At 34.6% G+C, this 57,671-nt stretch carries 57 protein-coding genes, 2 pseudogenes and 1 riboswitch (1 of these 60 only partly in view); of the genes and pseudogenes, 23 read left to right on the top strand and 36 right to left on the bottom strand.

The genetic code is table 11. From position 1 onward, the window contains the following. From HMPREF2715_RS07205 to HMPREF2715_RS07190, 4 genes are all read right to left on the bottom strand, one after another. Positions 1–320, bottom strand: the 5' portion of a protein-coding gene (locus HMPREF2715_RS07205; RefSeq protein WP_070632202.1) for an NDxxF motif lipoprotein. Its footprint begins 289 nt before the window's first position; only the first 320 of its 609 coding nucleotides appear in the window; its start codon is at positions 318–320; the stop codon falls past the left edge of the window. A gap of 164 nt (positions 321–484) precedes the next feature. Beyond that, on the bottom strand, positions 485–1,303 hold the full coding sequence (locus HMPREF2715_RS07200; protein WP_070678396.1) for a CPBP family intramembrane glutamic endopeptidase: 819 nt from the start codon (positions 1,301–1,303) through the stop codon (positions 485–487). A 103-nt stretch (positions 1,304–1,406) separates the two neighbouring features. Then, on the bottom strand, positions 1,407–2,939 hold the full coding sequence (locus HMPREF2715_RS07195; protein ID WP_037550751.1) for a sodium:solute symporter family protein: 1,533 nt from the start codon (positions 2,937–2,939) through the stop codon (positions 1,407–1,409). 51 nt (positions 2,940–2,990) lie between these two features. After that, positions 2,991–3,872 (bottom strand): N-acetylneuraminate lyase, encoded by an 882-nt coding sequence (locus HMPREF2715_RS07190; protein ID WP_037550753.1) that lies wholly within the window; start codon positions 3,870–3,872, stop codon positions 2,991–2,993. Positions 3,873–4,114: 242 nt separating this feature from the next. Here HMPREF2715_RS07190 and HMPREF2715_RS07185 point away from each other — a divergent pair, with 242 nt between their 5' ends. Further along, entirely contained in the window at positions 4,115–4,978 is an 864-nt protein-coding gene (locus tag HMPREF2715_RS07185) for an ROK family protein (protein ID WP_070632205.1), read from the top strand. 61 nt (positions 4,979–5,039) lie between these two features. Here the strand turns inward: HMPREF2715_RS07185 and HMPREF2715_RS07180 are convergent, their stop codons facing one another. Continuing rightward, a complete protein-coding gene (locus HMPREF2715_RS07180; RefSeq protein ID WP_070632208.1) occupies positions 5,040–5,846 on the bottom strand; it encodes a MurR/RpiR family transcriptional regulator in 807 nt (268 codons plus the stop codon). A 173-nt stretch (positions 5,847–6,019) separates the two neighbouring features. On the opposite strand from HMPREF2715_RS07180, the gene HMPREF2715_RS07175 reads away from it, so the two are divergent. Continuing rightward, positions 6,020–6,691 carry an N-acetylmannosamine-6-phosphate 2-epimerase gene (locus HMPREF2715_RS07175; RefSeq protein WP_070632211.1) on the top strand — a complete coding sequence of 224 codons (672 nt, stop codon included), beginning with the start codon at positions 6,020–6,022 and terminating at the stop codon, positions 6,689–6,691. Positions 6,692–6,715: 24 nt separating this feature from the next. After that, positions 6,716–7,444 (top strand): glucosamine-6-phosphate deaminase, encoded by a 729-nt coding sequence (gene nagB / locus HMPREF2715_RS07170; RefSeq protein ID WP_011274607.1) that lies wholly within the window; start codon positions 6,716–6,718, stop codon positions 7,442–7,444. 68 nt (positions 7,445–7,512) lie between these two features. Here the strand turns inward: nagB and HMPREF2715_RS07165 are convergent, their stop codons facing one another. After that, positions 7,513–7,761, bottom strand: a complete 249-nt coding sequence (locus HMPREF2715_RS07165) for a hypothetical protein (RefSeq protein WP_011274606.1) — start codon at positions 7,759–7,761, stop codon at positions 7,513–7,515. Between the two features lie 129 nt (positions 7,762–7,890). Beyond that, a complete protein-coding gene (gene nagA, locus HMPREF2715_RS07160; RefSeq protein WP_070440477.1) occupies positions 7,891–9,048 on the bottom strand; it encodes an N-acetylglucosamine-6-phosphate deacetylase in 1,158 nt (385 codons plus the stop codon). A gap of 218 nt (positions 9,049–9,266) precedes the next feature. Between nagA and HMPREF2715_RS07155 the strand changes: the two genes are divergently transcribed. Both HMPREF2715_RS07155 and HMPREF2715_RS07150 read left to right on the top strand, forming a co-directional pair. Then, a complete protein-coding gene (locus HMPREF2715_RS07155) occupies positions 9,267–10,889 on the top strand; it encodes a BCCT family transporter (RefSeq protein WP_011274604.1) in 1,623 nt (540 codons plus the stop codon). 274 nt (positions 10,890–11,163) lie between these two features. Next, positions 11,164–11,949, top strand: coding sequence for a putative hydro-lyase (locus tag HMPREF2715_RS07150; RefSeq protein ID WP_011274603.1), 786 nt, complete (start codon positions 11,164–11,166; stop codon positions 11,947–11,949). A 66-nt stretch (positions 11,950–12,015) separates the two neighbouring features. Here the strand turns inward: HMPREF2715_RS07150 and HMPREF2715_RS07145 are convergent, their stop codons facing one another. Then, positions 12,016–13,215, bottom strand: coding sequence for a DUF819 family protein (locus HMPREF2715_RS07145; RefSeq protein ID WP_011274602.1), 1,200 nt, complete (start codon positions 13,213–13,215; stop codon positions 12,016–12,018). Positions 13,216–13,406: 191 nt separating this feature from the next. Between HMPREF2715_RS07145 and HMPREF2715_RS07140 the strand changes: the two genes are divergently transcribed. The 3 genes from HMPREF2715_RS07140 to HMPREF2715_RS12265 all read left to right on the top strand — a co-directional run bounded on the left by HMPREF2715_RS07140 (position 13,407) and on the right by HMPREF2715_RS12265 (position 15,735). After that, positions 13,407–14,825 (top strand): anion permease, encoded by a 1,419-nt coding sequence (locus tag HMPREF2715_RS07140; RefSeq protein ID WP_070839727.1) that lies wholly within the window; start codon positions 13,407–13,409, stop codon positions 14,823–14,825. A gap of 195 nt (positions 14,826–15,020) precedes the next feature. Continuing rightward, positions 15,021–15,188 carry a hypothetical protein gene (locus HMPREF2715_RS12045; RefSeq protein WP_011274600.1) on the top strand — a complete coding sequence of 56 codons (168 nt, stop codon included), beginning with the start codon at positions 15,021–15,023 and terminating at the stop codon, positions 15,186–15,188. Then, positions 15,160–15,735, top strand: a complete 576-nt coding sequence (locus HMPREF2715_RS12265) for a hypothetical protein (RefSeq protein WP_059747037.1) — start codon at positions 15,160–15,162, stop codon at positions 15,733–15,735. Before HMPREF2715_RS12045 ends, HMPREF2715_RS12265 begins: the two co-directional genes overlap by 29 nt. Positions 15,736–15,838: 103 nt before the next feature. Here HMPREF2715_RS12265 and bioB read toward each other — a convergent pair whose 3' ends face one another. Both bioB and HMPREF2715_RS07125 read right to left on the bottom strand, forming a co-directional pair. Continuing rightward, a complete protein-coding gene (bioB, locus tag HMPREF2715_RS07130; protein ID WP_070632216.1) occupies positions 15,839–16,804 on the bottom strand; it encodes a biotin synthase BioB in 966 nt (321 codons plus the stop codon). Positions 16,805–17,041: 237 nt separating this feature from the next. Then, positions 17,042–18,235, bottom strand: a complete 1,194-nt coding sequence (locus tag HMPREF2715_RS07125) for an NADH-dependent flavin oxidoreductase (RefSeq protein WP_070440467.1) — start codon at positions 18,233–18,235, stop codon at positions 17,042–17,044. Between the two features lie 240 nt (positions 18,236–18,475). On the opposite strand from HMPREF2715_RS07125, the gene HMPREF2715_RS07120 reads away from it, so the two are divergent. The 8 genes from HMPREF2715_RS07120 (at position 18,476) to HMPREF2715_RS07085 (ending at position 23,541) form a co-directional block, all read left to right on the top strand. Further along, positions 18,476–19,477, top strand: coding sequence for an LLM class flavin-dependent oxidoreductase (locus HMPREF2715_RS07120; protein ID WP_011274596.1), 1,002 nt, complete (start codon positions 18,476–18,478; stop codon positions 19,475–19,477). 21 nt (positions 19,478–19,498) lie between these two features. After that, positions 19,499–19,840, top strand: coding sequence for a glycine cleavage system H family protein (locus HMPREF2715_RS07115; RefSeq protein WP_011274595.1), 342 nt, complete (start codon positions 19,499–19,501; stop codon positions 19,838–19,840). After that, the gene (locus HMPREF2715_RS07110) at positions 19,841–20,638 is read left to right on the top strand and encodes a protein-ADP-ribose hydrolase (protein ID WP_011274594.1); all 798 of its coding nucleotides are present in this window, start codon (positions 19,841–19,843) and stop codon (positions 20,636–20,638) included. Beyond that, on the top strand, positions 20,622–21,536 hold the full coding sequence (locus HMPREF2715_RS07105) for an SIR2 family NAD-dependent protein deacylase (RefSeq protein WP_070440465.1): 915 nt from the start codon (positions 20,622–20,624) through the stop codon (positions 21,534–21,536). The genes HMPREF2715_RS07110 and HMPREF2715_RS07105 overlap by 17 nt, the downstream gene beginning before the upstream one ends. Positions 21,537–21,547: 11 nt before the next feature. After that, complete coding sequence (locus tag HMPREF2715_RS07100) at positions 21,548–22,570, top strand: lipoate--protein ligase (RefSeq protein WP_046308894.1); 1,023 nt, start codon at positions 21,548–21,550, stop codon at positions 22,568–22,570. A gap of 191 nt (positions 22,571–22,761) precedes the next feature. Beyond that, on the top strand, positions 22,762–23,103 hold the full coding sequence (locus HMPREF2715_RS07095) for a hypothetical protein (RefSeq protein WP_011274591.1): 342 nt from the start codon (positions 22,762–22,764) through the stop codon (positions 23,101–23,103). Positions 23,104–23,114: 11 nt separating this feature from the next. Beyond that, positions 23,115–23,303, top strand: coding sequence for a helix-turn-helix transcriptional regulator (locus tag HMPREF2715_RS07090; RefSeq protein ID WP_016930575.1), 189 nt, complete (start codon positions 23,115–23,117; stop codon positions 23,301–23,303). Positions 23,304–23,325: 22 nt separating this feature from the next. Further along, the gene (locus tag HMPREF2715_RS07085) at positions 23,326–23,541 is read left to right on the top strand and encodes a hypothetical protein (protein ID WP_011274589.1); all 216 of its coding nucleotides are present in this window, start codon (positions 23,326–23,328) and stop codon (positions 23,539–23,541) included. Positions 23,542–23,811: 270 nt separating this feature from the next. On the opposite strand, the gene arcC is transcribed toward HMPREF2715_RS07085, so the two are convergent. The 3 genes from arcC to HMPREF2715_RS07070 form a co-directional block, all read right to left on the bottom strand. Then, the gene (gene arcC / locus HMPREF2715_RS07080; protein WP_016930574.1) at positions 23,812–24,741 is read right to left on the bottom strand and encodes a carbamate kinase; all 930 of its coding nucleotides are present in this window, start codon (positions 24,739–24,741) and stop codon (positions 23,812–23,814) included. Between the two features lie 18 nt (positions 24,742–24,759). Beyond that, on the bottom strand, positions 24,760–25,758 hold the full coding sequence (gene argF / locus HMPREF2715_RS07075; protein ID WP_011274587.1) for an ornithine carbamoyltransferase: 999 nt from the start codon (positions 25,756–25,758) through the stop codon (positions 24,760–24,762). 305 nt (positions 25,759–26,063) lie between these two features. Continuing rightward, positions 26,064–27,050, bottom strand: a complete 987-nt coding sequence (locus HMPREF2715_RS07070; RefSeq protein WP_226955423.1) for a PTS sugar transporter subunit IIC — start codon at positions 27,048–27,050, stop codon at positions 26,064–26,066. On the opposite strand from HMPREF2715_RS07070, the gene HMPREF2715_RS12435 reads away from it, so the two are divergent. Continuing rightward, on the top strand, positions 27,004–27,141 hold the full coding sequence (locus tag HMPREF2715_RS12435; RefSeq protein WP_370591667.1) for a hypothetical protein: 138 nt from the start codon (positions 27,004–27,006) through the stop codon (positions 27,139–27,141). The two genes, HMPREF2715_RS07070 and HMPREF2715_RS12435, sit on opposite strands and share 47 nt — an antisense overlap. A 643-nt stretch (positions 27,142–27,784) precedes the next feature. Here the strand turns inward: HMPREF2715_RS12435 and HMPREF2715_RS11660 are convergent. The 5 genes from HMPREF2715_RS11660 to HMPREF2715_RS07040 form a co-directional block, all read right to left on the bottom strand. Further along, the gene (locus HMPREF2715_RS11660) at positions 27,785–28,189 is read right to left on the bottom strand and encodes an NINE protein (protein WP_083307976.1); all 405 of its coding nucleotides are present in this window, start codon (positions 28,187–28,189) and stop codon (positions 27,785–27,787) included. Positions 28,190–28,341: 152 nt separating this feature from the next. Next, a complete protein-coding gene (locus HMPREF2715_RS07060) occupies positions 28,342–29,199 on the bottom strand; it encodes a CPBP family intramembrane glutamic endopeptidase (protein ID WP_070632224.1) in 858 nt (285 codons plus the stop codon). 398 nt (positions 29,200–29,597) lie between these two features. Continuing rightward, positions 29,598–30,053, bottom strand: coding sequence for a hypothetical protein (locus HMPREF2715_RS07050; RefSeq protein WP_070839724.1), 456 nt, complete (start codon positions 30,051–30,053; stop codon positions 29,598–29,600). Between the two features lie 87 nt (positions 30,054–30,140). Further along, on the bottom strand, positions 30,141–30,974 hold the full coding sequence (locus tag HMPREF2715_RS07045) for a CPBP family intramembrane glutamic endopeptidase (RefSeq protein ID WP_070632240.1): 834 nt from the start codon (positions 30,972–30,974) through the stop codon (positions 30,141–30,143). A 36-nt stretch (positions 30,975–31,010) separates the two neighbouring features. Next, complete coding sequence (locus tag HMPREF2715_RS07040; protein ID WP_070632244.1) at positions 31,011–31,349, bottom strand: helix-turn-helix domain-containing protein; 339 nt, start codon at positions 31,347–31,349, stop codon at positions 31,011–31,013. Positions 31,350–31,528: 179 nt separating this feature from the next. Next, positions 31,529–31,631, top strand: a riboswitch (TPP riboswitch). Positions 31,632–31,688: 57 nt separating this feature from the next. Between HMPREF2715_RS07040 and HMPREF2715_RS07035 the strand changes: the two genes are divergently transcribed. Then, complete coding sequence (locus tag HMPREF2715_RS07035) at positions 31,689–32,600, top strand: ABC transporter substrate-binding protein (RefSeq protein WP_070632246.1); 912 nt, start codon at positions 31,689–31,691, stop codon at positions 32,598–32,600. 51 nt (positions 32,601–32,651) lie between these two features. Here the strand turns inward: HMPREF2715_RS07035 and HMPREF2715_RS07030 are convergent, their stop codons facing one another. From HMPREF2715_RS07030 to HMPREF2715_RS12255, 9 genes and pseudogenes are all read right to left on the bottom strand, one after another. Continuing rightward, the gene (locus tag HMPREF2715_RS07030; protein ID WP_070632249.1) at positions 32,652–35,834 is read right to left on the bottom strand and encodes a choice-of-anchor I family protein; all 3,183 of its coding nucleotides are present in this window, start codon (positions 35,832–35,834) and stop codon (positions 32,652–32,654) included. Positions 35,835–35,961: 127 nt separating this feature from the next. Beyond that, a pseudogene (locus HMPREF2715_RS07025) lies at positions 35,962–36,393 on the bottom strand (class I mannose-6-phosphate isomerase); the annotation flags it as partial. A 45-nt stretch (positions 36,394–36,438) separates the two neighbouring features. Then, a pseudogene (locus HMPREF2715_RS12430) lies at positions 36,439–36,540 on the bottom strand (hypothetical protein); the annotation flags it as partial. Continuing rightward, on the bottom strand, positions 36,518–36,829 hold the full coding sequence (locus HMPREF2715_RS07020) for a helix-turn-helix domain-containing protein (RefSeq protein WP_053024397.1): 312 nt from the start codon (positions 36,827–36,829) through the stop codon (positions 36,518–36,520). The gene HMPREF2715_RS07020 and the pseudogene HMPREF2715_RS12430, both read right to left, overlap by 23 nt. A gap of 224 nt (positions 36,830–37,053) precedes the next feature. Continuing rightward, the gene (locus HMPREF2715_RS07015) at positions 37,054–37,392 is read right to left on the bottom strand and encodes a nucleotide pyrophosphohydrolase (protein WP_037550799.1); all 339 of its coding nucleotides are present in this window, start codon (positions 37,390–37,392) and stop codon (positions 37,054–37,056) included. Further along, complete coding sequence (locus HMPREF2715_RS07010; RefSeq protein WP_070678411.1) at positions 37,385–39,115, bottom strand: DUF2075 domain-containing protein; 1,731 nt, start codon at positions 39,113–39,115, stop codon at positions 37,385–37,387. Before HMPREF2715_RS07010 ends, HMPREF2715_RS07015 begins: the two co-directional genes overlap by 8 nt. A 228-nt stretch (positions 39,116–39,343) precedes the next feature. Continuing rightward, positions 39,344–39,949, bottom strand: a complete 606-nt coding sequence (locus HMPREF2715_RS07005) for a stage II sporulation protein M (RefSeq protein ID WP_070678413.1) — start codon at positions 39,947–39,949, stop codon at positions 39,344–39,346. A gap of 239 nt (positions 39,950–40,188) precedes the next feature. Further along, positions 40,189–41,301, bottom strand: a complete 1,113-nt coding sequence (locus HMPREF2715_RS07000) for a CDP-glycerol glycerophosphotransferase family protein (protein WP_371106741.1) — start codon at positions 41,299–41,301, stop codon at positions 40,189–40,191. Further along, positions 41,283–41,483, bottom strand: coding sequence for a hypothetical protein (locus tag HMPREF2715_RS12255; protein WP_053024394.1), 201 nt, complete (start codon positions 41,481–41,483; stop codon positions 41,283–41,285). The genes HMPREF2715_RS07000 and HMPREF2715_RS12255 overlap by 19 nt, the downstream gene beginning before the upstream one ends. Before the next feature lie 247 nt (positions 41,484–41,730). On the opposite strand from HMPREF2715_RS12255, the gene HMPREF2715_RS06990 reads away from it, so the two are divergent. Then, the gene (locus HMPREF2715_RS06990) at positions 41,731–41,919 is read left to right on the top strand and encodes a hypothetical protein (protein WP_053024393.1); all 189 of its coding nucleotides are present in this window, start codon (positions 41,731–41,733) and stop codon (positions 41,917–41,919) included. Positions 41,920–42,151: 232 nt separating this feature from the next. On the opposite strand, the gene rarD is transcribed toward HMPREF2715_RS06990, so the two are convergent. Further along, a complete protein-coding gene (gene rarD, locus HMPREF2715_RS06985) occupies positions 42,152–43,057 on the bottom strand; it encodes an EamA family transporter RarD (protein WP_070632258.1) in 906 nt (301 codons plus the stop codon). Between the two features lie 248 nt (positions 43,058–43,305). Further along, the gene (locus HMPREF2715_RS06980) at positions 43,306–43,521 is read right to left on the bottom strand and encodes a zinc ribbon domain-containing protein (RefSeq protein ID WP_053024391.1); all 216 of its coding nucleotides are present in this window, start codon (positions 43,519–43,521) and stop codon (positions 43,306–43,308) included. Positions 43,522–43,845: 324 nt separating this feature from the next. On the opposite strand from HMPREF2715_RS06980, the gene HMPREF2715_RS06975 reads away from it, so the two are divergent. From HMPREF2715_RS06975 to HMPREF2715_RS06960, 4 genes are all read left to right on the top strand, one after another. Further along, positions 43,846–45,405, top strand: a complete 1,560-nt coding sequence (locus tag HMPREF2715_RS06975; RefSeq protein WP_070440448.1) for a PTS mannitol transporter subunit IIBC — start codon at positions 43,846–43,848, stop codon at positions 45,403–45,405. Positions 45,406–45,476: 71 nt separating this feature from the next. Then, positions 45,477–47,513 (top strand): BglG family transcription antiterminator, encoded by a 2,037-nt coding sequence (locus HMPREF2715_RS06970; RefSeq protein WP_070440446.1) that lies wholly within the window; start codon positions 45,477–45,479, stop codon positions 47,511–47,513. A gap of 11 nt (positions 47,514–47,524) precedes the next feature. After that, positions 47,525–47,959 carry a PTS mannitol transporter subunit IIA gene (locus tag HMPREF2715_RS06965; protein ID WP_011274562.1) on the top strand — a complete coding sequence of 145 codons (435 nt, stop codon included), beginning with the start codon at positions 47,525–47,527 and terminating at the stop codon, positions 47,957–47,959. Continuing rightward, the gene (locus tag HMPREF2715_RS06960) at positions 47,959–49,062 is read left to right on the top strand and encodes a mannitol-1-phosphate 5-dehydrogenase (protein ID WP_070440444.1); all 1,104 of its coding nucleotides are present in this window, start codon (positions 47,959–47,961) and stop codon (positions 49,060–49,062) included. The genes HMPREF2715_RS06965 and HMPREF2715_RS06960 overlap by 1 nt, the downstream gene beginning before the upstream one ends. Positions 49,063–49,595: 533 nt before the next feature. On the opposite strand, the gene lpdA (HMPREF2715_RS06955) is transcribed toward HMPREF2715_RS06960, so the two are convergent. From lpdA (HMPREF2715_RS06955) to HMPREF2715_RS06925, 7 genes are all read right to left on the bottom strand, one after another. Next, positions 49,596–50,957 (bottom strand): dihydrolipoyl dehydrogenase, encoded by a 1,362-nt coding sequence (gene lpdA / locus HMPREF2715_RS06955; protein ID WP_070632265.1) that lies wholly within the window; start codon positions 50,955–50,957, stop codon positions 49,596–49,598. Between the two features lie 280 nt (positions 50,958–51,237). Next, positions 51,238–52,536, bottom strand: coding sequence for a dihydrolipoamide acetyltransferase family protein (locus HMPREF2715_RS06950; protein ID WP_070839718.1), 1,299 nt, complete (start codon positions 52,534–52,536; stop codon positions 51,238–51,240). Between the two features lie 18 nt (positions 52,537–52,554). After that, on the bottom strand, positions 52,555–53,595 hold the full coding sequence (locus tag HMPREF2715_RS06945; RefSeq protein ID WP_070440438.1) for an alpha-ketoacid dehydrogenase subunit beta: 1,041 nt from the start codon (positions 53,593–53,595) through the stop codon (positions 52,555–52,557). A gap of 15 nt (positions 53,596–53,610) precedes the next feature. Beyond that, on the bottom strand, positions 53,611–54,558 hold the full coding sequence (locus tag HMPREF2715_RS06940; protein ID WP_070440436.1) for a thiamine pyrophosphate-dependent dehydrogenase E1 component subunit alpha: 948 nt from the start codon (positions 54,556–54,558) through the stop codon (positions 53,611–53,613). A gap of 38 nt (positions 54,559–54,596) precedes the next feature. Continuing rightward, a complete protein-coding gene (gene lpdA, locus HMPREF2715_RS06935; RefSeq protein ID WP_070839715.1) occupies positions 54,597–55,949 on the bottom strand; it encodes a dihydrolipoyl dehydrogenase in 1,353 nt (450 codons plus the stop codon). 274 nt (positions 55,950–56,223) lie between these two features. After that, the gene (locus HMPREF2715_RS06930; protein ID WP_070440431.1) at positions 56,224–56,631 is read right to left on the bottom strand and encodes a carboxymuconolactone decarboxylase family protein; all 408 of its coding nucleotides are present in this window, start codon (positions 56,629–56,631) and stop codon (positions 56,224–56,226) included. A 14-nt stretch (positions 56,632–56,645) separates the two neighbouring features. Next, positions 56,646–57,671 (bottom strand): MalY/PatB family protein (locus HMPREF2715_RS06925; RefSeq protein WP_070632269.1); only part of this gene is annotated, 1,026 nt, incomplete at its 5' end.

The raw sequence follows: 57,671 nt of genomic DNA, 5'->3' as shown, positions 1-57,671 counted from the left end.
AATTTTTGTTCTTTTTTCTTAGATAACTTTTCGTCAGAATCTAACTTGTCCTCGTATGGCTCTCTAGCATCTGTTAATTTTCTATCGGTATCTAAATAGATTTTAATATCTTTTTTAATCGTGTTTTCAGAAATTTTCTGATCTTTAGTTGTTTTATCAAAAATATATTTCGGTATTTTATAATTATGATTAGCACTATTTTGTGACTGCTTGTTATCATTTGATGTATCTTTAGAATCATTTTCTTCTGACGATGACGAACAGCCAACTAATGTAAAAGTAAGAATAATTACAGGAATAACTAATAAGTATTTCTTCATATTAATGCTCCTTTATAATGTAAGTAATTCTTTCCTTTTTTTAGTATAAGCAACTACATAAATAATTTAAATAAACCATGTAAAATAACAACTACTTTTAAAGTAACTTGTTTACTATGCCTAATTTCATGAGAGAATATCACTCTTTAGAAATCTGAACCCTTCTATTGAATACCTCTATGTTTAATCATTAGTAAAATAAAAATAACGCCTATGTATCCTGCGATAGATATAATGGATGCTTCATAACCAAATTGATTGCCTGTGATGGCTATGTTGTTCGTATGTACGACATATTGCCAAATACTATACTGACTTTCCTTTTCCGTGATAAGTAAAAGTTGGGATAAATTCCAAAAAAAATGTAGTGTAATACTTGCCCAAATGGTATTAAATTTATAGGTTGCCAAACCGAACATGATGCCTACTAGTGAACCGCTAATTAATAATAAGAAGAAACTACTTACATTTAACCCACCATTTAATAAATGGATTGCCCCAAAAAATATTGCCATGGAAATAATGGCAATCTTGATGTTCGTCTTCTTCTCAATGTACCCCATCAATAAACCTCTGCATACCATTTCTTCAACGACCGCGCCACCTAAGGCTGTTACGAAGATAGACCAGAAAAATGAATGCAACATATCATTTAAATTACCAAAGTGGTGCACAGTAAAATCACCTGGAACAAAAATGAAATAAATGCCATAAACTACTATTGGTAAGCTTAAGCCTAATATCACATAGAGTTTATTAAACTTAGGTGTTGTTATACGATATGCGCTCAAGCGATCTTTTAATACACGTTTAATGAATAATCGAACGACTAAAAAAGCAAAAATGATATATAAAATCCCTTGTAAAATAGCGCCTATACCTAGAAATGGAATTAAATCACTAAAGATGGATGCAATGCCTTGTGTAACGACCATGATAAGTAGTGCTAATAAGAATATACCTGCAATTTTCAATATTTTCATGATAATACCCCTATCTTTTTATAATCATTATTATATTAGCACAATGTTAAAGATATAAAATACGAGTCGAACAATCAATGATGTCCAACTCGTATACTAAATATTATTTTTTCTCTATTACTTTAGAAATATATGTTGATGGTTTATCTTTATCAAATATTGTTAGCCCAGTAATATCTTTTGCATTTTTAGATGGTACGACAAGACTTACTAAATATCCGAAGACGAAAGCAACGACGAATGAAATGATTGATACGTAGAATGGTGAGTTACCTCCACCAACGCCATTTAGTAGGTATGCAATGATTACACCTGCAATTAATCCTACTAAGACACCAAATGTATTCGCACGTTTTGTAAAGATACCTACTGCAAAGATACCAGCTAGTGGTACACCAAATAATCCAGTGATCAATAAGAATAAATCCCATAAATTGTTTGAATCAGCAGCAATTAAGTAAATTGAAATACCATAGCTTAATAAGCCTGCCACAACAATGACTAATCGTGCAAAGTTAACTTCTGATTTATCTGCCCCTTTTCCAAAGAAGCGATGTTTAATATCTTCAGAAATACAAGCAGAGATAGAGTTCAAGCTTGATGAAATCGTCGACTGTGCAGCCGCAAATATAGCTGCAATCAGTAATCCGCCCACGAATGGTGGCATTTCAGTTAGAATGAAGTAAGGCACGATAGATGATGTATTGAATCCTTTAGGCAATACCTGTTCATGTTGATAGAAAGAATACATCATAGTTCCCATTCCATAGAAAATAGGTGCAGAGATTAACGCTAAAACACCATTTGTCCATAACGATTTCTTCGTTTCATCCATAGAGTCAGATGCTTGATAACGTTGAACAACATCTTGACTCGCAGTATATTGGTGTAAGTTGTTAAAGATATTTCCAAGGAAGATAATCGGAATCGCTGCTGCTGCGCTATTTAATTTCCAGTTATCTACACTAATAATCTTCTTATTGGCAATTGCATCACTGACAATTGTGCCGAAACCACCTTTGATTTCAAAAGCACCGATGATAATTATCATTAATGCGCCACCAAGTAAAATAACACCCTGGATAAAATCGCTCCATACAACGCCTTCGAATCCACCTAAGAAAGTATAAAGAATACATAAAATACCCACTAAACTAGCTACGATGAATGGATTCATATCAGATACAGCTGTGATTGCTAATGTTGGTAAATAAATAACAATCGCTATGCGTCCTAAATGGAAAATGACAAATAATAATGAACCGATGACACGTATACTTGGTCCAAAACGCGCTTCTAAATATTCGTACGCTGATGTTACGCGTAACTTTTTAAAGAATGGTACATAAAATGCGATTAAAATTGGAATAATTGCGACAATCGCAATATTACCAGCGATGTATGCCCAATCTGTTAAAAATGCCTTTTCCGGTGTAGACATAAAGGTAATGGCACTTAAAGTCGTCGCATAAATCGAGAACCCAATGGCCCACGAAGGCAAACGACCACTTGCCGTGAAGAAACTATCCGTATCTTTACCAGCCCTTTTAGTAAAGTACGCTCCAATTAATAACATAATGACAAGATAACCAATAACAGCTACCCAATTCCATGCCCCAAAACCGACTTGATGCATAATCAACACCCCTTGTGTTACATATTCTGTTGTTAAATATTCTCAGTTTGTCTATAAATCGTATTTCTTAATTAATGTGTCCAATGCATCGCGATGTCTTTCATCAAATGGTCGGAATGGACGTTTAGGCAATCCTCCATCGATACCACGCGTTTTTAATATTTCTTTTAATGTTGGGTAAATGCCCATACTTAATACCGTTTCGATGATGTCATTCGTATCATGTTGTATTTGATATGCTTCAGCAATTTTGCCTTCTCGTGCTAAATCAAATATTTGTCGTGCACGGCGACCATTCACATTGTATGTTGAACCAATTGCCCCATCGACACCTGAAATTGTCGCTTGCACTAACATTTCATCAAATCCAGATAATATGAGTTTATTAGGAAATGCCTTACGGATACGTTCTAATAAGAAGAAGTTCGGTGCAGTGTATTTCACGCCTACAACTTTTTCATGATTAAATAACTCGCCAAATTGTTCGATGCTAATATTGACACCTGTTAAGTCAGGAATCGCATAAATAATCATATTGTTTTGTGTTGCTTCGATAATGTCGAAATAATATTGCTTAATTTCTTCAAAAGAGAATGGATAATAGAATGGTGTCACTGCTGATAACGCATCATAACCTAGTTCTGTTGCGTATTTCCCAAGTTCAATCGCTTCATTTAAATCTAATGATCCAATTTGCGCAATTAAGTTCACATCGTCTCCAACAGTTTCTTTCACTACTCTAAAAATTTGTTTCTTTTGTTCTTTACTAATTAAGAAGTTCTCCCCAGAACTACCATTCACATATAAGCCATCAAGTTTCTCAGTCTCAATCGCATTTTTAGCAATTTGCTTTAATCCTTCTTCTTTTATTTGTCCATGTTCATCAAACGGTACAAGTAATGCGGCGTATAATCCTTTTAATTTATCTTCCATGTCATGTTCCTCCAAATCAATTTTTATTCAAATTCATTTTTATAAACTTTGAGATAAATTCAATTACAATAAATTTCTATTTACACCTCGAATTGTAAACGCTATCATTTTATTAAACAACTATTTTTGAAAAGATTTAACAAAATTTTACGAATTTGATGAAAATATTTTTCAAAAAGAATGATGACGATTACTTTAATTTGAAGTGTCGTTATAATAAAGACGACTAAGGAGGTACCTCAATGTATAAAATAGCTATAGATATAGGTGGAACAAATATTAAAGTGGCAGTCATTAATGATGACTTAGAAATGATTGATTATAAAAAGATTAAAACGCCAGATAATATTAATGTGCAAATTGTAGATGAAACATATCAATTAGTAGCAGCATTTATGAAACAATATCAACTTAAAAATCCATTTATTGGTATTTCAAGTGCTGGTGTCGTCGATTCAGATTTAGGTCAAATTATTTATACGGGGCCAACCATTCCTAATTATGACGGTACACAATTCTTCGAAGTCTTCAAAGATTTATCGTCTGATATCGCTGTTTATAATGATGTGGATGCGGCATTGTTAGGGGAACTTAAACTCCATCATTATGAAGAAGATAATATATTCTGTTTAACTTTGGGGACAGGTATTGGTGGTGCATTTTACAGTCAAGCTTCTGGCATTTATCAAGGTTCGCGTCACCGTGCCAATGAAATTGGTTACTTACTTTATCGTGAAGAAGATGGTAAAACATTTGAACAACGTGCCTCAACATCAGCTCTTAAAGATTTAATGACTAAACATCAATTTGAACATGGTACGGATGTACCTAGATTATTTAATCTAGCAGAAGATGGTAATGAAGAAGCACTTAATATTCTCAATGAATGGAGTAATTATGTTGCAGAAGGTATTGCTCAAATTCAAATTATTTATGATCCAAGCTTGATTCTTATTGGAGGCGGTATTTCATCTCAAGGTGAAACACTTCTCAAATATATAGAACCTAAAATTCATCATTATTTACCCTCTGACTATGGCATTGCTAAGATTCAAACAACTCAAACAGAGAATCATGCTGCTTTATTCGGCGCAATCACTAAATAACAGCTGGATTTAGATAGGAGTGGGACACTGAATTCATAACGAATTCTGTCCCACTCCTCACTCATTCTTTCTCATTTCCTAAAATGACGTCTCGTGTTTGTTGATACACTTGGTGCATATGTGTGTCATTCAATAATAAATAACTCACGATATCTAATAAAAATAGTGTTGCGATTTGTGAGTTGATGAATTTTGAATCATTGTTACTTGATTGAGCCGTCGTGATTAATACTAAATCTGCATTCTTAGTAAGCGCACTACCTTCGAAATTTGTTATGACTACGACATACGCCCCTTGATTGCGAGCAATCTTCGCAGCTTCAATTAATTCTAAGGTTTCCCCACTATTTGAAATAGCGACAAACATATCTCGTGATGAAAGTAGCGACGCCGATATCTTCATTTGGTGCGCATCTGTTGATACAGAACCTTTGATACCCATACGTATTGTGCGATAGTAAAATTCACTTGCCGTTAATCCCGAACTTCCTAATCCTGCGAAATTGACTTGTCTACACGTTTTTAAATTGTGTGCTAGACGCTTAATCTTTTCCTCGGAAATAAATTCACCCGTTTGTTGGATAATGTTTTGATGATAACGATGAATAAGCTGAACAAGCGGTGCATTTTCTACTAGCTTTTCTGATTTTTCGTGTTGCAAATTAAACTTCATATCTTGAAAGTTGGCATAATTTAATTTGCCACTAAATCTTGTAATGGTAGCTGGTGATGTCCCGATAGCATAAGCTAAGGAATTAATTGTAGAGAAATTTTCATCAAGTTCATGTGTTTGTATATATTCAATAATTTTTTTATCCATTTTCGTTAATAAATGACGACTTCGTTGAATACGATTTTCAAATTTCATGACAACACCTCGTAATTAAGTTAGTTAAACTGTATTATATTTGAAAATATTTTTCAATTCTCAATTATAAATTGATAAATATTTTCTTAATGTTATGATATGAATGAATAAACGAATCAATTATAAATACTATTTCTATTTACAATTTTGAAAAAGACGGAGCGTGTTTAAAAATGTTACCAAATGGATTAATCGTGTCATGTCAGGCGTTACCTGACGAACCATTACACTCATCATTTATTATGTCAAAGATGGCTCTAGCAGCTTTTCAAGGTGGAGCGGTTGGTATACGTGCGAATACTAAAGAAGATATTTTAGCGATTCGAGAAGAAGTATCACTACCGGTTATCGGAATTGTAAAACGAGATTATGAAGGTTCTAATGTATTTATTACAGCAACTTCTAAAGAGGTGGATGAACTAATTGAAAGTGGATGTGAAGTAATTGCTTTAGACGCGACAACGCAAACACGTCCTAAGGAGTCCCTTGAAGAATTAGTTCATTACATTCGAGAGAAAGCACCCCATGTTGCAATTATGGCGGATATTTCAACTGTTGAAGAAGCCATCAATGCAGATCATTTAAACTTTGATTACATTGGCACAACATTACGTGGGTATACGTCTTATACAAAGGGACACATTCTCTTTGAAAATGATTTTGAATTTTTAAAAGAAGTATTAGAAAAGGTCAACGCGAAAGTTATTGCAGAAGGTAATGTCATTACACCTGAAATGTATAAAAAGGTAAGTGACTTAGGCGTACATTGTACGGTTGTCGGTGGGGCAATTACACGTCCTAAACAAATCACTGAACGTTTTATAGAAGCTGTCCAACAAAAATAATTGCTTAATTTGGAGGCGTAAATCATGAAGATAACGAACTTAGTAGATAAAAAATTAGCGAGTGATTATGTTGCAATTGAACTATTGAAGTTAATTAAAGATAAGCCTGATGCTATATTAGGACTTGCTACTGGTGGCACGATGACGGATGTCTATCCCCGCTTTTCAGAATTGCTATCAGCCAATCACGTTGATTTAGCAAATGTTCAAACATTCAATTTAGATGAATATGTAGGGTTAGAACCTGAACATGCTCAAAGTTATCATACGTATATGCATCAATTATTATTTGATCATAATGCTAGTTGGAATGCCGATAACATTCATATTCCTCAAGGCCATGTTGATGATTTAGAGCGTGAGGCACGTCGTTATGAGAATCAATTGAAACAAATTGGTCAACCCGACATTCAATTATTGGGTATTGGTGAAAATGGACACATCGGATTCAATGAGCCTGGCACATCTTTTGAAAGTGAAACGCGTGTGGTTGATTTAACTGAATCAACGATTAATGCTAACAGTGTTCATTTTGATCATATTGATGATGTACCTAAACAAGCCGTTTCTATGGGATTAAATTCTATTATGCGTGCGAAACGAATTATCTTATTAGCATTTGGAGAACGTAAACGTGATGCAATTCATCAACTCTTGAATGGTGAAACAAATGAATCATTGCCTGCATCTATCTTGCATCAACATCCTAATGTAGAAATCATTGTTGATGACACTATTTTCAATCGTTTATAGTATCCTACCCAGCATAAAACAAAAACAGAAAGTGGATTGATAACCAATCCGCTTTCTGTTTTTTCATTTTATGAATGTTTAAATAGTTTTAAAATTAAATACATAATAATACTAATAACCGCAATAACTGAGAAAGTAATTAAGAATATTAATTCTGTTTGGTGGAATTCAAATGCTAACGTAAAGTTATTAAAACTTTTGAATGTGCTATAAACGATTAAATTAAGTATGATTAATGCGATTAAAGCAATGATGGATAACCACGCTAACCAACTAAAGAAATGCTTAGCGTTAGGAAACCTGAAATCATTATTCATGTGTGGACACCTCTCTTCCGTCGCAATTGTTTCGAATCAAAACATTTACTACATATATACACTAGAATGTATATCTTTAAACGCGAATAGAGGCTACATAGCATTTATAATCATACATCATTCAATTCTTTAATATTGATGTACAACCCCTGATTTGATTGTTTTATCAACACGAATCGTATCATCTACTACTACGATATCAGCATCTTTACCGATGGCTAAACTACCTTTATGGTCATCAATTTTTAATGCGATGGCTTGATTCAAACTCGTTACACGCCATAAATTCTCTAATGAATCATGTGTATATTCAATTAAATTATACAAACCGTCATTCATTTTCAAGATGCTACCTGCTAAAGCGCCACTTGCTAGGCGAGCCTCTTTTCCTTTAACGATGACATTCTGTCCGCCTAAATCATATTCACCGTCTTCCATTCCTTTCGCACGCATCGCATCAGTGATGAGATACATGTGTTCATTTCCTTTTTGCTTATAAGCAATATGTACAGAAGCAGGATGTGAATGAATACCATCAACTATAATTTCCGTATTTAATTGTTCATTCGTCCACGCCGCACCAAAGACACCTGGATCGCGATGTTCAAATGGTGTAGCTGCATTATATAGATGTGTTACATGTTTTGCACCATGGTCCACCGCTTCATTCGCTTCATCAAACGTTGCCACAGTATGCCCCATTGAGAAGATAATATCTTCATGCAATTGATTAAGTGTATCATGTGCGCCTTCAACTTCAGGCGCAAAGGTAATAATTTTGATTTGCTGATTCGCAACTTCTTGGAAATGTTGAATCTTAGACGCAGATGGACGTTGCACATATTTAGGATTTTGCGCGCCAACTTTATGCTCTGAAATAAATGGTCCTTCTAAATGAACACCACCTACTTCAGCCGCTTCTTCTCGTTGTTGATCAGCTTGATATGCCACAATGTTTTTCAATGCCTTTTCAATATTAGCGTCCGATTGCGTCATCGTCGTTGCTAAGAATGTTGTTGTTCCCTCTGATAATAATTGTTCAGCCAAATGTTTTAACCCGTCATAAGAAGCATCCATTGCGTCCTCACCATAGCCACCATGAATGTGAATATCTATGAAACCTGGTAATACATTTTGACCTTTCACGTCGATTTGTTCTAATTCTCCAGTATACGTTCCTTGTTGAATATCACTTATTTTGCCATCTTCTACTACAAGATATCCATTTTCAATAACTTGTTTTTCCGTATAAATTTTACCATTTGTAATGACATAGTTTGTTGACATGATATACCTTCTTTTCTATTTAATTCTTCAATTTTTCATCTCAATTATAGCATTTCATTAGCTCGTATTTTGCCAATTTTCACTTTTGGAAAAAGTTTTCAAAACAGAGCGCTATTACTTAGAAATCATGATATTTCAAAAAAAATGAATTTTGAAAACATTTACTATTATAGGTATACTCAAACTAAATAAAATATAAAGGATGACGTAATTGAACAATGAATGACAAGCGGAAGAAAAATAATTATTTAGTATATGGGATATCCGTAGCCATCATTATACTTATTACTGCAATGGCCGGGATCTTTCCTAAAGCATTTGGCGCTAATGCACAACATATTTATAATTTTATTTCTAATTCATTTGGTTGGCTGTTCTTACTTATTATATTTATTTTAGATATCTTTTTAATCTCTTTAGCAATTTCTCGTTACGGTCGTTTCAAATTAGGCAGTGATGATGAAGAACCAGAGTTTTCATTTTTATCATGGCTAGGGATGTTATTTTCAGCAGGACTAGGTGTCGGTATTGTATTCTGGGGTGTTGCTGAACCACTCACACATTATCTTCATTCACCTTTTCCAAAAGATGTGCCAAATCAATCAGCCGAATCAGCACGTGTAGCCATGGGCTATACCTTCTTTCATTGGGGGATATCACAATGGTCAATCTTCGCTATGGCTGGACTTATCGTGGCATATTTCCAATTTAGAAAGAAGCGAGATGGTTTAATTTCTACAGCAATGGAACCTGTCTTTGGTCAAGCTTACAAACGTCCATTTCGAAATGTGATTGATATTTTAGCAATTATAGCTACAGTCATGGGTATTGCCACTTCTATAGGTCTTGGCATCATGCAAATTAGTGGTGGATTGAATCATGTCTTCCATGTACCAAATAATAACGTTACAAAAATTGCTATTACGGTACTCATGGTTTGTATTTTCTTAGGTTCTGCAATAACTGGTTTAAATCGGGGCGTTAAATGGCTAAGTAACATCAATATTATTTTAGGCGCTGTTTTACTACTATTCATGCTTATCTTTGGAGACTTAAAATTCATCTTCGAATCTTATACTTTAGCAATCGGAGACTATATCAGACATTTTGTTGAATATAGCTTACGTATTAATCCATATTCTGGCAATAATGCTTGGATACAACAGTGGACTGTCTTTTATTGGGCATGGGTAATCTCATGGTCACCGTTCATAGGAGGTTTCGTCGCTCGCGTATCTCGTGGACGTACAATTCGTGAATTTATCATGTGTGTATTAATCGTACCTCCACTCATTTCATTCGTATGGATTGCAGGATTTGGTGGTATGGCCGTTAAAGTTGCTATGGGTGGCGATAACATCGCTAAATTAGTAGATAAAGATTACACAGTAGCTTTATTTGAATTACTATCAAAATTTCCATTAGCAGATATTACGAGCATATTAGCAGTCGTCTTAATATTCTTACTCATAGTGACAAGTGCAGACTCAACAACACATATTGTTGCTGGCATGGCAACAGGAGGTAGCGAGAATCCAAAGGTGAAACATAAAGTGATTTGGGGATTGCTGATCGGTGCCATTTCAGTTGCAATGACAATTGCAGGTGGTTTGACGAGTTTACAGACTGCATCCGTTGTAACAGGATTACCATTCTCTATTATTCTATTACTAATGACACTTTCTATTATGCGCGCGCTTCGCAGAGAACATACGAAGCACTTCCAAATGTCTTATATTGATGATGACAAAGATTATTCCATTCCATTAGAACAACGAGAAGATCATAATAAATCTAATGAAAAAGAACAAGGTAAGGAACAGAACAATGAAGAAGAATAACAATATGAATCTGTACTTTAATTTACTGCCTTTAATTGGACTAATCATAAGTATATTTTTATTCATACTATATTTTGTCATTTATCATGTAGATGATAATTGGGTTATTGTAAGTTTATATTGTTTATTACCAATATTTGTGAATAGTTCGATCACTTTAGCATACAAGCTTTTTAATAAATAGCGCATATACCGCTCTTGTCATATGTGTAATTTTAAAATATTGTAGTAATAAGCACTTTTTATCATTAAGGGGAAACAAGGGGGATTTATAATGAATTACAAACAGTCATCACCTGAAGTCTTACGTCAATTAATTCGAGATGGAGAACTTGTCGGTCACACAAGCGGTATGGCTGAAGGTTATATACAAGCTAATGTGGTTATATTGCCATCGAAATATGCTTATGATTTCTTAAAGTTCTGTTTTAGAAATCCAAAGACTTGCCCACTCTTAGATGTATCAGAAGTTGGCGCACATTCTTTTCCATATTATGGGCCATATGCGGATATACGCACTGATGTTCCGAAGTATCGCATTTATGAACATGGGCAATTGATTAAGGAAGTTGACGATATCACTGATCTTTATACTGAAGATATGGTTAGCTTTCTAATTGGTTGTAGTTTCACTTTTGAACATGCATTGTTGGAAGCTGGCTTACCTGTACGTCATATTGAAGAGGGTCATAATGTACCTATGTATCGTACTAACATCCCTGCCGAATCAAGTGGCTATTTTAAAGGTAACATTACAGTTAGTATGCGTCCGATGACTATGACTCAAGCGATTAAGGCAACAGAAATTACTTCACATTTTAAGAATGTTCATGGCACGCCGATTCATATTGGTACACCAGAAGAACTGGGAATCACTGATATCGATAAGCCTGATTATGGAGAAGCTGTCACAATCAAACCTAACGAAATGCCTGTCTTCTGGGGATGTGGCGTGACACCACAATCTGTTGCACTTGATGCCAAACCTGAGTTAATGATTACACACTCACCCGGACACATGTTTATTACAGATATTAAAGATAGCGAATTAAATGATTAATTTTTTTGAAAAAGGGAGATACGCAGCTAAAAATTATGCTGAGATATCTCCCTTTATGTATTTATATTATCCAATGTGTATTAAAAGTTGATAAATAAGTGTGCCCGCATAGTTCCCTATGACATAACCTAATGTACCTATAATTAGTATTGGTCCAACAAGACCTTGCCATCCTTTACTAATAGCTAAAGCTGCTGCCGTTGTAGGACCACCAGCAGTAGCATTACTTGCCAACAGTATTTCTTCAATCTTAAAGTTAAATAACTTTCCTAGTATTAAACTTAAACCTAGATTGAAAATTAAAATAATCATCACAAAGACAAATAATAGTGGTGCTGTTTTTATAATCGTCATAAATGAAGCAGGTGTTCCTATCACTACAAAGAATATGTAAATAATAAATGTTCCAATTTCTGAAGAACCGGCTAATTTATCAAAGAAATCTCCCCAAATAGCCACTGCCAATAATGTAAGTGTTGTAAGTAACAAGTATTGATCGCCAAAGAAAGAAACCAGTATCGTAAGTAGGACATTAGACTGCGGTATCACATGTTGAATGATCTCAGATAATTTAAAACTGATTGCTACTAATGCCACTGCAATCGCTATTGAAAGTGCAATATCTAATAATTGAATTTGCTTCGGTTGCCAATAAGATTGTTGCGTTTCTGGTGTTGACTCAGTTTGATAATCTGTCTTAAACCACCTTTTTATAATAGGTAAAGACGGTATTACAATCAACAACATAAAGTACAATGCCATAACACTATTATCTGCAACGACTGTTGATGAAATCATGTCGCTCGGCGTTTTAAACTTTGTGCTTAAAGCTGCAAAGTTCACGCCACCTCCTATATAGCTTCCTGTCATCATCGCACCAATTTTTGCTAAATATGGAATCCACTGATGAAGTAAAATAAATCCTACCGTTGTCCCCATCAATGTTCCAACTGATGCAATTAAGAAGATATATAATAATCGACGACTTTCCTTCCAAATCTTTAAAATATTAGAACTGAACAATAATAAAGGAATTGATATTGGTACCGCGTAATCCCATACTGTATCATAAACCGGCGATTCAGTCGGGATAATCTTAAAATTAGATAATAACATAGCCCCTACTAATGCAATGATGGCACCTGAAATGGTACTTGCCCATTGATATTTCTGTTCCAAGAAGATACTGACTGTCGCCCAAACTATAATTATGGCCCATAATATCCACGTATCATCTTTTGCGATTAATGTCCCTATTGTAAACATCATCCCATCCCCTTTCTTGAGTAACATTTTATACTATTCATAATTTAATTTCGATAGTCTATGCCGTTTTTATAACGTTATAATCTACTGATAATAATTCTCAATAAAATGTAAAAATGCTCTGTACATTGCTTAAAAATAGGACTGTTCTATGTATGAAAATGTTCGAAATTTGGAAAGAAGGTTTCTAGATGAATAACTCTGTTAAATATAAAAAATTTATATTACCTCTAGTCATAGGCATACTTATAGCTGTGCTTGCACCTTTCAGACCTGAATCATTAAGTCTGGATGCATGGCTAATGTTTGCTATATTCGTAGGTACCATTATCGGCTGTATCACACAACCTATGCCGATTGGTGTCGTATCGATCATAGGGTTCACGCTAACCGTGTTAGTTGGCGTTATCGATACAAAGACTGCCGTACAAGGTTTCGGTAATCCTAGTATTTGGTTGATTGCAATGGCATTCTTTATCTCTAGAGGCTTCGTTAAAACTGGACTCGGTCGTCGTATCGCACTTCAGTTCGTAAGATTATTTGGGAAGAAGACACTCGGTCTAGCATACTCACTTGTCGGTGTAGATTTGATTTTAGCACCAGCAACACCTAGTAATACTGCTCGCGCAGGTGGAATTATGTTTCCAATCATTCAATCGCTCTCTAAATCATTTGATTCTGATCCGAAACAAGGCACCGAGCGTAAGGTGGGGTCATTTTTAATCTTTACTGAATTCCACGGCAACCTTATTACTGCCGCGATGTTCTTAACTGCAATGGCCGGTAACCTGCTTGCTCAGAACTTAGCTGAGAAGACTGCACATGTTCACGTTACTTGGATGAACTGGTTCTTAGCAGCCATCGTCCCTGGTATTGTGTCACTTATCGTCATACCATTTATTATTTATAAAATGTATCCGCCAACAGTTAAAGAGACACCTGATGCGAAAGATTGGGCTGAAAATGAATTAGCTGATATGGGTTCAATTGCTAAAGCTGAAAAATTCATGATTGGTGTATTTATTATCGCATTACTACTTTGGGTAGTCGGTAGCTTTATTGGTGTAGACGCAACATTAACTGCTTTTATCGCATTATCTTTATTACTTATTACAGGCGTGTTAGATTGGATAGATATTTTAAATGAAACTGGCGCTTGGAATACATTAGTTTGGTTCTCAGTGCTAGTTATGATGGCAGATCAACTGAATCAATTAGGCTTTATTCCATGGTTAAGCCATACTATCGCAAACAGTTTAGGCGGTCTAAGTTGGCCAGTCGTCCTTGTGATACTAATAATCTTCTATTTCTATTCACATTATTTATTTGCTAGCTCAACTGCTCACGTCAGTGCTATGTATGCAGCATTACTCGGTGTAGCCGTTGTTGCAGGTGCACCACCGTTATTTAGTGCATTAATGCTTGGTTTCTTTGGTAACTTAATGGCCTCTACAACACACTATAGTAGTGGTCCTGCACCTATTCTTTACGCAGCCGGTTACGTCACTCAGAAACGTTGGTGGCTGATGAACCTAGCCTTAGGCGTTGTGTACTTTGTAATCTGGCTCGGTTTAGGTTCCTTATGGATGAAATTGATAGGTTTGATGTAATTATATTAAGGAGAGAAACAGTGAATTCTGTTTCCCTCCTTTTTTGTTCTTTATTCCTTTATATTTATCTCTTCCTTAGTCAATACTATTGAACAAATAAAGACTTTTACTTACATATCTTTTCTGTTGCCAAATATTTTAATACGCATTATAATTTATAAAAAATATTATATTATAACAAATGGAGATGATACTATGATTCCAGAAGAAAGAAATTCATATACTTTAACTGAAGAAGAAGCTATCATATTTGCAACTGCAAAGTTTAAGCCTTTTCATAACCGACTTGAAGAAGATACACCACAACCAAATCCATTTAAAAAACTAGTAGAAAATGAAAAAGATAAACCATCAACTTTGTAATATCTTTGAACTTACTAACTATGAGATGGAAGATGAATTTCTTCTCAAACTTATCCGACGAAATATAAGTAAATTTAAAACTTCTTCAAACCCTTCTATTGCATCTTACTTGCAAGACAAAGCTCTTTCTTTAAATAAACAAAATTCAATCCGCACGTATTTATTAATTGATTCCGATACTTCAGAACTCATCGGATATTTTTGTTTAAAAATAGTCATCATAAAATTTGAAATTAATGTAAGTAAAAATATTAAAAAGAAAATTTCTTCTGATGCTATGAAAAACAATGAATTTCCATCTTTATTAATTACGAAACTCGCTAGAAACGACCAATATAAAGGTTTAGTTTCAGGGAAAACAATTTTAGAATATGCATTCTCAATAGCTTATGATATTTATAAAAAAACTGCATTGAAACATGTTTGCGTTGACTGGTACGATCATTTCAAACTAGAAAAATTTTATTGTGAAGATTGCGGCTTTAAAATATTTCAATATAGAAATACAGATAAGGGTAAAATTGTTTCTGCATTTTATAAATTTTAGTAATTGTAAGTTTCCCCCATTTTATATCAAACCAATAAAATATTTTCATTCTCTTCCAAATATTATTCTCTTTTATCGTATCAAATATCAAAGTCTTCCTAAATTACCCATCAATCTCAAACCCTAAATCTTCAATCATTTGATAATCGAGTTCATTCGGTTGCCCACCTGTAATCAGATAATCACCTACAAAGATGGAATTGGCTGCTTTTAATGCGATGGCTTGTAAAGAACGTAAATTGACTTCACGCCCACCTGCAATACGAATTTCTTTAGATGGGTTAATCAATCGAAACATCGCAATAATTCTTAAACATTTCATTGGTGACAATAAATCGAGTCCCCCGAATTTTGTCCCTTTAATTGGATGTAAGAAATTAATTGGAATACTATCAGCATCAATTTCTCTCAACGCAAATGCCATATCGATGATATCCTCGTTCGTCTCACCCATGCCACAAATAACTCCAGAACATGGCGAGATATGATTCGCTTTCATAATTTCAACCGTACGCACACGATCTTCATATGTATGTGTTGTAACGACTTCATTATGATACCTTTCGCTTGTATTCAAATTATGATTATAGCGATCCACACCCGCTTCTTTTAACTTCTCCGCTTGTTCTTCATTTGTTAAACCTAAACATGCGCAAATTTTAAGTTGTGGATGCAACACTTTAATATCATGAACCGTCTCACAGATATGATCAACCTCTCTATTTGTAGGCCCACGTCCACTCATGACAATACAATATGTACCAATATGATTCTCCGTCGCTACCTGTGCACCAGCTTTAATTTTGTCAGATTCAACTAACGCATAGCGTTGTTTTTCTTTCATTTTCACCGATTGACCGCAATAACCACAGTCTTCTGAACAAATTCCACTTTTCGCATTTAATATCATATTGAGTTTCACTTTTTTCCCGAAAAAGTGTTTCCGAATGATATATGCTTCATTTAATAATTCAAATGTATCAATCGTTTCATCTTCAAATAATGCTAACGCCTCATCCTTACTTAATACGTCTTGATTTAAGATACGTTCTGCTAAATTTAATCTCATGTTATTAAACCCCTTACTTTAAAAAATCCCGTAAAAATTCTAAATGTAAACTTTATATATAAATAAGTTTACATTAACGGCGTGAAAAATTAAATATTTAGCCGGAAATTAAACAAAACAATAGACTAGAATATCTTAAAATATCCCAGCCTTAATCAACATATTCACCGTTATAGTCTTCATTGCAAGGGCAAGGCAACGAAATCTTTTTAACACACTCGATTTCTGCCTTACTCTCTATTCCTCATCATAATTTTTCTCTAATTTACGCAATTCATCGCGTGTTTTCTTCTGCAGACCTTCACCGTAATCCATCATTTGAACAATGTCTTTAAAGGCAGCATGTGGAATGGCCAGCTCATCTAACTCATCTGGATGTACATGTAAATCAATGTCGTCTTCACGTCCTTCTGCCAATTTATGAACGAAGTCAGGTTCTGTAACAAATGGTGACGACATGCCGACCATATCAGCGTTATTTAAAGCATCTAGTGCCGTTTCAGGTGTATTAATACCACCACTCGCAATCAATGGCACACGTCCATTTAAATACTCATATACGACTTGATTGACGCGGCGTCCATAATTGTCGCCTGGTGTACGCGTCTTATTCTGGTAAATATTGCGTCCCCAACTTGCGATAGCCACATAATGAATATTTGCGACTTCCATGACCCAATCTAAATATTGATTAAATTCATCAACTGTATAGCCTAAATCACTACCTCTTGTCTCTTCAGGTGTCGCTCTGTAACCGAATATGAAATCACTAGGCGCCTCTTCAGCGATGACTTTTTGTACTGCCTGCATGACTTCTAAGCCAAAGCGTGCTCGGTTCTCTAACGAATCAACGCCATATTGATCATGTCGTTGATTTGAGAACGTAGAGAAGAAAGTTTGAATGAGTAAACGTTGTGCAACGGAGATTTCAACGCCATCAAATCCAGCTTGAATTGCTCTAGATGTTGCATCGGCATATTGTTGTATGACGTTATGAATTTTCTCCACCGACATTTCTAAAACGTCATGTTTAATTGGAGAGTGTAACGTCATTGGACTTGGGCCATAGACTTCCCCATAATTCATAATTGCAGTATTTGAGAATCTTCCAGCATGTGCAAGTTGAATAATCGCTTTATTCCCCTCTTGTTTCATAGCTTGCGCCACTTTTCTTAAACCAGGAATACAAGCATCATCAGAAATATTAAACCCATATTCAAATAACTGACCATATGGCTCGATATAAGCTGCGCCAGTTACTTGTAATCCTGCTGAATTGGCACGACGTTTCGCATAACGTATGTCTTCCTCTGTTATATGCCCTTCTTTAGTAGACGAGTTCGTCGTCATGGGCGAAAGAACAAATCGATTAGCTAATGTAATGCCATTAGATAGTGTAATAGGTTCTAGCAGTGGTACGAATTTCGACATTTTATGACATCCTCTTTCGTTCATTTTTGTATTATTTTCAAAGTATCATGCTTTATGACAATACTCAATCGACTTGTTTGTGAACTGTTTTAGCACCCCTTTTCAGAAAAAGAAGAAAACCACTAGAACATTTGTGTGACGTATAAACTAAATTCCTACAAAATTTCACTAAACACGTTAAAATGGTGGTGGGTATTATAATTAAGGGACTAAACAATTAACTTTGGAGATGAGCGCCAAGTGGATTTCAATATATTAGATTATGCCATGATTGATGAAGGCAAGGATGCGACGCAAGCTTTACAAGATACCACAAGACTTGCGAAACTCGCTGATGACTTAGGCTACAAGCGTTTCTGGTTAACAGAACATCATGATGTTCCAGCGTTTGCGAGTGGTAGTCCTGAATTATTAATGATGCATTTGTTAGGGGAAACGAAGCGCATTAAGTTAGGGTCTGGTGGCGTCATGTTGCCTCACTATAGCCCGTTTAAAGTGGCCGAAAATTTTAAAATGTTAGAGGCACTCCATCCTGGTCGGGTTGACTTGGGTATCGGCAATAATCCAGGTACAGCGGTGGTCAAACGTGCAATGGATGAGGACAAGCGTGACTATCTTGATTATGCACAAAGCATTGAGGATATTCGTCATTATTTGACGCAAGCACCAGAGGAACAACGTGTAGGACAAGTGATTAGTCAACCTCACCTATCACGTCATCCAGAAATGTGGCTCTTAAGTGCAAGCCAACGCTCAGCTAAATTAGCTGCTACACAAGGCATGGGCTACACATTAGGAACATTCTTATTACCTAGCCAAGATAAGATTGATGCAGCTAAAGCGTCAGTAGAGACGTATCGTGAACACTTTCAACAAACTGCGTTAAACATGTCACCCACAGTCATGTTAACAACGTTTGCGATTGTAACGGACACTGAAGAAGAAGCGCAAGACTTACTACACGCACTTGACGTGTGGCTACTAGGCAAACGTCAATTTGCCGAGTTCGACCGCTTCCCATCCATCGAAACAGCACGACAATATAACTTAAGTGACCGTGATAAACGCGTTATCGCTCAGCATCGTGCACGCATCTTAGCTGGCACAATCGAGCAAGTGAAACCCCGCTTGGACGCAATGATCCAAGAATTTAAGGCGGATGAAGTCTTAGTCGTACCGCTATTACCAGGCATCGACCAACGATGTCGTACAATTGAACGCATCGCACAAGCGTATTTATAAATAAAGAAAGGATGATATGAAATGGCTAAATTAGCTAATTATTTATATGTTGAAAAGGTAGGAAACCAATATATTTATCGTATGACACCTGAATTACAAGATGACGTAGGTACAGTAGGTTATGTAGAATTTATGGGACCAGATGACGTTAACGTCAATGATGAAATCGTGAGTATCGAAGCATCTAAAACTGTGTTAGATGTGCAATCTCCACTTGCAGGTAAAATTGTCGAACGTAATACGAAAGCTGAAGATGAGCCAGCTATTTTAAATTCTGAAAAGCCAGAAGAAAATTGGTTAGTTAAATTAGAAAATGTAGATGAAGCAGCATACGACGCATTACCAGATCCAGATGAGGACTAAATGTCAGTGAACCAACAAGAACGTTTAGCTTATCTTATTGAAACGATGTGGAAGGAACAATATGGTGACAAACCTTTAGACCTCCCTCACACTGACACAGAACAGTGGGAATTGTATCGTGGTTTGGCCAATGTTCGTCCACCTGAGCCTGTCAGTTCTGAGTACTTAGATATTCAAGATGCCTATTTATCTACATTAAACAACCAACAAGACATTACACATATTGATGATTTAACACCTGTTTCAGATGAGCCATTATATTTATGGCTAGGTGACATCACAACACTTGATATTGACGGTATCGTCAACGCAGCGAATAGCCGATTCTTAGGATGTATGCAAGCGAATCACGACTGCATAGATAACATCATTCATACCAAGGCTGGTGTACAGTTACGTCTAGATTGCGCTCATATAATTGAGCAACAAGGACGTAAAGAAGGTGTTGGTAAAGCAAAGGTTACCTCTGCTTATAATTTACCAGCCAAATATGTCATTCATACGGTTGGCCCGCAAATTCGTAAACAACCTGTATCTCAGATGAATAGAGATTTGCTTGCACGTTGTTATCGTAGCTGTCTAGCGCTTGCCGATGAAAAGGGGTTAAGACACTTAGCATTCTGTTGTATTTCAACAGGTGTCTTTGGATTCCCACAAGACGAGGCAAGTCGTATAGCGATTGAAACGACACGTCAATATTTACATGAAACTGGCTCAGAGTTGAAAGTACTCTTTAACGTATTTACAGATAGAGATTTAGAACTATATAAGGAGGCTTTCAATGACAACAACAGATAACCCAACGCATAACGAGAATTGGATAGCGCTTGATAAGGCGCAACAACAAGACCCCACTCAAACGGATATCTTGGCACAAGCCATTGATGAAGCTGATGCCATCGTTGTCGGCATAGGCGCTGGTATGTCTGCTTCAGACGGTTTCACTTATATTGGTGAACGTTTTACGCAGAACTTTCCCGACTTTATCGAGAAATATAATTTCTTCGATATGTTGCAAGCGAGTTTGCACCCGTTTGATAGTTGGCAGGAATATTGGGCATTTGAAAGTCGTTTCGTGAAGTTGAACTACTTAGACCAACCTGTCGGCCCTTCTTACGTTGCACTTAAAAAGATGCTTGAACACAAGGATTATCATATTATTACGACCAATGCAGATAATGCCTTTTTAGTGGCAGATTATGATTTAAATAAAGTATTTCATATTCAAGGAGAATATATTCTTTGGCAATGTAGCCAACACTGTCATGCACAAACATATCGTGATGATGATGCCATTCGCGAAATGGTAGCCAAACAAGAAGACATGAAAATCCCATATGAGTTGATTCCACATTGCCCAAAATGTGATGCCCCTATGGAGATTAACAAACGTAAAGCACAAGTCGGCATGGTTGAAGATGCAGATTTCCATGCACAATTAGATCGCTACAATCATTTTCTAGATACTCATAAGAATGGCAAAGTGTTATATCTTGAAATTGGTATTGGTTATACGACACCACAATTTGTGAAACATCCTTTCCAACGTATGACGCGTCACAATCCCAATGCCGTGTTTATGACGTTAAACAAGAAAGCGTATCGTATCCCTAAATCAATCCAAGATAGAACCATTCATCTCACTGAAGATATAGCATCATTAATCATTAACGCACAAAGACAATTAACAACTTAGGAGACAAAAACATGTATTTAATAGAACCTATTCGTAATGGTAAATATATCGATGATGGCGCCGTAAACTTGGCGATGCAAGTATATATTAATAACAATATCTTTCTGGACGAAGATATATTACTTCCATATTATTGCCAACCTAAAGTAGAAATCGGTCGTTTCCAGAATACAGCGGTTGAAATCAATCAAGACTACGTCGATGAGAACAACATTAAAGTCGTACGTCGCGATACAGGCGGTGGCGCAGTTTACGTCGATGATGGTGCTGTCAACGTATGTTGTATTTTAGAACAAGATACATCCATTTATGGTGATTTTCAACGCTTCTACCGCCCTGCTATTCAAGCGTTGCATAATTTAGGCGCAACTGACGTCATTCAAAGTGGTCGTAATGATCTCGCTTTAAATGAGAAGAAAATTTCAGGTGCTGCGATGACATTATTGAATAACCGTATTTATGGTGGTTATTCATTACTATTAGATGTCGATTACGACGCCATGGTCAATGTATTGAAACCAAACCGTAAGAAGATTGAATCTAAAGGCATCAAATCAGTCCGTGCCCGCGTCGGTCAAATCCGAGACGCTTTAGACCCTAAATATCAAGATATCACCATTCATGAATTCAAAGATCTCATGATTAAGCAAATTATGGGAATAGATGACATTAAAGATGCCAAACGCTATGAATTAACAGACGAAGATTGGGCTGGCATTGATCAATTAGTCGCTGAAAAGTATGATAATTGGGAATGGAACTATGGCCGTTCACCACGATATGAATACAATCGAAATGAGCGCTTTAGTTGTGGCACAATTGATATTTCCCTATCAATTGAACATAACCGTATTGCCGCTTGTCGTATTTATGGAGATTTCTTTGGTCAAGGTAACATTCACGATGTTGAAGAACATTTAATTGGTACGCGCATGGTCAAAGCTGACTTGATTGAACGTTTGAATGACATTGATTTGACGTTCTACTTTGGCAATCTTAGCGTAGAAGAATTTGTGTCATTTATATTGAGTTAATTGCAGAGATAGACGTATTTTAGAATGGATAACTAAAAGAATTCATTTCAAGCCTATGATTGACTATTTTACAATCATAGGTTTTTTTATATTCATAGAGAATTCTAATAAATGTAAAAAGAATTTGACATTATCTCTCATGATGCTATGCTATAAATGTAAAATACTTTTGACATTTAGAGGTGAAATATATGTTTTATATCTTACTTTTCATTAGCGTACTAATTTTTGGTATCATTTGGACAATTATTACAAATAAGTATCTCCCAAGCGAAACGCTAGATACTAAAAATACTGATAGAACTGGTTACGATGAGAGACAACGCACAATGTTTTTAGAAATATTTTCTAAAACTTTTGTAGGTTTAGTTTATACCTTTTTCATCGGTATGATTTTAAAAATATTCGCTTTATACCAAGGACATCATACGGTTTATCCATTTAATCAATTCCCAGAATTGGCTTATATATTAATAGTAGCTTTACTATTAGTAATGAATTACTTTATAGTGAAAAAGAAATACACGCCATAGGACTGATTAAAATGAAAAACAAAATAAGAGAATACCGGAAACAAATGGGTATGTCTCAAGACACATTAAGTAAAAATGTGAACGTTTCCCGTCAGACAGTTAATGCAATCGAGAACAATAAATACGATCCAACCTTGCAACTTGCATTTAAATTAGCAAAGCAATTCAATACAACTGTGGACGACCTATTTAATCCTTAAAAATTATAAGTAGGTGATAATAATGTTAAAAAGACAAGATGAAATGGAAAAACAACATTTTAGTATAGCTAGTAAATGGACTACAGTTTACTTTTTTATCGTATTAGCGGTTTATAATTTCTATATTAAATTTACTGAGGGAGATTTTAATATAGTCTGGTTGATTTTACTCATCGGTTTAGTTATCTATTGGGGCATTGCAACGTACTTAAAATATAAGACGCGAATCAAAGATTAGCTTGTCAGAAATTTAAATGGTTCATCCATTACTTAAAATACATTTTTACACTTTCGGATATTAAAATGCTTTAACAAGTTTTATAATACATTTAGTAAACACCAGTCCCCTCACCACGCCAACTAGTGAGGGGTTTTTTGATACCCAAACGACCACTAAAAAAACCTGAGCTTACGTATGTAAATCACATACATTAAGCCCAGGTTCAACTTATTTATTAAAATGTATTGAGTGTTATTATATAACCATGTCAAAAGTCAATCACATTTATTATTTTTTAATTAATGTACCAATCTTACCATCTAGGGCATCTCCTAAATCTTCAAGAGATGTGATTAATACACTACCTTCTGGATTTTTCTCGATAAATTGTAATGCTGCTTCTACTTTAGGTAACATACTACCTTTTGCGAATTGACCGTCAGCAATATGTTGATTCATTTCATCCACTGTTACTTCACCTAAAGCTTCTTGATTATCTTTACCGTAATTAATATAAACATAATCTACTGCTGTTAAGATGATTAATTGATCTGATTTTAAGTGTGCTGCTAGTAAAGCACTTGTTTTATCTTTATCGATAACAGCATCGACGCCTTTATAGTTACCTTCTTCTTTGACAACTGGGATACCGCCACCACCAGCTGCAATAACTAATGTACCGTGTTTAATTAATGTTTCAATGCTATCTAGTTCTACAATGTTGATTGGCATTGGAGAAGGTACAACACGACGATAACCTCGTCCAGAGTCTTCTACAAATTTATAACCTTTTTCTTCCATTGTTTGTTCCGCTTGTTCTTTTGTATAGAATAAGCCAATTGGTTTCGTAGGATTATTGAATGCTTGGTCATCACCAGCTACTTCAACTTGAGTCACTAATGTAACCACTTGTTTATCAATATTTAAAGCATGAAGTTCATTTAATAAGCTTTCTTGTAGTTGATAACCAATGTAAGCTTGACTCATTGCGCCACATTCTGGGAATGGGAACGCTGGTCCTTGACCATTTTCAGCTGCATAATTTAATCCTAAATTAATACTGCCGACTTGTGGTCCATTACCATGGCTGATTACAACTTCATAACCTTTTTGGATTAAGCTAACTAATGATTTAGCTGTTCCTTTAACTAATTCTAATTGCTCTTCAGGTGATTGTCCTAAAGCGTTACCACCTAAAGCCACTACGATTTTAGACATAGGTAGGTCTCCCTTCAATTATTCTCCTAAAGTTGCAACCATTACAGCTTTAATAGTGTGTGCTCTGTTTTCAGCTTCTTGGAAGACAACAGATTGTTCACTTTCAAAGACTTCGTCAGCAACTTCCATTTCAGTTAAGCCATATTTTTCTTGGATTTCTTTACCAATTTTAGTTTCAGTATCGTGGAATGATGGTAAGCAGTGTTCAAAGATGGCACGTGGGTTACCAGTTTTTTCCATCATTTCTTTAGTTACACGATATGGTTCTAATAATTTGATACGTTTTTCCCAAACTTCGTCAGGTTCACCCATTGATACCCAAACGTCTGTGTAGATAACGTCTGAACCTTTAACACCTTCATCGATGTCATCAGTCACTAAGATTTCGCCACCATTTTTAGCTGCGATTTCTTTACAACGGTTTAATAACTCATCTGTTGGATTTAATTCTTTAGGGCAAACTAAGTGGAAAGTCATTCCCATGATAGCTGCACCTTGCATTAATGCATTTGCTACATTGTTACGTCCATCTCCAACATATGTGAAGTTGATTTCGTGGTATGGTTTTTTCAATACTTCTTTTGCTGTTAAGAAGTCAGCAAGTACTTGAGTTGGATGATCTTCATCTGTTAAGCCGTTCCACACAGGCACACCTGAATATTTCGCTAATTCTTCAACAGTACGTTGTGAGAAGCCACGGTATTCGATTCCATCATACATACCACCTAATACACGAGCAGTATCTTTCGCAGATTCTTTTTTACCCATTTGGCTTCCAGTTGGTCCAAGATATGTCACGTGAGCGCCTTGATCATATGCTGCAGTTTCAAACGCACAACGTGTACGAGTAGAATCTTTTTCAAAAATTAATGCGATGTTTTTACCTTTAAGTTTTTGCTGTTCTATACCGGCGTATTTCGCGCGTTTTAAATCCTCTGATAGATTTAGTAAAAACTCAACCTCTTTTTGTGAAAAGTCTAATAGTGTTAAAAAACTTCTGTTTCTTAAATTTTGCATCTTGTACAACTCCTTTGTGATATCTTTCACATGTATTGTAAGCGATTGCGAAATATAATACAACACTTTTCAAATAACTTTATAAATTATTTATGTATAATTGACAAAATGTTTACAATGACATGTTTTTTGATATATTTACAATTTTTAGCGCTATAATGAAAGTGACTACTATGATTTTTATGATTTTATTATTACACATAAAATAGCATTATTAAACTTATTTAGTAAATACTTTCTTTTAGGAATTTATATACCAAAAAACCTTCTTTGTAATGTCGATACAAAGAAGGTTTATTTTAGTGCTATGCGTCTTTAGCGCCTCGATCAATCATATCTTGTTTAGTAACAATAGGATATTTCTTAAATACAAGTGAACCAATCCAACCTGCAAGTCCACCAACGATAGCCATGACAACGCCATAAATAACGACTGTCATTGGATTATTAAAACCAAACATTACAAGGAATCCAGCAATTGGTGTTGCTGTACCTGTCGCATCATTGATCATGCCTGATAATGCGATTATTAAACCTGCAGCTGCTCCACCAAAGAAATTCGTTATGTAAATCGGAATTGGGTTAGCTGACACTATATCTGCTTGAGACAAAGGTTCAATACTTACTGAAATCGTTGACTTGCGATCACCTAATTTTAAACGGTGGAATAATGTACCGTTCATAAAAGCTGAACTAAATGCTGCCATTGCCCCGATTGCCATAGGTATACCTGTTAGTCCTAATAAAGCTGTCAATGCCATTGAACTTAATGGCGCAGTACCCACAACTGTAATGATACCGCCGAGAACAATCCCCATAAATATTGGATTCGTGTCTGTACTACTTTGAATAATGTCACCAATTTTTAAAAGTGTGTTATTAACGACTGGCGTTAAACCTGCTGCAATCAATCTTGCAAGTGGCGCAAGTAGAACTACTGAACCAATCAAATCAACGCCATCTGGAACGTATTTCTCAGTGTACTTCATAACGTAACCGATAAGGTACCCTGCGAAGAAACCTGGTAAGAGATCCATGCCACCACAGGCAGCACCAATAACTAGTGCGTAGACTGGAGACACACCAATCGCAAGCGCAGTCAATCCGGCTGCAGCAACGCCTCCGAGACCTCCCGCAGCATCCCCTAACTCCTCTAGAAATTTGATTCCGAATACTTCTCCACCAACATACTTGTTGAATGCTTCGACTAAGAATGTCGCAATAGCCGCGTTTGCCAGTGCTCCCATCGCACGCATTCCGTTAGGCGCTTTATACGTAAATAATGTAAAAATAATAAGAACTAAAATTAAGAATAAAGTACCAATTAGTAAATCCATAAAATTTTTCCATCCCCTTGTAGATAATAAAAAAATGAGAATATAAGTTAACTGTTTTAGACGCCTAAAGTTATCTTTTATCCTCATTTAGTGACTATTTTACTAAAAAAACAAATTATATTCTACGGAATTTATTATTTTTTATGTAAAAAGCAAAATTAATACTATGCAAATGAATATATACGAATTTTGCATTTAATATTATTATTTGGTAAATGGAATGACTTTTTATTTATTATTAACGTAGCGCAATTTTAAGTAGATTACTTTTGATTTCAATAAAGTTAATATTTTTATTCTTTTTGTTTGCAAAAATAGTTTTATTTTAATTTGAATGGGTATTTATTAAAAGTAGATACATAATTGATGTATTTGTTTTGGGATAATCATTGCATTAGTAATTTCTTACGTGTTGAATTACATGCTCTTTTCAATTTAGATTGAATTACTCACACTTCCTTAAATTATAGAGTACATTTATGAATCACTAATGATCCCATGCCGATAAAATGTATCCTTACTATACATTTTATTAAAACCCAATAATTGTATTTTCCCAAAACGCCAATATGGCCGTTAAAGCACTTATAGTTCTCCCAATGCTATAAGTGCGTTTGCTATGTATAAAACAAGGGAATGAAACTGAATTCAAGTTAAATTCTGTCTCACTCCCTACTCCATATTATGTCTTAAATATTACCTTGGACATCTGCAGTTTTTATAAATGCTATAACTCCCTCTATCATTCCAATAACACCAGGAATACCTGTCCAACAAAATAATATATATAATAGTGCTTTACCATATTGTTTTCTATAAAATCTGTGTGCCCCCAAGCCACCTAAGAAAAATGCTAACGCTGCATAAACATATTTATTCACTATAAGTTCGTCTCCTTTAACCAAATGATTTAAAGAAACGCCAAAAAGTTCTGTCATCTCCAATAATGCATGTATGTCTGGAGAACTGACATCCCTTTCCCAATTTGAAATAGAATGTCGAGAAACATTTAGTTTTTCTGCCAACCTCTCTTGAGACATCTTTTTAGACTTCCTTAAGTTTCTAATACGTTCCCCTACACTCTTGGTTTTCAAATTGATTCGCTCCTTTACGTTGCCATCATATGGTTAAAATCTTGTTTATTCTAGCGAAAATTATGAACAAATACATTATTTTTGTAGAAATTTAGTGATTTGAAGCAATTTTTTTAATTTAAGACCTTCCGGAATAGAGGGTCAGTCTAAAATTAAAAATTATAAATATGGTTTGATTTCTTGATAGTTTTAATTAAAAATAAAGCAATTAAACTAAAAATCACTATTCCAACAAGTCCTGTTGAACCATAAAGTAATGGATTGAATTGTGATTCTTTTATAGAGAAAGTAGTTACAGTACTTGAAAATTGATTTAAAATTCCGTGCATTATCGCTGGCACAAAGATATTTCCAGATTTGATATATGAATAAAATAGAATAATGCCAAACGGAATACACATTAATATCATCATTATATTTCCTAGAATTGGATGATTAGGATAATTATGCCCCATTAAGATAAGAGGGAGATGCCATAATCCCCATATAAAGCCGCCTAAAATTAATCCTTTTGTTACTCCAATATTAGTCAATTTAGGGTACATGAAAGCTCGCCAACCTAACTCTTCACCTAGATAAGCAATCATGCTAAATAGTATACCTATTGATAGATTAAGTATTATTGGAATCAATAAGTTGATAAATAGCGGTACATCTGGTAAGAAAATAAAAACATCTTTCATTCTATCTTGTTGTTCTGTGCTATTTAGAAATTGATTGGGATTCAACATATAAGAAACTAAGTAAATAATTATCAAAGCCAATAGCATCATCAATGGATGTATAAACCAATATTTAATTTTACCTAATCTAAGTCCGAAGAACTTCCAAAATTTTTTGTCACGATAATAAATTGCCCATACAATGATTGCCGTAATAGCAGGAAACAACATCGTTAAACTCGCAATTAAAGAGAAAGCTTGAAGTCCGCCGATTAAATAAACAAGACCTTCAATACTATAGGTTAAAACGAACACTAAAATAATATATGTAAGTAATGAACGACGCATCGTTGATTTGGTACCTCCTTATGATTGATTTAATTTTTGGGCTTTCTTTTTCTAAGCCAAAGTAAAATGCTCAAAATAATTGCACTTCCTATATATAATCCAAGAAATAATCCTATTATGCCAAAAACGCCTTGTTGTGTTTCATGGAATTTAATGATAGATTGGCTTGAACTCATAAAGACAAATCTAACGGTTTCTAGACAGACTAAATGAAACAACATATTTGCCCATAAGGAACCAGCAAATTCTCTGTATAATTGTAACGTGATGCCAAATATATAAAACTGAATCATTAAACCTACAACTGACAATAGTTCTGGATTACCTAAATGTATTAAGTTTGAAATAATATGCGCTACCCCACCAATAATTGCAAATAATGATGGAATAAATTTGAACTATTTTCGTAACTCATTTAATATCAATCCACGAATCAACACTTCTTCTGGAAAAGCCTCATATAATACTGTGAAAAGACAATTAAATAAAAACATTGCCCAAATATGTATATCCGTACTTACGCTCACATTTTGCATTAAACCTGTACTAATACCTATTACTAATACGATAAATGTAATTAAAAATGGTAGTGCCAATACTATGATTAAATCTCGCTTATTACTATATCCTTTTAATTTAATTTCTTTTAAAATGTCTGGGTTCTTTGAGTGAATGTACTTTAATGTTATCAATGTCCCAACGGTAAATATAATTCCACTTATCAGTTGACCAATAGGTTTCGCTAGACCATGATTCATAACAAGCCCACCTAATTCTCCTGCAACTTCCAATATAGCAATTGTGAGAATCATATAAGTTAAAATCTTATAAATACTAAATTGCCTTACCTTCATAAATCATTATCTCCTTCAAGTTAAATTTTTATGAGTGCAATTTAAGGCTAACATAATAAAGCACAAAGCTTAATAACTGCTTTGTGCTTAGTTTATTTGGTTTCTTATACACTTCTTCATTGCAATATAAATAATGGCTATCAAGAATAATATTATCGCTACGAGTGAAGAGGTATTGCCGTATGCGCCACCGGTTAGGAGTATGTTTTTAACTTTAATAATATATTGAATTACGCCGTAGTCATCGTTATGCGTTGCGATATGGACAAAGTCTGACAGGTTCCAGCACATATGCATAAAAACACTTGGCCAAATTGAGTTAAATTTATACGCCGTCATACCGTACAATATACCAGCGACCGTGCCACTTACGACTAATAATATTAGACTAACACCAGACATCCCGCCATTAAACAAATGGACTAAAGCGAATAATACTGATGTAACAATGATGGCAAAGGTAATATTCGCTTTCTTTTCAATGTAGCCCATTAATAAGCCTCGTACTGTTAATTCTTCAGCTATAGGTGCACATACTCCACCTAAAACAATAATTTCAAATAACATTTCTAAATATTCTATTACAGTATCAGCTTTCGTTATTTCAAAATGACCTGGAATAAAGACACAATAAATGATGATATTTATAATCGGAATCAGTAAGCCAACTGATAGATAACTTAGACTAAACTTAAGTGTGTTAATACGATAGTCACTTAATTTCTCTTTAAATCCTTTATTAATTAAAAGTTTAATGAATAAAAAGGTAAGTCCCACATAGGTGATACCATGTAAGATTGTTTCAAAAGATTTCAAATCTAACAAATGCCATAGTAAAGCAATATTTTGCGCAATGACTGTTAATACAAACGTCAAAATAATGACACCAATCATCTTCAAATACTTAATTATTAAGCTCATCATGTACCTCCCAAGTTGAGTTAGGAGACCTCACTATTAACTTGTAAAGATTTGTGTTATTGTACCGCACACGATAACTACCAAAATTAATACGAACCACCACTTTTGAGATAAGAAATCCCAAAAATTTAAATGTTCAGGATATGATTGTGATTCTTCTCTTTTATAAGGATGAGACGTTTGCCCTGTTAATAATTCGTCTGTGGAAATGTCAAAACGTTGCGCTAATTGAACAATCATTTGCGCATTCGGTTCAATCGTACCCTGTTCCCATTTGGAAACGGTTTGGCGTGTCGTATGTAATTCAGTAGCTAATTGATCTTGAGTTAGATTATTCTCTTTACGATGTTTCCTAATCTGTTCAGCAAGTTTCATAGTTATGGTCACCTCTCTTCTAACTTAGCAAGTTCATTTGTCACTTTCCGCATACAAAATCGTGCATTTGCTTGAATTTCGCTAACATTTTGTTTCCAAAACTTAGCATATCATGTTAACTATATTTATATCAGTCAATTTTCTACTATACAAATTTATGCTATGTTATTAATAGATAAAAAAATCACTAGGGGTGCATTTAATATGCTGAGAGGAAGTAAAAACTTTCAACCCTTGAACCTGTTGGTTAGTACCAGCGTAGGAAAGTGAAATACATATACTGCTATTTCTTTCAAATTCACTTTTTTACGAAAAATTGTCTATTGGAGGAATTTTTTTATGGAAAAATTAATTGTTGGTTTAGAATGGTTTTTAAATCCTGATCACTTACCTTTAATTTTAGGTATTGAAAAAGGCTGGTTTAAAGAAGAAGCGTTAGAAATTGAAATGATTGAACCAGAAAAACACTTCGATGCATTGGAAGAAATCGAAAATAATTCAATGGATATTGCAATTACTGAACCTATTCATTTAGTTGAAGATAAAGCAACTAATCAAAATGTGGTAGGTTTTGCCAGATATCTACACACTAATGGCGGTGTTATGTATAACAAAGATAAAGGAATAAAGACACCTAAAGATTTAGTTGGCAAACGTCTTCAATATCCTGGAGCCCCTGGCCTAGGAGGTATTGCTATTGCCAAAACAATGATTGAAGCTGATGGTGTAACATACAAAGAGGGAGATATAACACCAGTTAATAATAGTTTTTATCATACTGACGCACTATTAAATGATAAAGCAGATGCTGCCACACTTATATTTGAAAACTTTGAGATTCTCGAAGCAAAAAGTAAAGGTTTAAATGTAGATTATTTTGCATTAAAAGATTATAACGTGCCAGACTTTTGCCAGTTAATTTTTATTACAACTCCTAATAAATTAAAAGAGGATAAAGGAAAAATTAAAAAATTCCTTAAAGTCATTAAAAAAGCAATTCAATACATTAATACTCATCTCGAAGAGGTAGTCGATGTTTATGCTACATATACTCAAACGGATATAAGTAATCAATTAAATAAAGACACAATCATTGCAACTACCAAATGTTTTACTAATGATTTATCTATGAGCCCAGAATTTTATGATGACTTACAATTATGGCTTAAGGAAAATGGCAAAATTGAAACAACTATAGATGCTAACGAATACTTTAATAACCATTTATTATTTAACAGAACTTCTAAATAATAATGATAAGAGCACACTAGATTTCAGATTAGCGTGCTCTTAATTTATATATTATTTCTCAGATTTCGAAGCTTTGCGTTTTCTAATAAATGCTAAGCCTAAACCGCCAAGTAACACTGACCATAGCATTGTGTTTGTTTCAGTTTGACCTGATTTTGGCAGTTCTTTTTTTACGTTATCAGTCGAAGTATTTGAATGGTTTGCATTCTCAGATACTACACTTCCATGGTTAGTTGCCCCTACGTGATGACTTGAAGATTTTGTGCTTACCACACTCAAGTTAAGAGTGTTAGAATTTATTGTTTGCTTATCATGGCTTTCTTCTTGATGATTTGCATGGGCACCATGATTCATATTGTGTGAAGCATCTTTACTCTCTACATCTTCATGTGACTGTGCTTTTGTATCATTGTTATCTTCTTGATCTGAGATAACCTCGTCGCTATCATCTTCAAAAATGTCTCCGTCGATTTCATAAAGTGGTTCTAAGCCTTCATCATTTCCATTAGTGTCATCAGAAGAATGGTTGTCTTCATCATTATTTGAAGTATCGTCACCATTATCAGGTCGTTCTCCATTATCTACATCATGATCTGTATTTGAACCATCATTTTCAGAAGGTGGATTAGGAGTTGTATCGTCATTATTAGACTCCCCATTAGTATTTCCCGGGTTATCATTAGATTGGCCGTCGTCCTCGTTCTGACCACCTGTTAAATCTTCTAATTCCCAAGCAGATGTTGTGCCAGACAATTCGAATGACACGATTAACATTGGTTTGCCGTTAGGACTCCTTTCAGCACTTTCAAAAGTAATGCCCTCAGGTGAAATATCTTTATTATCTGGGTCGTATAAATATTTCACAAAATACGGTTCATTAGGATTTGTAATATCATAAATCATAATACCACCAACACGTTCTAAACCGACAAAGGCATATGAATGACTACCTACTTTACCAACGACCACATTTTCAGCTTCTGGACCTTTATCATCACTTCGGTCATCTACTTTAATGTCATCGGCTGATTCATAATTAGCATTAAAGCGTTCAGGTAACACGTCTAAAACGCGTTGCTCAATATCGCTGCCACTGTCATAAATCATTTCTAAATCAGAAGCTCTTAAAATAGAGAATGAACGACCACCATAAGATACAAGCGCATTGTATTTACCATTTGCATCTTTAAACGCATGCGATGTTGTAACTTTCAAACGACCCAATTGTTCGTCATCAAACAAGCCATTCTCCACCATATCATCTAGTTCTGCTTGCGTGTAACCTTGATAATAACGTGCATCCAATTGAATATCATCTTTCAATTTCTTCACACGTTTTTCTTCAGAATAACCCTCATAATCTTGAGAATCGCCTTCGTTCGCAATCAATAAATAGGTTTCGCCATTGTAGTCATACGTATCGATGCCATCTGGTTGTAACAGTCCTAATACTGGCACACGTCGCAACTCAGATTTACCATCTTCATCTGATGCATCCATTGCATTTTGTGCTAGTGAATGATCTTTGTAAGGTAACCCTTTCACTTGAACGATTTGTCCTTTTGCGATATCAACCTTTGCAATGGCACTGACTTCCTGTAATGTTACATAGGCATATTTACTTTGACTATCTACCGCAATATATTCTGGTTCAATATTCAAGTAAGCATCTTCCGAATTATGACCTAACGCACGAATACCTTCTTGATGTTCTTTCGTGAACATTGCTGTACGCACATTATTGTCAGTCACATTAGCTGGGCCACCTGTCACATCAATGACTGACACAGATCCTGGTGGGTTAACAGTGTAATCGTCGCTCGGTTCCCCTTCATTAGCTACTAATAAATATTTACCATCTTTAGAAAAAGTGACCATATCAGGAAGACTGCCTACCGTCACATTATTGATGTAATCACCATTTGAACCATAGAATACAACATATCCTGGCTTCGTCTTATCCACTGCTGGCGCAGACACGGCTACATAGTCTCCACTCGGATGTACCATTACACTTGTTAAATCACCCGCTTCAATTTCATTATCTTGTAGATAAATACGCTTCACTAAATTAATTGCGCCATCTTTTCCAGGATGTTTCACATCAATAATATCCAATGCTTCTTTATCGCCATTTACCGAATACGCATAGCCATTCTTCGGATTGTACTTCACAATTTCTGTGCCACCATTCCCGAAATCCGCACCACTTGTATAACGACCTTTATGCGTAATATTTAACTGATCTTGACCAGTTCGAGATGCATTCTTTGTACGTTGTGCTGACGTCCATTCAGGCGTTGTAGATAGAATCGCTATTGGTTGTTGGTCTTGCGTATTCGCATCACGTTGTAACGCATTGAAGAGCACTTGTTTTTGTTTTGGAGACATGTGCTTCATTTGTGTTTGAGGTACGTCTGAAACTGCGACATCATTCTCTTCTGCAGCAGTTACTTTATTCATTTCTTCTTTTGAAAAAGGTTGAGCGTTAGTACGTGTCGCATTAATATTTGAAACTTCTTCAGATGACGTTACGTTGGATTGAGATACCTCAGAATTTGCTTTTTGGTCAGTTTGTTGTGTCGTATTACTTTTTTCTGATTGTTTGTTTTCAGTAGTTAGTTGTGTTGAATTTTTAGTTTCTTGTGTAGGTGCTTTTTGCGTGTTGCTTTGTGAAGATGTTTCTTTAATTTCATGTTGAGGCTGTACTTCAGTTTGTGATTGTTCTTTTTTAGATTGAACTTCAGTAGTTGATGTCTCTTGTGTCATTACTTCTTGTTTAGAGGTGGGTTGTGTCTTTTCCTGTGTAGGTTGCTCAGTCGAAATTTTTTCTTGTTTCATTACATCATCAGATGCTTTATTTTGTTGTGTTTTTTGTTCTTCTTTAGATTGTTCTGATGCTTCATTACTTTGAGTATCATTATGTATAACTTCGTTTGACTGCGTTTCCTCAGTAGAAGAATCCTCGTTAGTCTTTGTCTCTTGTGTAGCTATCGTCTTGTTTTGTGGTTGTTCAACACGTTGCGTTGAGGCTTCATGACTCGGTTGATCTTCAGTTGATTGCGCTTGTGACGTTGAAACCTTTTCAGAAGTATTAGTCTCATTACTTTCGGTAGCAGACGCTTGGCCCCCACCTAAAAATAATAAACTCCCAACTAATATAGACGCCGCTCCGATAGAGTATTTACGAATTGAAAACGACTCACGCTTATTCCCTAACTGCTTCTTATCCATAAAAAATCCCCCTGTAAGATAAAAGTGTATACACCACCATCTTACAAGAGGAATATTTATGGATTATTTGGAGTGAGTAAAGAAATGGTAAAGTGCAAATAATCACACTCACAACAATTTAATACAATTATTCTACACTAGAATAACTCACTATAATACTTAACTCACCTTCAAATTTAATTTCATTATCTTCAGTTGTCAAAATAAAATGTTTACCTTTTTCTATTTCAAAATTTTCACCATCAATATTAATTTTACCATTACCTTCTATTACTGTTATTAAGCAATAGTCATGTGGTTTCTCATAATCTAAAACACCTTGTATATCCCATTTTTCCACAGTAAAGAATTCATTAGATACAAATTGAGTAAATTTCTGACCGTTTCTATGTTTCTCAATAGGTTCTGTGTTAGGGTCTTGATTCGAAATATCAATAACATCTTTACTTTGTTCTAAATGTAGGTCACGCGTATTTCCATCTTTATCTTTTCTATCATAATCATAAATTCTATACGTAGTATCCGAGGACTGTTGTGTCTCTAGAATCATGATACCTGACTCTTCAGAAAGACTTTCAATAACTTCAAATAAAATATTAAAAATAAAAGGATAAAGCTTTTTAATATTGCCTGCTAATGGGTTATTTAAATACACTTTTTTAACGATTCTTAAATATGTTCTGCTAAAAGGTAAACTCTTTATCATTCATTAGAAGTTTGTAAGCTAAATTAATAATAGCCTTACTATCTTTTTCTATAATAGGATTTAGCATAGCCTGAATATATTTAATATCGTATTCTTGATTGTTTAATACATATCCCTTAGATTTAGCACTCTTGATTATTGTATTTTCAAATTTGTCATTCAAAATTTTTATATCGTTTCTAACTGTTCTATTGGACACATTTAGATACTCAGCAATTTCATTAGCGCTTAAATATGTATAGGGATTGCTTAAAAATAATTTGATTAACTTCTTATGTCTTTCAATCATCCTCACACCTCCTTAACATTCTTCTTGTGCTTGATCATTTTAATATAATTTTATATTCCAGATTTGATAATAGTAATATACTTAAACTTCAGTGTTCATTATATAAATTATTCAATTGTGGAATGAGCTTCTAATCATACGTAATAAAATCCCCTTGTAAGATAAAAGTTTATCGACTTTTATCTTACAAGGGGATTAATTTCAATATTGATTATTAACTCTTTTTATAACTCATCGTATTTACTATTATTATTTTTACTTTTTTCAACAGGATATTTCTCAGCATTTTTCACTAGTTTTTTTCGAATAATGTCATTAATATCAAAATCTAAGTTGTCTGCTAACATATAACTATAAATCAATACATCTGCTAATTCCTCAGCTAGTCTTCCTTGTTTATTTTCTACTACTTCTTCTGGTGTTTTCCATTGAAATAATTCTAATAATTCAGCAGCTTCTAAACTGATAGATAAAGATAAATCCTTTTCATTATGAAATTGTCTCCAATTACGTTCATCTCTAAATTGATTTATTTCTTTTAATACTTCATGTATTTCATTCATCATTCTCACCTCGTGAAGCTTTTTTAAGTGCCTCTCTCAATTGGTCGTCTACAGCATAAATATATAGTCCATTTACCCCTCGAGTTAATAGAACGTTTAATTCATTTTTCAAAAGCATATCTGAATAATATTCTTTCGAACCGTCTTGCAATGTTCTTCTTTGAGTTACTTTCTTATTAGCACTGCAAGATTTGTCAAATACAATTTGTCCATCCCTATATTTAACTGAAGGACCAATAATAACTCCTGCATAATTCAAATCCAATCCTTGAATAGAGAAAGTTGAACCTATTTCATCTATTGTCTGTTCCTGCTCAACCCAAGGTAAATCTTTAACTTTTCTTTTAGGTTTTATTTGATAGTTCCAAGGCATTGACCAATTATCAACTTTTACTCTCCAATAATCTTCATCTTTAGGCGGTTTACTATTATATTTCCAATCAAATGTAGCAAGCATTCTTGATATACCACTATCTGTATTTTGAGCTTTATTTTTTATCGCAACCTCTAACTCATTAGGTGAATCAAATACTTTAATTTCATAGCCTTTACTGTCTTTTGGAAGTTTGTTTATAGTTTGATTATCAATTAAATTTCTTATCCAATTGAAAGTAGTTTCATCACTATTGATACGCATTTGATTTCTTAATATAACTCGATTATTTATATTTTCCGATTGATTATAGTATTTTTCTAACTGTTCTTCTTCCCATATTTGTCCAGTTGTTAATACTTGCTTTAAATCTAATACAATAACTACGACTTTAGCTCTTTGTAATAAATCATCTAAATGATTTTTTCCTTGATAACTCTGCTGTCCTTGCGTTAGTAGCAAATGTGCTTCATCAACTATTACTACATCTACTTTATTCTCTGGATTATGGCTATTGATAAAGCTAGTTGGTTTTCGTACTATTTTATTAAATTTACTAGAAATCCCTAGTTTTTTAGCTATTTGATCATAAATAGTTACATGTTCATTGTGATTTACTAAAAGATTTATATCTAAATTCTGATTTAAATCTAAGTTATACTTACCTAGTTCGTATAATAATGTACTCATTAGTACAGTTTTACCTGACCCTGCTTCACCTTCAACAATTATCAATTGACTCTCTTCATTTGATAAAATTGCTGCTTTAATTTTATTTAATATCTCCTCTTTTGCATTTATTTGTTCTTGAGTTAATTTGTGAAATGGAGAAGCTTTAAATATAGCAGAATCTTTTATTATACTTTCAATTGGGAATAAAGCCCCATTCTTTTTATGTAGTGATTGCCAAATATTTGAGAAAATTTCATCTAATTTTTCAGAAGTATAATATTCATTTTGTTGATTAGTCCTACTGTTATGCACCATTGAAATATTATCTACACTGAGCAAATATTGCATGAGTCTATTTTCAATATCTAGCGTTAATGACTTATTAAATAATTCATGACCAATGACATACATTGAAGAATTATCTGATTCTGAAAATTCTTCCCAAAATGCTTTGACTTTTGTATCCGCATTAAGATGCTGTCTTGTCCTACTTTTAATATCTCCAGTCTCACCAACATAAACTTCAAAATCATTTTTCTCTTTTTTATCATTTATTATGTAAACTGTTGGATATCTTAGTAAAAACTTTCCATCTTTAGATGTTTCCCATTTTTGCACTGATTCATTTAGTTTGTCTATTGAATATTTTATATTTTCAATTTTTAATAATTGTCCCATCTCATCACCTATATAGCATATCGTCTGATAATCCCATTTTATCAATTTTCGGACTAATTTTATCAAGTTTTCACCAAATTTTATATATACAAACCGAAATTCAAAAGAAAAAGAGATTTCTACACTAAGTAAAAATCTCAACTACTATTCAATTAAGTTTAATGAACTTAACATTATATTTTAAATTATACTGAAAGCGTGAGCTTCATTTAGCTTTATGTATGAGGATCAACTCATAAGATTAAATAAAAAGTTTGATACATAGGTTTCTAGAAAAGCTGCAATAATGATTAATGGTAATGCGATCAATACATAGGATTTGATTACATTGATTAAGTTAACTTTTATCGCGTAGTTTTCTTTTTTACTTTTCCTAAAGAGATTGGTAAACCGACGTGTGATGGCTTTGTTTAGCATATACAACGCACTTGTTAAAATACAAAAGCCCATGATTTCAAATGTATAATGTGGGATAAATGCTATACTCCCTATCAACCCTTTATGTAAATCAAAGCTCAGAAGAAAGCCTAATAGAATTCCGGGCATAATAATGGTAACCACTAGATTAATCAAATAAAGATAAGGTATAGGTAGTAAGGCTAAGATAAACATTTGTAGTGGAACTCGGAAACCATTATTAACGATATACTTCCAAACTTTTTCAAGTCCTTTAGTGTTGCCAAATTTTTCACTCGCATTTCCCATATTTTTCAAGTCATTGAAAGATGGATGAACAAAATAACAGAATATCGTAGTAATGATTAAACAAATGGTAGCAACTACAAAGATTTTCACGGCACGTTTAATAATTTCCAAATCGAATGATTTTAGCATAAGCAACCTCTCTTTTATCTCTTATACTAACAAACATAACATGAGCCTGGGACATAAATAATAGGATGATGCTATTTTGCAAATTCGCAGTAGCTGACTAAACTGAAAAGGTGCTTAAATCAAGCTTTTTCCAGTTTTAGTCATCCTTGCGGGGGGTGGGACGACGAATTTAAAAAGAATTCTGTCCCACTCCCCCTATAACTATTTCTAGCAAAGGAGTCAAAATATATTTAGCAGTCTTATTTAAAGAATTTTTCTACTATCGTTTTAGACGCTATGCCCTTTTCAAAGGTACAGAAACGATTGTAAAAGGCTTTATATTTCTCTCTATATTCTTCTTGTATGTCATCAATATTTTTTATTGCTTCGATTAAGCCATCATTTGTTTTAATTTGTGGACCTGGTGCTTCTTTTTCAAAATTAAAATAAAAGCCACGTAATCTGTTCTTATAAAATTCTAAATCATAGGTGAAGAATAATAATGGTTTCTTTGTATTTGCAAAATCAAACATGACTGACGAATAGTCTGTGATGCATATATCTGTAATTAAGTATAGATCACTGATTTCAGGATATTTGGTACCATCGACGACAAAATCATTTAGTGATTCACTTAAATTTAACGCGTTACTAATAATAATATGTGGGCGTAAAATGAGAATATATTCATCCCCAATACTTTCCTTCAATCTTTGTAAGTCAAGTTTTAGATTGATGATGTGTTTTTTGGCTTTATTAATTTCATCATCTCTAAATGTCGGTGTGTATAAAATGATTTTTTTATTACTTTCAATACCTAGTTGAGCTTTATATGATTTTTCACCAATTACCCACACTTTTTGATTTTCCTTTTTTAAGAAGTTGGGACATTTTGATCTTTTTAACTCATCCACATATGTTAAGTAACTATCGATGTCATACGTATTAATTCTAAAAGATAAATTACAACCTTTCATCGTGAAATAAGGTGTAAGTGACACTATATTACCGTTAAACTCAGTAATAATTTCACCTTTTAATAGCTTTTCCGCCATTATTCTAGGATTTCCGATTTTTATTCTTAAATTCTCCGATGATTCTAGTACTTTAATACTTAAGTAAATATCTATAATATCCTCATTTTTGTATTCATACTTCATGAATTCTATCAAATCTTTATAGATTTCTACCGAAAAATTATAAGTATATGCATTTTTCGTCTTTCCAATTTCTTCATGATTGATATTTACGAATGTTTCTCTGTCAGTCAGCCTCGTTTTTATTGATAGTTGCACAGTTTCTAATGTGAAATTCAGTATCGCAAACTGACCTTTTATACACGCTGCAGTGTTGTTTATTTTAATATTATCAATATGTCTTCTTGAAAAATATGTTTTTTTAAATCAACCTCCTCCAATGATAAATGTAAATCCCCATTGGTGTCTTCCACATCTATTGAATTAAATTCGTTTTTTATGTAGAGCTTTTCAATCTTATTAATAGGATTCTCAAAATAGATATGTAGTATTGATCCATCTTGTTTAATAGTTTGCAATTAAACCCCTTCTTTCAGCTAAAATCAAATTCCCATAATATTATAGTGATTTTTTATTATTTTTTTAATTATTTATAAATATATCTACTTTCGAACGGTAATATGCGTTACAATATAAATACAATATTTAATAGTAACCAAAATATATATAAATCTTTATTTATTATATTATAATACATGTAATTACTTTTAATGTTTTTATAAATATAATTTTTTATATTTACTACAATTTAAAGGGGTTAGTAAAGTGAAAAAGTTAATTTTAATTTTCAACAGTGTCTTATGTTTAATGTTTTTAATTAAATATAGACAACTTAAGAAAGCTCACCATTTTTACTTAACAAACATTGAATCTGAAGATGATAAATTGAATAAAATGGGCATGTATAAAGATAAAGATGGAAATATTTATCCAATAGAAGAGGCAATTGAATGAATCAAACAGTTTAATTAATCTCACTTATACATAACTAAGTTTTGAAATTATTAACTTTTATTCCAATAATAAAGAGAGTTGAACAGAATTCATATTGAATTCGTTGTTCAACCCCCGCAAGGATGACTAGAACTGAGAAAAGTTTAATTTAAGTGACTTCTCAGTCCATTCAGCTACTGCGAATTTGTAAAATAGCACCATTATATTTTTTATTCCCAAGCCTTATTGTAAATTATTCAGGTCTAGGGTTACGTTTCATTTTCACGTATTGAGAAATACTGTATAATACGATACCGAACCAAATGAGCGCAAATGTAACCAATTGTTGCGCATCAAAATGTTCTTTAAAGGCGAAGATACCTAAGAAGAACATGATTGTTGGACCAACGTATTGAATGAATCCTGTTAGAGATAACGGAATACGTTTGGCACCCGCTGAGAATAAGATTAATGGAATGGCAGTTACTGCACCTGATAACATTAACCAGAATGTGTCCATATTCAAACCTACTGATGATGTTCCAGTATTCCATAAATAAATCATATATATTAATCCGGCTGGCGCTGTAACGATACATTCAATTGCAATACTGATAATGGCTTCAATTTTAACAATCTTCTTCAACAAGCCATAAATACCGAATGAGAATGCTAACATTAATGAGATGACTGGGAATTCTCCAACGCGAATCGTCATATACAGAACTCCGATTGTCGCAAAGATGATTGCTAGCGTTTCAAATTTATTGAATCTCTCTTTTAGGAAAATGAACGCCAATAATATACTTACTAATGGGTTAATATAATAACCTAAACTAGATTGTAGTACGTGTCCATTTGACACAGCCCAGATGAACGTTCCCCAGTTGATTGTAATCACATAACCAGCAATAATAATGACGATTAGTTCAATTGGATGTGAGAATAAATGTTTTAAATCACGTTTGAACGTTTGTGATTTCTTTAAAACTACGATCATTAGTATCATAAAGATCATAGATAATACAATGCGGTAAGCTAAGATTTCAAATGCACTAACGCCACCAATTAATTTCCAATAAATTGGCAAGATACCCCATAATACATAAGCACCTAACGCATATAGAATCCCTTTTTTAAATTCAGTATCGGAATTCATCCTAACCCTCCTTACGGTATAACCCTGGAAATATGTTTTAATTAATAAAACTATGGTACCAATAGTTAAGAAAGTTAGGTATATAAACTGCTCAAATTATTCAAATTCTTAGTAATTTAGGTTGAATTTATTTGATTTTAGACATCCGAACCTCTAACATCACACAACCCGAAGTCTACCTTTTCGCCAAACAAAAAAGAATCAGCCCCTAGAAAGTCGCTGATTCTGACATAAATATTGATATTCAATTATCCACCAAAGAATAAATCGACAATATCACTCGTTCTATTATTATTTGTTTTATAAAATTCAGTACAACCACAATTTTTACAAGTTATTGTTTTAAAGTTGTTATGCTGCACATCAAACATCTTAGATAGTCCAGATCCTGTTGCTGATAATGTTCCTTCTTCCACTTCCGTATGTCCACATTTCACACATCCGTTTCCTGTGTTTCCAGTCATAAACAACATTCCTTATATTGTTTCTTACTTGTTCTATAACCTGTTTCCTATCATTTAATCTTTAAATAAGTAATAACTTATTGCGCATTTAAAATATAATTAATGACATTTTTTCATTGCCAAATTCAAACATTTTCAATGGAATTTCTCACATAATTATCATAAGTAGAAGTTTCTTACATTGGGCTTAAATATAGTTGTGAGACTCTCACCATGACCTTGTCACAATTACTGTGACAAAGTCGCATTTTCTTTGTGTTGTATACGCTTTCCTATGCCATTACAATTGAATTATCAAATCAGAATAAAAAAAGAGGTGTAGTTATGGCTCAAACAGAGACACAAGAGAAAAAAGGTCTCGGCCGTAAAGTTCAAGCGTTTGGTTCATTCCTTAGTAGTATGATTATGCCAAACATCGGTGCGTTTATCGCATGGGGCTTTATTGCTGCGATTTTCATTGATAATGGTTGGTTCCCTAACAAAGAATTATCTCAATTAGCAGGGCCAATGATCACATATTTAATTCCATTACTTATCGCATTTAGTGGTGGTCGTTTAATTCACGACTTACGTGGCGGTATCGTTGCGGCAACAGCAACTATGGGTGTTATTGTTGCATTACCAGAAACACCAATGTTACTTGGTGCAATGATTATGGGACCACTTGTTGGTTGGTTAATGAAGAAAGTTGACCAATTCTTACAACCTAGAACACCACAAGGCTTTGAAATGTTATTCAATAACTTCTCAGCAGGTATTCTAGCATTCATTATGACAATCCTTGGCTTCAAATTATTGGCGCCAATTATGCAATTCATCATGCACATCTTATCTGTAGCAGTTGAATTCTTAGTACACTTACACTTATTACCAATCGTAAGTATCATCGTAGAACCAGCTAAAATTTTATTCCTTAACAACGCGATTAACCACGGTGTATTCACACCTCTTGGTACTGACCAAGCTGCAAGTGCAGGTCAATCAATTTTATTCGCAATCGAATCAAACCCTGGACCAGGTATCGGTATCTTATTAGCGTACATGATCTTCGGTAAAGGCACAGCGAAAGCAACTTCATATGGTGCAGGTATCATCCACTTCTTCGGTGGTATTCATGAAATTTACTTCCCATATGTATTAATGCGTCCATTATTATTCATCGCTGTTATTTTAGGTGGTATGACTGGCGTAGCAACTTACCAAGCAACTGGTTTCGGATTCAAGAGTCCAGCTTCACCAGGTTCATTCATCGTGTATTGTTTAAATGCACCTAAAGGTGAATTCTTACACATGGTATTAGGCGTATTCTTAGCAGCACTTGTTTCATTCGTAGTTGCAGCATTAATTATGAAATTTACTAAAGAACCTAAACAAGATTTAGAAGCAGCAACAGCTAAAATGGAATCTACTAAAGGTAAAAAATCTAGCGTGTCTTCTAAATTAACTGGTGCGACAACTGGTACTGGCGCAGCTGGCGTAGCTGCTAACAAAGCTGATGATGAAGATAAAAAAGAAGCTTCATCAGAGGATGAAGAAGAAGACTTACTTGATAACTACAACACTGAAGACGTAGACGCTCACGACTATAGCAACGTAGACCATGTTATTTTCGCATGTGATGCGGGTATGGGTTCTAGTGCAATGGGTGCAAGTATGTTACGTAATAAATTCAAAAAAGCAGGCATTTCAGACGTTAATGTTACAAATACTGCTATTAACCAATTACCAAATAATGCACAACTTGTTATTACACAAAAAACATTAACAGACCGTGCAATCAAACAAGTTCCAAACGCAATTCATATCTCAGTGGATAACTTCTTAAATTCTCCACGTTATGAAGAGTTATTAAACAACTTGAAGAAAGACCAAGACAAAGCATAATTAAATAGTTTAAGAGTCGAACATATTATTTCTATCACTTATGTTTAGACTCCTTTCAAGGGGGACACACCATGTTAATGAGTATACGTGAAAAGGAAATCATTGAACTGCTAATTAAGTATTACGGTCAATACGTCACGATTTATGAAATTGCTCAACAACTTGGCGTGTCCTCTCGTACTATTCATCGTGAATTAAAAGGGATTGAAACCTACCTCCAAGGCTTCAATATGACACTTGAACGGGCAAATAAAAAAGGGATTAAGTTATCTTGTGATTATGACCAGATCCGACTGTTAAAACAAGAAATGGCGCAACACGATACCATTGACTTGTCTGTTGAAGAACAAAAGGCAATTATTCTATATGCGCTCATTCAATCAAAACATGCTGTTAAGCAATACAGCTTGGCTCAAGAAATTGGCGTATCTGTTCAGTCATTAACCAAATTGCTTGATGACCTAGAGAATGATCTCGCTAGCTATCAACTTATCCTTTATCGCAAGCGTGGTGAAGGGGTATATCTTGATGGCCCCGAATCAAAGAAACGTGAGTTCTTAAGTCAATTGATGGTCAACAACTTGAATAGTACAAGTGTTTACTCTGTTATCGAGAACCACTTCGTCTATCAATCGATTAATCAATCACAACAAGCTTTAGTCGACCTTGATAGCATATTTAAGATTGAACGTATTTTAATGGATTACCTAGGCCAATTACCTTATACCTTAACAGAATCGAGTTATCTGACCTTAACCGTCCATATCGTGTTAAGTATTGCGCGTATTCAAAATGGTGAATATGTATCGATTAATGAAGATATTCATAATTCTGTAAAAGACACATTTGAACATCAAATTGCCACAGAAATTGCGAAACGTATAGAGACACTATACGACATCGACTTTAACCAAGCGGAAGTCACTTTTATAACAATTCATTTACGTGGTGCAAACCGTCGAACAACCTTCAAGATGTTTGAGAATAATGAATTTGACGACCGTAAAATACAAGCATTTGTAAATCGTGTAGAGCGCTTATCAGGCCAATCATTCGAAGACTATGCAACGCTTGTTCATGGATTATCATTGCACATTAATCCAGCGATTAATCGTTTGGAAGCAAACATTGAAACGTACAATCCACTCACCGAGATGATTAAGTACAAGTATCCTCGTCTCTTCGATATTGTACACAAGGCCATCGATCAGACATGGCCAGAGTTAGTCTTCCCGGATAGTGAGATTGCCTTCATCGTTTTGCATTTTGGTGGCTCCTTGAAAAGTCAGTCCACCCAACTACTACATGTTTTAGTTGTCTGCAGTAGTGGTATTGGAACAAGTCGATTGTTGGCAACACGATTACAACAATCTTTTAATGAAATAGAGAAGATTACACAAGCGTCCGTCAGTGATTTGAAAATGTTAAACCTAGAGGATTACGATGGCATTATTTCAACGGTTAAATTGGATATCACAACGCCATTTATTACCGTCAATCCATTGCTACCAGAATCCGATGTAGCGTATGTAGCATCATTCTTAAAGACAACAGAGCATATAGCGAAACAACATGAAGAGAACGAAATGAAGCATTCGATTCAAGACCCTGATCAAGTGGTCATGAACATCGAACACGGCTTATCATTGTTGAACTCTATGCAATTTGAATACAAAGATGTAACTATTTGGAATCATTATTTAGCTGACTATCTTGAGGAACATGGCGTCATTGCGCCGAATAGTCAGACGTCATTCGCTGAGCTGTTGCAAGATAAATTAAATCAGAATCCTGGTTGGATATTGCAACCCTATCCCGTTGCGATTCCACATATGAAGAATGATTTAATATTACGCCCCCTCATTTTAATCACGATATTAAATGAAAGTTTGGGCATGCAAAGTACTCAAAATGACCTTTTCAAAATTAAATATATGGTTAGCCTATTCATCCCAAATAATGATGAAATGGCACAACTTGTTGGGGAATTATCTGCTGAATTAGGACATCATCTCGAGCAAATTGATGACTTCATGCAAGACCCTGACGCTATGAAACACATATTGAGAGATAGCTTTTTAAAACGAATTCACAATCAATTAACTTAGGAGTGTAAAAAATGACTGAATTATTTAGTAATGACAATATCTTTTTAAACGTATCTGTAGGAAGCCAAGACGAAGCAATTGAAAAAGCTGGTCGTGCTTTAGTAGATAATGGTTCTGTAAACGAAGCGTATATCCAAGCAATGAAAGAACGTGAACAACTTGTTTCAACATTCATGGGTAATGGTTTAGCAATTCCTCACGGTACTGACGAAGCTAAAGGTGATGTATTAGCATCAGGTTTAACATTACTACAAATTCCTGAAGGCGTAGATTGGAACGGCGAAACAGTTAAAGTTGTTGTTGGCATCGCTGGTAAAGATGGCGAACATTTAGACTTGTTATCTAAAATCGCAATTACATTCAGTGAAGAAGAAAATGTTGATCGTATCGTCAACGCTAAATCTGCTGAAGAAATTAAACAAGTCTTTGAGGAGGCTGACGCATAATGAAAGCTGTACACTTCGGAGCTGGAAATATTGGCCGTGGATTCATCGGCTATATTCTTTCAGATAACAACATTGATGTAACATTTGCAGACGTTAATGAGGAAATTATTAATGCATTAGATAATGAAGGCGCGTATAACGTTATTCTTGCTAATGAAGAAAAAACAACAACACGCGTTACTGGCGTTCGTGCGATTAACAGTGGTCAACCTTCAGATGAATTGAAACAAGCAATTCTTGAAGCTGACATTATTACAACTGCAGTTGGTGTGAACATCCTTCCTATCATTGCGAAATCATTTGCACCAGTCTTAAAAGAGAAGGAAAATCACGTTAATATCGTAGCGTGTGAAAATGCGATTATGGCGACTGATACGCTTAAAGAAGCAATCTTAGACATCACTGGTCCATTAGGTGATAACATTCACTTCGCGAACTCTGCAGTTGACCGTATTGTCCCACTTCAAAAGAATGACAATATCTTAGACGTTATGGTTGAACCCTTCTTTGAATGGGTTGTTGAAAAAAACGCTTGGTACGGTGAAGAGTTAGAACATATTAAATATGTTGATGATTTAACACCTTACATCGAACGTAAATTATTAACAGTTAACACTGGTCATGCTTTATTAGCATATGCTGGTCGCTTCTATGATAGAGATACTGTATTAGATGCTGTTAAAGATGAAGCTATCGTTGCAGATTTACGTCAAGTATTAGGTGAAACAAGCGAGTACATCGTTGATAACTTCAGTTTCACTAAAGAAGAACAAGCGGCTTATGTTGAGAAGATTATTGGTCGTTTCAAGAATCCATACCTTTCTGACGAAGTAACACGTGTAGGTCGTGGAACAATTCGTAAAATCGGTCCTAAAGATCGTATTATCAAACCTTTATCTTATTTATATGAAAATAATTTACGTCGCAAAGGCTTATTAAAAGCAGCAGCGTTATTATTAAAATATGATGATATGAACGATAAAGAAACAGTTGAAATGCGTGAATACATTGATGCACATGGTGTAAAAGCATTCTTACAAGAATATGCGAAAATCAATGACCGTTTAGCAAATGAAATTGTAGCTGTTTATGAAGAATTGTAATTCATTACTTTAACAATTTAATTACCTTAACAGGTAAATTAAGTTACTTAAATGTTTGATAGTAATTTAATGTGTGCAGTTTACACAATACTGCGTATTGTTGCTACTCGCTTGCTCTAGGTATAGCCTGAGACAAGTTGTTTATAATTGAAAAGAGTTAAATCACTTTATAAACCTTTTTCAAAGTCTTGTAGGTTGTGATTTAACTCTTTTTTTATTTAGATTTTGTCTCAGTGCTAATGCTATTCCTAGTAGCGTCTCGCAGCCAATACTTTGTGCTTTTAGTAAATGAGATTTATACCTTTATTAATATATTTATTTTAATGGTTTAATCGCTACGCTAATTAATAAGTTACATAAATAACACATTAAAACCCCCAGCAACTTTGACGAGCCTGGGGGAATTTTCATGCTAATAATGCTAGTTACGTATATATAATTCGTTTTGTATAATTTATAATCAAATCGCTAATGTGTTAAAAAGTATAGATTATCAATGTATTTTACTAAGAAAAGATAATAATCGATCTTCCTTAATGATATATCGCTTTTGCAAAAGATACATCTGCACTTTCACCAATCACTTCCGATAGTGAAGGATGTGGTTGTATAATTCGAGAAATATCATTTAATGTACCGCCCGAAACCTTAATTCCCAAGATTTCACTAATTAAATCTGTCGCATGAGGTCCAACGATAAATCCACCTAAAATTTTACCATCCTGCTTATTCACTACTATTTTAACCATTCCTTGTGTTTCACCTTTTAAGATTGCTTTCGGATTCTTCTGAAAAGGCGCAGTCGTCACTTCAACCTCATAACCCGCTTCTTGTGCTTGTAATTCTGATAAACCTACTGACGCAGATTCCAATCTTGTATAAATACATCTTGGTATATCCTCTTGATTTATCGGTTCTGGTTGTTTGCCTGCAATATATTCTGCCACATATTCACCATGTGCACTTGCAGTATGTGCTAACTGATAGCCTGGCACTAAATCACCAATCGCATAGACGTGCTCGTAACTAGTTTCATAATGTTCATTAACTTGTAAACATTTGCCATTTTGTTCTAAATTAAGCGCCTTAGCAACTTGAACATTAGGTTGTCTCCCTGTCGCAAAGAGTAATGTTTCATATGGTATTTCTTTAGGGCCATCTTTTCCATCAATTTCCAAAGTCTTGGCATTTACTTTCTTAGTTTCTGAATTGGTGATGATGTTAACACCTTGTTGTTTCAAATAGGTTGATAGATGGTCGCGTATTTCTTTAATTTCACTAGATAGGATGCTATCGCCCTTTTCCAAAATCGTAACATCTACGTCTAAATCAGCCATTGATGAGGCTATTTCCGAGGCAATAACGCCGCCGCCAATAATCACAAGTTGTTTCGGCAGTTGTTCCATATCGAAAAATGTATCAGCTGTTTCAAAGTGCACTTGGTCTAGCCCTTCGATTGGTGGTACGAATGGCTTTGTTCCTGTCCCTAAGATAATATCTTTCGCGGTATAAATAGTTTGATCGACTTGAACTTTTAATCCTTCTAATACTTCTGCTTCCCCTTCAATAAAATCAACGTTGTGTTGTCTTAATGCGTCTCGAACATCATCAGTCACTGTCTTAACCACTTGATCTTTACGTTGTACGAGACTAGTTACATCAATGTCTATGTGATTCGTCTTAATTCCCCAATTGTTTGCAGAATGAATATCTCTCACTTTAGCACCATATTCTAAAAATATCTTCGACGGTATACAACCTACATTGAGACATACACCACCAACGTGCTGATTCTCAACAATCGCTACATCTTTACCTAGTTGCGCTGCTCGAATTGCTGCAACATAACCTCCAGGTCCTGCTCCAATAACGATCAAATCATACGATTTAGACATCATTTGTACCCCTTTCACCTTTGCAGTTGTTTTCATCCCTTAATAACCTTTGTTATGAACATAACCACTTGTCTAATGTGTAAGCGTTTTTATATACTTTCAATTATATATTAGAGTTATATTTTTATAATTTCAAATAAACGTAAGTGACAGAATTTTTACTTTTTCAATAAAGGGCTTTGTGTTGTGTGAAAGGATTGGAAGTGTGGTTCGAGACATGAAAAGACCCCCAGCATTGTTTGTGTACTGAGGATCTTAATCAAATTAAATATATTTGTTATTAAAGAATTAAGAGATATGGATTTTCAATATATTTAGCTAATACTTTTAAGAAATCGGCAGCGCTCGCACCATCAAGAATTTGATGATCAAACGTTAAACTTAATGGAATACGTGATACTTGTTTAACACTATCTCCTTCAAGTACAACTTCTTTAGAAAGTGCACCTACACCTAGGATTCCTGTTTCACCCAGGTTAAGAATTGGTGTGAAATATTCGATGCCACTAGTACCCATGTTAGTAATTGTAAAAGTAGCACCTGCCAGTTTAACATCATTTGTATTACCATCACGTACCGCTTCTGCTGAAGATTTAATCTCTTTAGCTAAAGCACCAATACTTTTAGTGTCTGCATTATTTATAACTGGTACCATTAACCCTTCGTCGAGTGACGTTGCTACACCTAAATGAACATTATCATATTCTGTAAGTTGACCATTTTCATATCGAGCATTCATTACACCATAATCTTTAAGTGCTAAGACGATGGCTTTAGTTAGCAATGCTGTGACAGTCAATTTAGTATCTTGATTTGCATTCTCAAGTTCAGCTGATAGTTTGTTTTTGAAATCTAACAAACGGTCAGCATCCACTTTACGATGTAACGTAAGTTGTGCTGTTTCGGCCAAGCTTTGACGCATATTCTGTGCTATACGCTTACGCATTGGATTTAGTCCTTCACCGACATTAGCACTGTTAAATTTAGTGTTCTTATCCTCTTTAGATTGCATATCCTCATTTTTTGCTTCAATATCATATCCTTGCTCTGCTACACGTTGAATATCTAATTTTGTTATACGATTATTACCGCCTGTACCTTGAATTCTAGTGATATCAAAGTTTTTATCCTCTGCCATCTTGCGTGCAAGTGGTGATATAAAGATACGTTTACCATTTTGGGGTTCAACATTATTAGACTTATTTGTATCTTCATCATGATTACTATCATCTTCATTATCAGAAGTTATATCGTTGGTTTGTTGCTCTTCATCGTCTGATTGTGAGTTATTGGATTCTTCATTATCATATTCAGTCGTACTACTTGATTCAGTACTTTCCCCTTCATCACCTATAATACCAAGTACAGATTTAACTTCAGTTTCTTCTCCGGCTTGAACTTTAATTTCGAGTAATATACCACTAGCTGGTGCTTCAACGTCTTGAGTCAATTTCTCAGAACTAATCGTACATACACTTTCACCTTGTTCAACCACATCTCCCTCTGCTTTAAACCACTCTTCGACTGTTCCTTCTTTCATTGTCATACCGAGTTTTGGCATAATAATATTTTCGCTCATCGTTCAACACCTCCTTGCCTATGAATTAACTTTTTTCAAGTCTTCAATTAGTTCAGATGCGACATCTAATACTTTATCTACATTTGGTATATAGGCTTGTTCAAGGTTTGCTGCGAATGGAACTGGTGTATCCGGTGCAGTGACTTTCTTGATTGGTCCATCTAAATAATCAAAACCAATATCACCAATAACAGATGCAACATCTCCCGCTACATTACATTGTGGATTTGATTCATCAATCACAATTAAACGACCTGTCTTCTTCACTGATTCTAGAACTGTTTCTTTATCCCATGGTGACACAGAACGTAAATCAATAACTTCAACTGAAATGTTATCTTCTTCTAATTTGTCTGCTGTTTGTTCAGCTACTGCCACCATTTTACCGATTGCAACAATTGTTAAATCATCACCTTCACGCGTCACTTTCGCTTTTCCAATTTCTATTGTGTAAGGTTCTTCAGGCACATCACCTTTTTGTCCTAATAATGTTTTATCTTCTGAAAAGACTACTAAGTTATCATCTTGTACTGCTGCCATTAATAAACCTTTAGCATCATAAGGATTAGAAGGAACGACTACTTTTACACCAGGTATTGTTGCAAACATGTTATACAATGATTGAGAATGTTGTGCCGCTGCGCCTGCACCAGCGCCATGAACTGTACGTACAACTAATGGAATTTTAGCTTTACCACCAAACATGTAACGCATTTTTGCACCTTGGTTCAAAATAGGATCTAAACCGAATCCAATAAAGTCATTGAACATTAATTCTGCAATAGGACGCATACCGGTAGCAGCTGCACCTACAGCAGAGCTGAGTGTAATATGCTCTGCGATTGGTGTGTCAATAACACGATCTCGACTATATTTTTTCGCAAGTCCTTTAGTTACACCAAAAACGCCACCAAATGTATCATCATCTTTAATATGTTCTACACCTGCACCACCTGAAACGTCCGTACCAATGAGAATAACATTATCATCTTGTTCCATTGATTGATCGATTGCTTCGTTAATTGCACCCATAAATGTTAACTTGCGTTCTTCACTCATAGTTATGACCTCCTTTTAGGCAAATACATCTTCGTGTAATGAATCTACATCTGGTAATTCACTTTCATCTGCATATTTCACTGCATCTTCTACTGCTTGTTTAGCTGTTTGTTCAATTTCATTTAATTCTTCTTCTGTTAACCAACCTTCTTCAAGTGCTTGACGTTTAAAGTCTTCTGTTGCGTTTTTGTCCGCATTACGATCATTTGGTGATTTAACTTTTTGTTCGTCCCCTTCAAAATGACCATATTTACGATACGTGTCACACTCAATTAGCGTAGGGCCTTCACCATTTTTTGCTCGTTCTACAGCTTCTTGCGCTGCTTTATAAACTTCAACGACATCCATGCCATCCACTCTGACACCTGGCATGTTATAAGCTGAAGCACGCTCTGCAATTGTTTCTGAAGCACTGGCATAATCATGTGTTGTACCTTCACCGAATTGGTTGTTTTCACAAACAAAGATAACTGGAAGGTTTAAGATTGAGGCAAAGTTAAGGCCCTCATGGAAATTACCTTCATTGGCTGCACCATCACCAAAGAAACATACAGCAACATTCTTTTTACCTTGATTTCGAATAGAAATACCTGCACCAGTAGCAAGTCCGAAGCCACCACTTACGATACCATTGGCACCGAGCATTCCTTTATCTATTTCTGCAACATGCATGGAACCACCTTTTCCATGACCAAGTCCATCACGTTTACCCATTATCTCCGCCATCATGCCATTAAGGTCACATCCTTTGGCAATTGCATGTCCGTGTCCTCGGTGTGTACTTGTAATATAGTCGTCGTCTTCAAGTTGTGACATTACACCAGTTGCTACAGCTTCTTCGCCTACGTATAAGTGAACAAAACCAGGAATCTTACCGTCACTAAAGATTTTATGCACCTTTTCTTCAAAATATCGAATTTCATTCATCGTTTTATAAATCCAACGTGCTTGTTCTTTTTCCATCGTTAGTTCCTCCTATCATTCATTGATTTGTTCTGTTATCACATATGAATGGCTTTTCCAAAGTATGCATACGCGCTCTCGCCAATTGCTTCGGATAGAGAAGGATGTGGTTGAATGATGTTAGATAACTCATTCATTGTACCTTCTGAAACTTTGACACCTAATACTTCACTGATTAAATCTGTAGCATGTGGACCAACAATAAAAGCACCTAAGACCTCTCCATATGCTTTATCAGTTACAATTTTGATAAAGCCTTGTACTTCTCCTTTTACGAGCGCCTTTGCATTTCCTTGAAAAGAAGATTGTGTAACAGATACGTCATAACCCGCTTCTTTAGCTTGAGACTCAGATAAACCAACTGATGCTGCTTCAAGACGAGTATAAATACAACGTGTAATATTGTTTGGAGATACTGGCGGTGGTTTTAATCCAGCCAAAGTTTCAACAACATGTAATCCATGTGAACTCGCTGAATGTGCAAGTTGATAACCCTTAACAAGGTCTCCAATAGCATATACATGATTAATTGTTGTTTGATAGTGTTCATCGACTTGTACAAATTTACCATCCATATCGATATCTAGATCTTCAGCTACCTTGATGTTCGGTTGTCGACCAGTTGCCACTAATAAAGTATCAAATGACACATCTTCATGATTATCCAAAATCACTTTAGAGGTTGTTACTTTAGATATCTTTGCGCCTGTTAAAATTCTTATACTTTGATTCTTCAAATGGTCCTTTAACAGTTCACGTACTTCTTCAATCTCGGTGAGAAGAATATCTTCATTAACTTCAATCATCGTAACCTCGACTCCTAAATCAGCCATTGAAGATGCTAACTCAGTAGCTATAACACCGCCACCAATAATTGCGAGTTGTTTAGGCAACGTTTCTATATCAAAAAATGTGTCTGTCGTTTCATACTTTATGTCATTTAATCCTTCAATAGGTGGAATAAAAGGTTTACTACCAGTTGCTAGAATAATATCTTTCGCTTGATATGATTGATTACCAACTTTAACTTCTAAATCTTTCGTTACAGTAGCTTCACCTTTAATGAAATTAACTTTGTTTTTCTTTAATAATTGCTTCACACCACCTGTGAGCGTGCTAACAATGTGTTGTTTCCGTTGTACTAATTTAGAGAAGTTTACTTTCATCCCTTGTGTCTCAATTCCCCAATCATTGGCCTTACGTATATCATGTGCTTTCGTTCCATGTTCGAGTAGTGTTTTAGAAGGTATGCAACCTACGTTTAAACAAGTCCCCCCTGCGTTTGTTTTCTCTACAATTGCAACCTTTTGACCTAATTGTGCAGCGCGAATAGCGGCAACATATCCACCAGGTCCTGCACCAATCACAATCAAATCATATGAGTCCGTCATCACTATCACCCACTTCCGTAAGATCGTATCGTTGTGCATCCCAATATATTCTGTAAAAACATAGAAATGAGATATAGCATATTCTTAATGTAAACGTTTTCTCATTCCTTTAATTACATTCTATACTCATGATTCTGAATTTTCAAATAATTGTAAAATTAAATTTTTATATACTTATTTCTATCATTTCATATAAGTTTTATAAGATTTGGAAGATTATCTTGCTACTCACTCAAATAAAAAACCCTCTACCCACGTTAGATAGAGGGTTGTATTACGGTTGCAATTTCATTATTGCACCAAAGTTTTGTTGTGCGTTTGTGAATGTAATAAATGCAATGAGTTCAACAATTTCTTCTGTTGTTAAACTGTCTTTAAGTACTTTTATAATATTGTCCGGAATTTGGTCACCCATCTTAATAAAAACTTCTGTGAATCCTATGCAAATGGACGATTTTTCATCTTTAAGACTGCCGGTAGGTTGACCTTTAGCTTTACAGTACTGACAACCGTTCTTTTGCGCTAACATTCTTCTTAACTCTTCTTTTAATTCTTTGCTAAGTGCGCTGTCACTTTCTAACACATCACTTAGTTGTGTCCATAATTGCATTATTTCTTCTTGATGACCTAATAATTTTTGAAAGGGTGTATTACCATTGTTCGAAGACTCTATAATCGACATGTGTTATCTCCTTTTTAAACTAATGCGTCTTTAATCTTTTGCAGTCCTTTTATCATGATTTCACGTGGAACAGCGATGTTTATTCTGATATGTCCTTCTGCGTTATGAACGAATTGTTCTTGTCCTTCAATGATAACGCCGGCGTGTTTGATGAAATATTTAGCGATTGGTTCATCTATGTGTTTTGCTTTAATGTAATAGCTTAGATCAACCCATGCGAGGTAGGTTGCTTCTGGAATTTTAAATTCTGCATGTGGCAGTTCTTGTTCTAAAAATTGTGCTAGGTATTTAAAGTTATCGTCTAGATAATCATTCATAGCAGCTAACCAGTCTTCGCCCTTTTCATAAGCTGCCTGTGTCGCAACGATACTTAATGGATTCTCAGAACTAAAGTGATGTAACTTCCATGTCTTTAATAATCTTCTATTCGGAATAATGATGTTTGAGAACATTAAGCCTGCTATATTAAATGCCTTACTTTGCGACATTGCGGTAACAATCTTATCGTAATCTGGCACTGCTTTTGCAAAAGGTACATGTGTTTGACCGTCACGTTTAATGTCGCAGTGAATTTCATCTGATATGATCCATACGTCATTATCGACCATAATTTGTCCCAATTGCTTTAATTCCGCTTCTGACCATACACGACCTGTTGGATTATGTGGATTAGCAAAAATACATAATTTAATATTTTCTGTTTCCACTTTTTGACGAACATCTTCAAAGTCGATTTCATAGTATCCATTATGATTTATCATCGGAGAATATACCGTCTTAATATTATTTTTATCACAAACCATTTTAAAAGGACCGTAGCTCGGCGTTAAAATCAACGCTTTATCGTCGTTGTCACAAATATAGCTTACAAGTTCAATTAAACCTGCAACAATCCCATGAGAAAATACAAGGTGATCTTGTGGAAATGTATAACCAAATCGTCGTTCTGTCCATGACACAAAAGCCTCATAATAATCTGTGCCAAATATGTTGGTATAACCTAGAATCTTTTTATCGAGTCTGTCTCTTATCGCATCTAA

The organism is Staphylococcus sp. HMSC062A01 (genome assembly GCF_001836805.1).
Classification (GTDB): Bacteria; Bacillota; Bacilli; order Staphylococcales; family Staphylococcaceae; genus Staphylococcus; species Staphylococcus haemolyticus.
Note: the sequence above shows the minus strand (reverse complement) of the source record. Positions and strands in the feature narration are given on the sequence as shown.

Coding starts and splice junctions, on each gene's coding strand:
- HMPREF2715_RS07200 (WP_070678396.1), bottom strand. CDS start 1,303: ATGAAAATATTGAAAATTGCAGGTATATTCTTATTAGCACTACTTATC.
- HMPREF2715_RS07195 (WP_037550751.1), bottom strand. CDS start 2,939: ATGCATCAAGTCGGTTTTGGGGCATGGAATTGGGTAGCTGTTATTGGT.
- HMPREF2715_RS07190 (WP_037550753.1), bottom strand. CDS start 3,872: ATGGAAGATAAATTAAAAGGATTATACGCCGCATTACTTGTACCGTTT.
- HMPREF2715_RS07185 (WP_070632205.1), top strand. CDS start 4,115: ATGTATAAAATAGCTATAGATATAGGTGGAACAAATATTAAAGTGGCA.
- HMPREF2715_RS07180 (WP_070632208.1), bottom strand. CDS start 5,846: ATGAAATTTGAAAATCGTATTCAACGAAGTCGTCATTTATTAACGAAA.
- HMPREF2715_RS07175 (WP_070632211.1), top strand. CDS start 6,020: ATGTTACCAAATGGATTAATCGTGTCATGTCAGGCGTTACCTGACGAA.
- nagB (WP_011274607.1), top strand. CDS start 6,716: ATGAAGATAACGAACTTAGTAGATAAAAAATTAGCGAGTGATTATGTT.
- HMPREF2715_RS07165 (WP_011274606.1), bottom strand. CDS start 7,761: ATGAATAATGATTTCAGGTTTCCTAACGCTAAGCATTTCTTTAGTTGG.
- nagA (WP_070440477.1), bottom strand. CDS start 9,048: ATGTCAACAAACTATGTCATTACAAATGGTAAAATTTATACGGAAAAA.
- HMPREF2715_RS07155 (WP_011274604.1), top strand. CDS start 9,267: ATGAATGACAAGCGGAAGAAAAATAATTATTTAGTATATGGGATATCC.
- HMPREF2715_RS07150 (WP_011274603.1), top strand. CDS start 11,164: ATGAATTACAAACAGTCATCACCTGAAGTCTTACGTCAATTAATTCGA.
- HMPREF2715_RS07145 (WP_011274602.1), bottom strand. CDS start 13,215: ATGTTTACAATAGGGACATTAATCGCAAAAGATGATACGTGGATATTA.
- HMPREF2715_RS07140 (WP_070839727.1), top strand. CDS start 13,407: ATGAATAACTCTGTTAAATATAAAAAATTTATATTACCTCTAGTCATA.
- HMPREF2715_RS12045 (WP_011274600.1), top strand. CDS start 15,021: ATGATTCCAGAAGAAAGAAATTCATATACTTTAACTGAAGAAGAAGCT.
- HMPREF2715_RS12265 (WP_059747037.1), top strand. CDS start 15,160: ATGAAAAAGATAAACCATCAACTTTGTAATATCTTTGAACTTACTAAC.
- bioB (WP_070632216.1), bottom strand. CDS start 16,804: ATGAGATTAAATTTAGCAGAACGTATCTTAAATCAAGACGTATTAAGT.
- HMPREF2715_RS07125 (WP_070440467.1), bottom strand. CDS start 18,235: ATGTCGAAATTCGTACCACTGCTAGAACCTATTACACTATCTAATGGC.
- HMPREF2715_RS07115 (WP_011274595.1), top strand. CDS start 19,499: ATGGCTAAATTAGCTAATTATTTATATGTTGAAAAGGTAGGAAACCAA.
- HMPREF2715_RS07110 (WP_011274594.1), top strand. CDS start 19,841: ATGTCAGTGAACCAACAAGAACGTTTAGCTTATCTTATTGAAACGATG.
- HMPREF2715_RS07105 (WP_070440465.1), top strand. CDS start 20,622: ATGACAACAACAGATAACCCAACGCATAACGAGAATTGGATAGCGCTT.
- HMPREF2715_RS07100 (WP_046308894.1), top strand. CDS start 21,548: ATGTATTTAATAGAACCTATTCGTAATGGTAAATATATCGATGATGGC.
- HMPREF2715_RS07095 (WP_011274591.1), top strand. CDS start 22,762: ATGTTTTATATCTTACTTTTCATTAGCGTACTAATTTTTGGTATCATT.
- HMPREF2715_RS07090 (WP_016930575.1), top strand. CDS start 23,115: ATGAAAAACAAAATAAGAGAATACCGGAAACAAATGGGTATGTCTCAA.
- HMPREF2715_RS07085 (WP_011274589.1), top strand. CDS start 23,326: ATGTTAAAAAGACAAGATGAAATGGAAAAACAACATTTTAGTATAGCT.
- arcC (WP_016930574.1), bottom strand. CDS start 24,741: ATGTCTAAAATCGTAGTGGCTTTAGGTGGTAACGCTTTAGGACAATCA.
- argF (WP_011274587.1), bottom strand. CDS start 25,758: ATGCAAAATTTAAGAAACAGAAGTTTTTTAACACTATTAGACTTTTCA.
- HMPREF2715_RS07060 (WP_070632224.1), bottom strand. CDS start 29,199: ATGCGTCGTTCATTACTTACATATATTATTTTAGTGTTCGTTTTAACC.
- HMPREF2715_RS07050 (WP_070839724.1), bottom strand. CDS start 30,053: ATGAAGGTAAGGCAATTTAGTATTTATAAGATTTTAACTTATATGATT.
- HMPREF2715_RS07045 (WP_070632240.1), bottom strand. CDS start 30,974: ATGAGCTTAATAATTAAGTATTTGAAGATGATTGGTGTCATTATTTTG.
- HMPREF2715_RS07040 (WP_070632244.1), bottom strand. CDS start 31,349: ATGAAACTTGCTGAACAGATTAGGAAACATCGTAAAGAGAATAATCTA.
- HMPREF2715_RS07035 (WP_070632246.1), top strand. CDS start 31,689: ATGGAAAAATTAATTGTTGGTTTAGAATGGTTTTTAAATCCTGATCAC.
- HMPREF2715_RS07030 (WP_070632249.1), bottom strand. CDS start 35,834: ATGGATAAGAAGCAGTTAGGGAATAAGCGTGAGTCGTTTTCAATTCGT.
- HMPREF2715_RS07020 (WP_053024397.1), bottom strand. CDS start 36,829: ATGATTGAAAGACATAAGAAGTTAATCAAATTATTTTTAAGCAATCCC.
- HMPREF2715_RS07015 (WP_037550799.1), bottom strand. CDS start 37,392: ATGAATGAAATACATGAAGTATTAAAAGAAATAAATCAATTTAGAGAT.
- HMPREF2715_RS07010 (WP_070678411.1), bottom strand. CDS start 39,115: ATGGGACAATTATTAAAAATTGAAAATATAAAATATTCAATAGACAAA.
- HMPREF2715_RS07005 (WP_070678413.1), bottom strand. CDS start 39,949: ATGCTAAAATCATTCGATTTGGAAATTATTAAACGTGCCGTGAAAATC.
- rarD (WP_070632258.1), bottom strand. CDS start 43,057: ATGAATTCCGATACTGAATTTAAAAAAGGGATTCTATATGCGTTAGGT.
- HMPREF2715_RS06980 (WP_053024391.1), bottom strand. CDS start 43,521: ATGACTGGAAACACAGGAAACGGATGTGTGAAATGTGGACATACGGAA.
- HMPREF2715_RS06975 (WP_070440448.1), top strand. CDS start 43,846: ATGGCTCAAACAGAGACACAAGAGAAAAAAGGTCTCGGCCGTAAAGTT.
- HMPREF2715_RS06970 (WP_070440446.1), top strand. CDS start 45,477: ATGTTAATGAGTATACGTGAAAAGGAAATCATTGAACTGCTAATTAAG.
- HMPREF2715_RS06965 (WP_011274562.1), top strand. CDS start 47,525: ATGACTGAATTATTTAGTAATGACAATATCTTTTTAAACGTATCTGTA.
- HMPREF2715_RS06960 (WP_070440444.1), top strand. CDS start 47,959: ATGAAAGCTGTACACTTCGGAGCTGGAAATATTGGCCGTGGATTCATC.
- lpdA (WP_070632265.1), bottom strand. CDS start 50,957: ATGTCTAAATCGTATGATTTGATCGTTATTGGAGCAGGACCTGGAGGT.
- HMPREF2715_RS06950 (WP_070839718.1), bottom strand. CDS start 52,536: ATGAGCGAAAATATTATTATGCCAAAACTCGGTATGACAATGAAAGAA.
- HMPREF2715_RS06945 (WP_070440438.1), bottom strand. CDS start 53,595: ATGAGTGAAGAACGCAAGTTAACATTTATGGGTGCAATTAACGAAGCA.
- HMPREF2715_RS06940 (WP_070440436.1), bottom strand. CDS start 54,558: ATGGAAAAAGAACAAGCACGTTGGATTTATAAAACGATGAATGAAATT.
- lpdA (WP_070839715.1), bottom strand. CDS start 55,949: ATGACGGACTCATATGATTTGATTGTGATTGGTGCAGGACCTGGTGGA.
- HMPREF2715_RS06930 (WP_070440431.1), bottom strand. CDS start 56,631: ATGTCGATTATAGAGTCTTCGAACAATGGTAATACACCCTTTCAAAAA.